The organism is Pseudomonas sp. BCA17, assembly GCF_004519405.1.
Lineage (GTDB): Bacteria > Pseudomonadota > Gammaproteobacteria > Pseudomonadales > Pseudomonadaceae > Aquipseudomonas.
Window position 1 is genome coordinate 1,092,795 of the sequence record NZ_SGWI01000001.1, and the last position, 52,511, is coordinate 1,145,305.

Genomic DNA, 52,511 nt, shown 5'->3' on the forward strand with positions numbered 1-52,511 from the left:
GCAAAGTCTGGTCTAGTGGACTCCGTGAAAACCCTTGTAGGAAAGGCTCTTGCTATTGGAGCAGCCAAAGGATATACGGCAGCCGCAGCATGGATTAGCTCATAAATCAGCCGGGTTAATATAGATCTCCTTTCTCCGTCTCCAGGCTCAAGTCCCGCGGCACATCTCGCTGACTCATCTCCCGTAGCGCGGGTTACGGCTTCCTGCGCTCGACACCACCTGGCGCCCTCTCGCACCGCAGGCAGTGCTCACAGTTCAGCGCCCGACACAGCCAGACCTTCACCCGCTGCCAGTACGTGACCATGAAGATGTGGCGAGCACCAGCCAGGGCTAGGGCGACATGCAGTGTCAGTCCGGCGGTAGTTGGGCCGAAGAAGATGTTCTGGCTGCGCACCATCACAACAAAACCGGTGATGGCGATCGTCGAGTAGATCAGCTTCCCTAGGATGCCGTCCCTCACCTTCCCGCTCAGTACGCACCAAGTCGCCCACAGCGCGATCAGGCCGCAGGCAATGGAGTTGATCAGTTCAAGATTCATGGTGGATTGCCTCCCCCAAACCGCTGGCGAATGAGCGCCCAGAGGTCAGCGGATTTAATGGCTCTGTTGATGGCCGCCAGGAGCGAGCCGCCGAAGGCACCCAGCAGGAAGCCGATCCCTGCGACAATCTTCGGCTCGGTCACGCCCAAGTAGGTGCTGACCATGCTCGTCAGATAGATCGAGCAGGCCATACCGGTGATGAGGAAGATCATCCAGGCGCGCCAGTCGTTCAAGTCGTCCTTATGCCACCAGCTGGCGATCACAGCCCCAACAAGGCCCGCAATCAGTAATTCGAACCTGTCGATCTTGTCGAGCAGGCGCTGTAGATACTCCATGCGCTCGACTCCGTGGGGCATGTTTGAAATAGGTCAGCCCCGGCAGCACACCCTGCTCAGTGCGAAGGGTGTGGCGGGACGAAAACGAAAAGGCCTCAATCAAAGTCGAGGCCATAAGGTTGGTTTGTAGTGATGAAAACAGCTAGACAATTCCAGGCTTAACCTCTGAAAACCAAGAGCAAATGCTAAATCGATGGTCGGATTGATCTAACAGCCTGAATTAATCTCATGCAAAGTAAGATCGCAACCGAAAAAAACAACAAACCACTAAAAATTCCAACTATAGAATCGTACGAAAATGCCGCTACTGAAAAAACACCAAGAGCACACGTTAAAAGCAAAGGAAAGTCAGCGACGGTAGAGATAAAAAGTCTAGTTTTAAATCGCTCACCGCTCACAAACTTACAGACCAACAACCCAATAAATGACAAACACCAAGAAAGCATTCCCAACCCCATGATAAATGCTGAGAAAATATATGCTGCAGGAACTCCCGCTGTGTCGCTTGGGTCATTTGGGTTTTCGAACGCGCCAGCAACGGAATACACATACAAAAGAAACGCTGACAGCGATAGGAAACAAAGAAAAAAATACCACTTCCATGAGCTCATACCAATACAACTCCACATGAATCAATCGTCTGAAATGACGACCAATATTAGAAGTGTTTTTTGAGTATGTAAAACCACTCATTCGAAAAACCACAAATCTCCACACAAAACCCACAAACAGCGGTCATGCCAAAAAGCTGGCATGACCGTGCCTAGAGGAGACCTCCCCCCCCCAATCGGACCTAGTTACCGCTGGATATCGATCGGTAGCGAGCCCCTGATTTCGATTTCAAATTCCTTGGCGCCAGTCCCGTTCTGAATCGCACGCAGCACAGTCGTCGCCGCTTCGGGCAACGCATTCCTGAAAGAGCCTTGGTTCGCGTCATACTTATCGTTGTAAGCGCGAGCTTCTCCATTAAACACCACAGAACCATTTTCGTACTTTGTTGCATTACCTTCGATCTTCAGGGTGATATTCCCCAGAACGGAACCCGTGTTGAAGGAATCGTCGAAAGTATTATAGGGAACTTTATCCAATACGATCCTTGAGGTACCAACGGTTAAAGCACTGAACTGCTGCTCAAGCATTGGAATTTTAGTGACGGATGGATTTAGCCCGAGCTTGGTAATGTCCATTCTGACAGTTGCGCCATTACCATTAATGAAGTGCCCTAGCGCGGATACTGGCCCCAGTTCTGTTGCGGAAATTTGCTTGATCTCATTTGACGGCGCTGGATATGTCACGAGCAGTGGGTTACGGTACGCATAGGCCAAAGCTACTGCAGAACTAACTCCAGTAGCGCACATATAGTTATCTGCATACGGGACAAACTTAAGATCTCGACCAAATGGATCGCCTAGCATCCATGGCTCAAATCGCCCGTAGCTTTTTATATAAAAATCAACCTCCGAGCAGAGCTTAACCAAAACCTCACGCCACATACCTTTTGCGTAATAGTCATTCCGAATTAGCTGCATTCCATTGAATGCCACTACCGGGCTTTGCATAGTTCCACCACCAGTCTGATTAAGACCAGGATAAAATGGATCTGGCGCAGTAACATTAATACTTGGAAGTTCCATTATCTCACCTATTGAGTCGAATGATTTGTCGCGGAAAATTCCGCTTTTATGTCGCTCAAAGGCGATGGGGAGAGGCTCACGACCTTCTGGTTGTTGTGCGCGAGAAACTACTACTTACGGCAGCAGGTCGTAGGTCACATAAGCAGTACCGCCGCCGTTCTGAGTCATTGCTACCCACAGGCCCTGACCGGCAGGGATGGTCACAGAGAACGGGAGAGTGGAAGCACCGCCAACGGCGGACAAGATAACGGGCACGTTGGTCACCCAGCGCCCTTCCGGAATGGTCGTACCGGTACTAATAAATCCGTTCCCGACGGGGCTGATCATGGTAGCTGTTCGAACTACCGCGCCATTAACGTTCTGCGCCGGAGTGAAAACTGCCTCTGCGTAGCTGGTTGCGATCGATTTGAAGCGGCTGCCGATTTGTACTGGTTCCATTTTTTCACCTATTGAGTCGAATGATTGTTTGCGGAGGACTCCGCTTTCATGTCGCTCAAAGGCGATCGCTCGAGGCTCGTGGCCTTCACATGATTCAACGTCCCGCATCGGGAACATTTGATCTGGAGCTCTGTAAACCCACCCGTGCGGGCGAGAAGTCTTTTGCAGTTACCGCATCTGAATTCTTTCAACATCTGCAAATTCCTTTTGCTGAATCGCCCTTTCCATGGGCAATAAAAAACCCGGCGCGATGGCCGGGCTTTCATTTTCAATCCTACACACGCAGGAATGACAGGATGGATACATATTGGCTCAATGGATCATTTAGTGTCAAGCGGCTTTTGTATCGATGAGGTCTTCTGTGTCCAGTAGTGTTTGAGCGCAAACCAGAGCCTCGTCCACTTCTCGATTGAGGACCTTGCGAATATCGCGTCGCCACCGCTCCTGGGTTTTGATCGGATGCGGCCCATCTGCCCAGTTGTCCATCTCATACCAGCCGGCGGGCAGCACGTTAGTGGAGCGCTTACCGTCCACTCCTGGAAGCTTGGGCAGTGCCCAGGTCACAACGGCGCAGTGCACGAATCGCTCTGGTGCCGGTGACCGTACAGATCGAGTCAGCTCAGATATAGCTGCATGCTTGCGCTCAACATGCGTCGAGTACTTCGCCACCAAGGCCCGCCAGTGCGACGGGGTCAAAGCCTTGTGCAGCCGCCCAAACACCCAGCAATCTTGGAGAAACGCCGCCTCCTTGCCGACAATTTCCCCCTTCTGCTTGGCGCATTGCACCTTGGGCTCAAAATCGCAGCCACCGGCAGAGCTGATAGTCTCGGCCGCGAGCGCTCTAACTACAGCTGAAACAACGTTGCGATAGGTCATGCGGCTTCTCCTTTTTTTAGCTCTCTGGTCATTGCCCGGTAAAGGGCAGTCATCGCCTTGAGTTGTTCTACGGTGTACCGTTTGGGCTCATGAGGCCCCTCAAGCCACTCAACAGCTTCAGGGCCGATCCGTTTAACCAGCTCAACGCGGTAGTTAACGATGTCGCCCGATTTGTGGTTGTTGCAGGGGGCACATTGCTTGTGCACATTCAGGGGCTCGAAGCGGATAGCAGGATTGGATGCAACCGTCCGATAGTGCCCGGCGTGATATTGGCCTTCGTGGTGGCGACCACAGCTTACGCAAGGCAGATCCGCGTCACGGGCGCGGACCCAGGCATTGAACGCCTGTTGAGTGTCTTTGAGGTGATCCGCCCTGCTCTTCAGCTTCTCCTTGCGCACCTTTATCTCCCGGCGTTCGATGCTCGCCAGGGACTTGCGCTGCCTGTCCTGCTTGTTCCGCGCGATGACAACGGCACAGTCCGGCGAGCACCAGGACTGAAAACTAACCTTCGGGACGAATGAGGCCCTGCACGCAGGGCTCTTGCAGGTCTTGGGCTTGGGCGCCCTCTTCTCCTTGATGGTTAAACGCATGCTTTGCCCTCCTTGGCTTTTTGTCGGTTGTTGCCGAACAACGGTGCCTGCCCCTCGGCCAGCATCCAGTCGAATCTCTCTTTGCAACCCGTGGCGCACTGGCGCAGGTTCAGGCTCGTCAGGTTTGTCATCGGTTCGCCACAGTCAGGGCAAGGCTTTCCGTATCCGTTGTCGTGGCTCATGCAGCCTCCTTGAATGCTTCAAATTCTGCCATTTCGGTCAGGCGCTCTTCCGTGAGCGTCGGCCAGTCGTGCAGCACCAGGTACGCGCAGCACTGGCGCCAAAAATCTTGGAATGTCTCCTCCCCCATAGAGTCGTAGGAAAGGCTACGGGGCGTCTTGCGGGTGAGTTGGCCCAGGCCGGGGATGTCGAACAGCTCCTCGTCGCAGTAGACGCCTGACTCCAGTTGCAGGGCTTTGATGGCGTCGTGGGATTGCTTGCCAGAGAACCGGTCGATGTTCTGGCTCAGTACTCGGCCCAGGCCATGGACCAAACCATTGAACCGCGGATTGCGCGGCTGCTTGAGATCGGCGCGAATCTTCGTGTTGATCCGAAAATCACGCTCCCGCAGGATCGACCGGTCAGCGTCGGAGGACGGCACGAACGCGGCGACCTCTTTGCCGGTGGCGGGATCTACAAGGCGGCGCAGAACCAGGTAAACAGGCATTGGGCGGGGTTTCGCTGACTTGGTCATTGCGCCGCCCTCTTCGCTTCCAAATCGTGGGCCTGCTGGATTAGCAGCGCCCGGCGGTCCGCCAACTCGTTGGCCGCTTCAATCCGTAATTCAGTTTTCCGCTCGGCGCTGGCCTTGCGCATTTCCAGCATGGAGTTCTTCACCAGCTCGAGCTTCTGGCGTAGTGCCGGTTCTGGCCGAGTAACAGCTCCAGTCAGCAAACCCGCAACGGCACGCCCGTCTTCGGTGATCGGCTCAAGGCTCAGGTCTGCCAGGTACTTCTGGCCGTGCTCGCGGGGAATACGCTTCAGCTCCATGGCCTTGGTCACGGCCTGAACGCGGCGATTGACGTCGAACCCTACAGAGACGTGCCAGCTCAACGGCTTAGCGTCTTCGCGAGCCTGACCGACAAACCGCTCGTAAGCGCTGATGAACGCCATGCGAGCCCCCACCTTGTCACCGGCGTCGAGAACAGGCTTGGCAGCGGCTAGGGCCAGCTGGATCTCGTCGGTCAATACCACGGTCTCGAACTCGTCGTTGGTGGTCATGGCGATGGCCCAGGCTTCGTCCTTGCCGGGACGACCGTCGGAGGACTGGACACGCTGCAGGATGTCGGCCATTGCCAGCTTGCCCTTCACCTCAAAGCGGCAGGCTTTCAGCGCGGCCTTGACGACGGGCACTGGGTAGGCGCAAAGGTCTTCGGCCATCATTGCAGCGGTGCCAGGGTTCATTTCCTGGCCCATGGCTTCGGCAGTCGCGCAGATGGCGGCGGCCAGCCCTGCGACCTGCTGGTCGTTCATTTCAAAGGTATTCATTGCGTTCACCTGCTTGGCGTTTGGCCAGAACCATCTGGGCCGCTTGCTCAGCTGCGGACAGGTTTGCCTCAGTCCGCTCCATCTGGCGGGCGGTTGTGCCGTTGATGCGCTGCCCGGTTACCCATTGGGTGTGGTAGCTCTCGGCGTTCGCCAGCAGCTCATTGAGGCTATGGCACTTGCGCAGCACAGCGGCGTCGCTGGTCTTTAGGAAGTGTGCGGCGACATGGTGGGCGACATCGGCGCCGAGACGGTCGACCAGTTGACCGAGTTGACCGCCGACCTTGGCGTTCCACACCGGCCAGGCGCTGTAGCGCTTGCGGTAGGCCATGGCGTAGTTCGCCCAAACCTTGAAGGTTTTGCAGGTCTGGTCTTTGGGGCCTGGCATGTCGGCGGGGATTTCAACCCGGGGAGTATCGGTACGGTCAACCACCAGCACCAAGCCGCGGGACTGAGCCGGCTTGCCGGTGGCGTCCTGCAAGTCCTGACTGGTGTCCTGATTGGTACCCTGATGATTGGTATCCTGATTTGTCGGAGATTTTTCCGACCCTTGCCCGGATTTTTTTCCGACCTTGCTCGGAGATTTATCCGAGGTAGATCGGATATTTTTCCGATCCTTGTATTTTGGCGGGGTCGGATATTTTTCCGACCCATCCAGCTTCTGGTTCCACTCGACGGCCTTCTCGGTTAGGCGAAAAAGCGTGATGTTCGAAGTGCTGGAAAGCTCAATCAAACCGGCCTCTTCAAGGGCCTTCAGCATGCGATAAGCAGTGTCCGGCTTATCAGTGAGCAGCGGCAACTCCTCGATGATCTTGGCCTTGCTCAGCGCGAAGAAGATCCCGTCATCGGTCTTGATTGGCTTGGTCCAGCTCGGGCAGCCGTAGACGAAAGCGAACAACAGGGCCTGCTGAGAATTCAGCCCCCACTCCAACGCCTTCACCTGGTTAATCGTGACGGTGTATTGCATGTCAGGCCTTCCCGACCTTAGCGGCCAATTCAAGGAAGCGATCCACGTACCAGTGAGGCTGCGTCTCGCGGGGGCATTGAGGGCTTGTGAGGTTCTTGCCGTAGGCCAGGCCCTTCTCGGTCACGGACCAGAAATCGACAGTCTCTTGTTTGGAGTTTTTGCGCTGAAGCAGAGTCAGGAACCCGTGAGCCTTTAGTGCAATGTTGAAAGCGCGGGCGGTGCTGGCTATGGAGTGATCTTTGATAAGGGCGGTGATTGCCTTGGTAGGCATCGAAGAGCCGCCAGCGGCATCTGGCGCGGCGTCGACGGCGTAGCCAGGGAGGAATTTGGCGTCCAAACCGTTGTTGGAAGCGATCTTGGCGAGCATCAACATCTTGCTGGAGTTGGCGGGCTTCAACAGGCGGTCAAAGCACTCAAGAATGGCCAGCTCTCCGACAATCTTGGAGTTGTTCGGGCCCTGGGCAGAAAAGGTGCCGGTCTTGCGGATGCTCGGCAGCACCTGCCCGACCACCCACTCTTCGAAATGCTCAGCAGCCGGCAGCTTGGACTTCATCACCAGACGGTACAGGTCCCGCTCCGGGATGATGGTCATGAAACCACCACCCTGTTTCGGGGTAGTGGTCGCGGCTTTGCAATGACGGGCGACGGCGTTCTCTGGTTTGGAGTAGCCAAGGGCGTCGGCGACATCGCGCGCGACAAACCACGGATCACCGAGCTTGTCAGTGATGACCCGAATCGCAGCGCCGTCGAAGTCGAACGGAATCACCGATGAATTGCGCGCCACGTTTTCGGATTGCGGAAAACGTGGCGCGAGATTGGTAGCGCTATTGATATGTGGCTGGGTTTGCATATAATCGGCCTCACAAAGTGTTATCGAATTAGCCGACCTCGACCGTCGGCTTTTTTGTGCCTGGGTTTCTGGTCCGCTCAATTGATAGTGCGAAGCCAAAGGGCACTGATCCGCGCATGCGCGGGAAAATCAGGAAACAGATTTCAAATTCCGTTGGGCCGAAGCGAGCAACTGCTCCGCGCGGCGCCCCAGCTCCCCCGCCTTCGCCTCAACCTGGCGGCACTGTTTGGCGAACGCTGGCAAGTGCGGCAGGTCCTGCTCGCACATCACTTGGTCGTCAAACACTTCGCTGCCGGTGTCGATCACATCGCCAAGGGCGCGGATCAGCGCGCCGAAGCTTTTGTTCGCGCATTGGTCGCTGACCATCTGCCGGGCGCCGGTCAATCCGTGACGGCTCGCGAGCTCGTTCAGGCAGTGGTCGCGGAATTCAGGCTCAAGGGCGTTGACCCAAGACTCTTCAAGCCAGGACGGCATTTCCTGATCGCCGTTAAGCCAGCGTTGAACACGCTTGAGCCAGCGACCGGTCGCCTTCATGAACTCATTCACGTCGCCGGTCAGCTCCGCAGAATTGAAGTCCGGGACGTCTTTCTTCTTGGCGCGATCAGGAATCGACAGGTGCAGCTCGCGGCTAAGCGCCTGGGCGAAGTCGTCCTGGCTCAAGCTGGTGCGCGCGATCTGGTTTTGGGCATGGGCAACCAGAACCTGATCACGGGTTTGTACGGTGTGTCTGGAACTGGACGTTTGCATGGGGACTGCTCTCTTCTAATCTGGCTTCAATGGAACGGTGGACAGGGATGTCGCTTAGGCGGCCATCTCGGCCCATGGAAACGACGGACAAAGGGATTCTTTTTTGAAAGCACCTCCGGTCAACGCCTCCGCTCGCTTGGCAACCACTGGAGACATGCCGTGCTTCTCGCGAACCCAACCGGAAACGGTGCTTTGATCAACCTTGAGCTTTTCAGCCGTGACCTCCTGAGTGCCGAAGAAGGCAACGAGGTCCTTATAAATAGTGTTCATGCTGCCCCTCCATACGGGAATACCCATATAGTAGGTTATGGGAATACCGATTTGCAAGGATATGGGAGCACCCGTAATACTCGTCGAATGGAATTCAAAGACCGTTTAAAGGCCGCGCGCCGGCACGCCAAGCTCAACCAGGGCGAATTGGCCGCTAAAGCTGGTATCACGCAGACGTCGATTTCTGACCTTGAGCGTGGAAAATCGAAAGCCACCGCACACGTCGTGAAGATCGCCGACGCATGTGGGGTGAGCGCCAAATGGCTCTCAGACGAGATCGGGCCAATGCTGACTCCTGGGTTAGCGTCCGGATCTGGTGAATCGAACGTCTCCCCTGCCGCACAGCCCACCAAATCATTTCGCTACCCGGTAGTTAGCTGGGTTGCCGCAGGCGCTTGGGCGGAAGCAGTTGAGCCCTACCCTGCCGGAATCTCGGACACCTACGAGTTTTCGGAGTACGACGCCAAAGGCCCGGCGTTCTGGCTGACAGTCAAAGGCGACTCGATGACCGCACCCGCCGGCCAGAGCATCACAGAAGGCACACTGATTCTGGTCGACACTGAGGCTGAAGTCGCACCAGGTAAGCTGGTGGTGGCCAAGCTGCCGGACAGTAACGAGGCAACGTTCAAAAAGCTGGTCAGCGATGGCGGTCGGCTGTTCCTGAAGCCCTTGAACCCGAGCTATCCCATCGAGGCCGTCGACGAGAACTGTCGGATCGTAGGCGTGGTTGTGCAGGCGCTGCAGAAGTTTTACTGATGCCCTCCGCCCTTGGAACGCCATCGACCTCATGGCGAGAGCAGTCCTTCTTGAGCAAGGTTGGGGTCATTACCTGTATCGCATTGCTTATGATGCTCCCCGGCTAGTCCGACGCAGCTGGTCTTAGCTGGAGCTCATCCGGTCGCAAGCGAGTGTTCAGTCCTAGCTTCGTTGTACTGTGCGTTTTCGTCGCTGTGGCTGAGCTGATAGCGCTGATTCATTTCTATTGAGTTAGGCAATAAATATCAAAGGCACACCTCGCCTCGGCGAGGTGTTGATCTCAGCAAGCTAGATCCTTAAATTAAACCTCAAATAACCCTGAGGAACAATTTTACATATCAATCAGCTTTGCGCTTTGAGTTAGAAATAAATCTAGTATTAGATAGAGGGGACTCATAGTAATCCTCATCTAGAAAACGCAGCAATTTTCTTAGTTCAGTATTATTATCAGGAACGATAATGCGTCCGTCATCTGACAGAGCTAATGGAAATTGCATACTGGCTGCAACGGCAACAATTTGATCTGTGCTGTAATTCTCAAGAACCGCCGACTGCCGGATGAGTGATATTTTCTTTCTGATTTGCGGACCTGCCGCAGCCAAAAAAACTTGTACATCTTGAACCGCCAACTTTTCATGCCCAGCAAAAGTAGTCACTTCTTCATTAGTCGCCTCTCGAAAGTATTCCGAAAGATCGAATACGCGCTTAGCAAAGTGAAAGCTTTGAAATTTTAAATTAGTACCTTCGAGTACAGCTAAGAGCTTAGTGTCGAGAGACAGTCCCGACTCACTCATTTTTTGAAATTGATTATTTGCAAAAAATAGCATTAACCCTGCACGGGCAATGAGTCTGCGGCGTTCGAAAATCTGTACCAGAACACGAGGTACGCCACCTACCTCTATTCCAGTAAAAATCGCTCGTACTAAGTCAAGGCTGTGAGTGTTGGGATCATACTGATCAACAGACAGTGGGTTTGCAACGGCAGCTAATAGGCCGTCGACGTCTGCGAAGTCAGGAATTTCAAGAAGCTCGCCTTCCTCTGGAGTGTATCTACCATCAAAGGGTATTATAGTATCAACACCCCGGAAAAACTCTGTGTGTTGATCGTTAAAAACAGTAGAAATATCGGCGCTTAAATCCACCGAAAGTGGAAAACGAATCAGTCTAGCTCCAGCCACATCCATTAGTGCAAACAAATTCATTTTGTTTTTTCCTTAGTTTTTGCTTCCAAAATACCGTACTCCGTAAGCTGAACTACGCTTTTAATACTGGAGACGTTATTAATTGTTCTTTTCGTTAGCATCAAATACGTCACACCCTCTTGAGTCTCAACCTCATAAAAGTGAAACCCAAGAAGACCCAGCACGGGATTCACATGCAAAGCATGAGTCGTCCAGAGCACAAATATCAGCATCCCCCCCGCAAGCATCCAAGCGCCAAAGTCTAAACCAGCCTCCCCCTTAAATATCAAAGGAAGTGCATAAGCCACGAAGAAGCCTACAACTTCTTTGTCAGCACTCTTAACCTTCTTTATTACAACAGGAAGTCTCTCAAATTGGGCTGAGGCTTCAGTGATAATCCAACTAGATATAATTCCGAGGATGAGGCAGACGCAGATCGCCAGCACACAAAGCAACCACTCACCCTTTCGTGCGCCAAAAACGTATGCCAGCGATACCGAAACCGGTGCAATCGCTGTGAGCGCTAAAAGCACTCGAGTAGGTTTACCTAGCATGGACTCCCCCTCCCTGGGCTGATGCCATCATATCGCAATCATTCATCCTACAATCCTCACAATTGTATCTTTTAGCAATAGCTGTATATAAAACCAGTATAGCAGCGGAGATTGAGATTTTCCCTAGCCGTGTTTCGCAGATCGCCTAGCCATCAAATCCGGATGCATGCGTGCCTGCTATGCGCTACGAATGCTAAAGTAGCGGTCAGTTAAGGGAGGGATCCAATGAAAGGGCTTGGGATGTTCGCGCTCATCGTCGGTGTGTGCTGGCTGATCTTCGCGCTGAGCATGGACGTGTCCGTGCCGACCGGCGCAGGCGGCCGAGTGAATAACCTGGGGCTCATGGCTAACCGCCAGATCCACACCATCATTGGCGGGGTGATTGCGCTCGCCGGCCTGCTCATGGTTTTGCTGGGTGGTAAAGGCTCCCCTGCTGCTGCCCAGGCAGAGAAGGACACTCGCCCCTGCCCTATGTGTGCCGAGAGCATCAAGACTGCTGCAGTCAAGTGCAAACACTGCGGAGCTGATGTTGAGCCCATCGCTGCTCCACGCCTTGATTATGGGTGGGTTGCCTCAACCACCTGTCGCGATGAAGATGACCGGCAACGTACCATCGAAGCCATTGCCGGCACCGGACTTCCGGTAGTTCCCATGATCGGACTGGCTGTAGGTGCCGGCCCATTTGAAACCAAGGAAGAGGCCAAGCAGGCCCTGATAACGATGCGGGACGGCCCTAGGCTGTTCAGCGAGATCGTCTACAGAGACTCGGTGAGTGGCAAGTACCCACCTATTCCCGACTGATACATGCATGTCAACGAAGCCCGCCATGCGCGGGCTTTTTCATGCGCGCCAAAAACCCCCGCCAGCTCGAATATGCATTTACGCATGAAACTTCTCGCCGCCCTATTGCCAATATATGTCAGCACCAATACTGTACGCACATACAGTATTCGCAAGGAGCGAAGCATGAACCTGGCACCCTACCCCACACCCAAACCCAGAAACTCCTATGAGCTCGTAGGCCACCGGCTGCAGCGCATAATTGCCTCTCCTCGAGTACAGAGAATCCAGCTTGTGGAGGTTTCCAGGCGAGACGATGAAAGCCCTGAAGCCTGGCACCAGGTCATCCAGGATATCGGCGAAACGGTCGGTATTAGGGTAGAGCATTTGGATGGCGGCACCGTCAGGATCGGCTGGCGCGAGTACTGCGACTCATAAAAGAGCCCGCCACTGAGCGGGCTTTTTATTGCCTTCCATAAAAAATATGGGAATACCCATTGACGATAAATATGGGATTGCCTATATTTACTCCATCGCAGCGACTCACGAGGGACTGCGAAGGGCCTCAGGGCCTGACCGCTCTTTAACAGTCAGCGCAATACAGAAATACCAACAGACCGCATTGCCTCTACCGGCGACCGGCGATCAGACGGGTCAGATAGCCCGCCCACGACAGGAGAACCCTTTACGGCTGATCGAGAGCGAAACGCTCGAACCGTGCGAACGACCCGGCAAGCAATGCGCCCCGCGAATCCCAGCGGTAGAAGGGAGAGATATCGAACTGAATTAGCGTGCCCGATTGCTTCGGCCGGGTACGCCGGACCTCATGCACCCTGCCCCAACCAATCAGGGCATCTAGAGCTGTAGCGTGCATGTTGTATGGACCCTTGATCCAAGGCGAACAGATGCTGTTTGACGCCGCGGGGAGGAAGCTCGACGCCCACACCGACGAAGATCGGCCAGCCCTGCAATCAGCCGCGGGTAACTCGCCAACATCGCTGACGCAATACCCCGGCCTGTCGCCAGTAGCGAGGCCGGGCACATTTTATTCAAGCCGGTGACCGACGCCAGTAGCGGGTCACGGCGGAAAGCATCACTGAGCAGCCTTCTCGCGAGGGCTGCTTGGGATGACAACCAGGAGCACACGAAATGCCAACAAAGCGCGGAAGCGAAATCGGAATAGGTGACGTGATCTACCTCGGCCTGGGAGATCGCACTGGGCGGGTCGTTGACTTCAAGGCGCACCCAAGGCTTGCGGAGATGCACCCAGGCTTGACCGCCAGGGTCGCGGTAACTGATCGCGGCTCGATCACGATCATCGACCAGCAGCCGATCAGCGTACCGGAGTGAAGCTTTCACCGGCAGGCCTTCGCAAGAGGGCCTGATGGGAAATCAACCCGGAGCAACACCATGACCAGAAGTGAATACGAAGATATCGAAGGCTACGCAGTAGCAGCAATGGTTGGGCTTCTCGCCGGAAATGATGAGCGACCTGTGGAGACCCTTTCCACGCAGGCCTTCAGCATGGCGACGGCTTTCCAGGCTGAAAAGCTGAAGCAGCTCGGCGAAAAGCCCGGTTACGAAGGCTGACGGACCCTTTCACTGATGCCCATCCAGAGCGGTGGGCATCGGGAAGACAACCGGAGGCAACACGATGAATAAGGTCATCCACATCACCCTGCGCGGTGAGCTGCAGGTCTTCGCCGATGACGACCTGAATGCCTGTATCCGCGAGGCAAACAGGCTCAACGCTGAACGCGGACTCACCAGTGGCGTGCGCGTTGTTGAGTGCGAGGACGGTCATCGAATGACGGCGGCGGATTGCAAGTGCTGCTCAGATATTCCCGTCTAGAGAGTAGATAAGAGGGGCAGTGATCGTAATCGGGCCGTCTTTCATTAAACCGGCAGGTGGTTTTGGCAGTGGCTGGGCGCGACGGAATAATTCTAGAGTGGCCGCGTCCAAATCCGCACTGCCTGAACTTTGTACCAGCTCATAAGAAACGACATTTCCGTCGCCGTCTATCGTAAAACGAAGTTTGTTTGTGCCTTCAATCCCCGCCAATTGTGAGGCTACCGGGTAAATCTTGAACTTAGTCAAATGCTCCGTGAGCCCGACGATCAGTTTTTTTTCTTGATCTGCAGTGGAAGAGCAACCAGCGGTTGCGCCGAGAAAAACAAAGGCAAAAGTAACGGTTAGAAAAAATCTGAACACTTAAATGTCTCGCTAATTGGCAGTGCGCTTCTCGCGCATGACTGTTTTTAGACTATCAGGACACTGCGCTGCCCAGCAATGAAAGGACAACTTCAACGAAGTCTTATGAGTTGTCCGCCCCCCCCCCGCCTCTACCCGTCAGCACTCCTCCCCCGCGCCCATCGGCAACCAGCGGGAGGAATGTGTGTTGACGAATACAGGTGAACCAACCACTGGAGAGAGTCATGCCTGAACAACGAGCGCCATATCCACGGTCGGCGGATAACGCTGACCAGATGAACCTGCCCGAGGGCAAGACCTGCGGCGACTGTGTGCATTGCAAGCGATGTACCGCGATGTTCGGTCATATCCCTGCTGACGAGTCTTGCGACTGGAGCCCTTCGCGCTTTCGTGAATCTATTCCGGTCGCGGCTTCCGCCTAACCCCAAGCACTGGAGTCCGCCAATCGTCAATGCGCTCTGGGTCGAGATCGACGCCCGCAAGCGCCGGTAACGGTGGGACGGCACCCGGCGCCGGTTGCGGTCAGCTTAGGCTGACTGTGCGATGAGATCCTTCCACCGATGTCAAACGCCAACCCGCAGGTGCGGAACACCTAGCATCAGGTATGCGTTCTCACTTCTTGGGGAGGTAGTGCGAGCACATATCTGGAAGCTTAGATACGACGACAGAGTTGCTCATATTGAACGCCAACGATTGGATTTTTGCCTTGGAAGCTGGATCAGCTTTGACTCGGCGAACTTCCGCTCTAAGCGAATCGGTCGTCTCCGGGTCGCTATTTAAAGCGTTCTCAACGCTGCTATTCGAATCTGGATTGGCCTTGACGCAAAGGCTTTCAATGGCCAGCAAATTGACGGCGTTTTCGGTGTCGTCCTCTGCTGCGCTTGCCAAGGTACTTGCGACCGAAGAAACGCTCAATAGCAGAAACGCTGCAGAAATTCGCTTTAAAAACATCATTGATCTCCCTGAAAAACTGAAATTCATCATAGCGCTATTGATTGGCGATTTTCCAGTTTCCCCCCCCATAGCCCCCCCACTACCAACAACCTTACCGGTCAGGTTCCGGACAGGCCTATTTACGCCGGGATTCAAAGACGGCCACTTCAAATACGTTGCATACACCGACTAACGCCACCCTGGAGGCGACCATGAACGCAGCATTGAAGATATGCCAGGAGCGTTACGACGCTCAGTTGCCTCCAGAGGCCAGCGAGGCGAGCGCCGAGCAGGAGTGGCTGGAACACTCGGCGGAACAGCTGGTTTGCGGCATGGACATCAAATGGAAGCGCCGCTACGGCCAGCCGCAGGTGGTGACGTTTGATCGGTACTGCACCTATCTGCAAGGCGTCTTGAACCAGCGCCAAATCGACGGCCTGGATCATCGCGACTCATTTGCCCGGCTGTTCCTCTCGTCGACCCTGGGCAGCCAGGCAGACTCGCGAGGCCACGCCGCTGAGTTGATCGGCCAGCCCCGCCCCATCGAAGCCGCCGAGAAGATCGCAATGGAACTGCTCAGGCCGTACGCCGCCGACGCCGTAGCAGCGGAGCGGGAAGAGGCAGAAGACGACGTGGATGCGGACCTATGAGCCCGCACATCCTGATCGATGAGGCGCTCGAGGCCCTGGAGCATCCAGCCAGCGAGCCCGGCGCCCAGCGAGTCGTCCTGAACATGATCACCAACATGCTCACCGGTAACGCCATCACCAACGAAGAATTCGCCCACTACTGCCAGCGCCTGCTGAAAATCACCAGGCAGCGCAAGGAGGCCGCATGACTACCGCGCCGGTTAAATCGCTGATAGACAGCCAGCTCGACGACATCGAGTCAAAAATTGCAATGCTGGGCTTCGGCCTCCCGTTTAATGAAGTGATAGGCCTGCCGCGCGAACGCGCCGTGGCGAGCCTGCCGAAGCGCCTGGCGCCGACAATGAAGGGCGGTCGTATCGCGGTGAGGGTTCGGCCGTGAGCTTCTTTGAAGACAACATCGAAGACGGCAGCCACTGCATGAGCTGCTGCGAGTTCATCGGTGAGGATGTTGGTTATCCGCGCTGCTGCCGGAATTGCGGCGGCGAAGGCAGCGAGCCCAACCCCGAAGGTCACAAAAAACGCATGAAGGCAGAAGCCATGCAGCGCTTCGACGGCTGGCTGTCTCGGACCGGCATCGCTCACAAGAAGCACAACAACGGCTACCACGTCGTGCTGACGCTTCCTGATGGCCGAATGATCGACTGCTGGCCGAGCACGAAGAAGTGGCAGCTCCGTGGGCAGCGCATGAGCCGCAACGGAAAAGCGTTGCATGAACTGGTGCTGCAGCAGTTGAGGCCCTGGCCATGACCACCCACCAGCGGCACCGGCGCCGCGCCATCCGCGCTCTGTCGGCCATCGTTGGCCTGACCTTCCTCACCATCGTTCTACTGGGCCCCGCTATCGGTGGCCTGATCACTCAATAAACAACACCTCTAATCGCTGCGAGCATCGCGGCAGGGAGTCACCGTGTCCGCACAACAGCAAGTAATCACCATCGACGACATCAGCGCCGACAACGCGCCGGCTATTTACGTAGCTGGCGGCCTGGGCCAGTTCTTCGAGGCGGTGAAGGCCGAAGTCACAGGCGAGGTGCCCGATCTGACTACTGTGAAAGGTCGCGCTCGCATTGCATCCCTGGCCGCAACCGTCAGCAAATCCAAAAAGGCAGTCGAAACACCTGGCCGCGATTACCTGAAGCGCCTGAAGGAAATGCCCAAGGTGGTCGAGGCTGAACTTCGCGAGTTCGTCGACGCTATGGATGCTCTGCGCGACGAGACGCGCAAGCCTCTGACTGACTGGGAAGCGGCTGTGGCTGCCAAGAAGCGCGAGATCGAAGCATGGGTTGGTGAGCTGCGCCTTGACCCGCTGACTATCAGCACTGCCGACTCCGAATACCTGAAAATCAGCATCGGCGCCTTTGAAGGCATCGTGATTGATGGCGAGTGGCTTGGCGATTACGAGGCCGAGGCGCTGCGTTTGAAGGCGGACACCTTAGAAGCGCTGCGTGCCGCCCTAGTGAAGCGCGAACAATACGAGGCTGAGCAGGCCGAACTGGTCCGGTTGCGTGCCGAGGCGGAAGCTCAGGCCCAGCGGGACCGTGATGCAGAGATTGCAAGGGTTGCCGCAGAACAAGCCAGAATCCAAGCCGAGCAGCAGGCCAAGGCCGAGCGAGAAGCTGCCGCGCGACGTGAACAGGAATTACTGGACCAGGCCGCCGCCACTCAGCGCGCCGCCGCACAGGCTGCACTGGATGCCGAGGCCGCCGCCGAACGCCAGCGCCTGCAACTGGAGCTGCAAGCCGAACAGTCCCGCGCAGCAGCGGCACAGGCTGAAGCCAATCGCATCGCCGCCGAGCAGCACGCTGAGCAAGAACGCATTGCTGCGGTGCGACGGGCTGAAGAGGCTGCCGAATTAGCTCGTCAAGATGAGCGCCGTCGAGCTGATGCGGCCGCCGCCGAAATTGTCCGTCAGCAAGAGATGCGCGAACGCGACGAGGCGCATCGCCGCGCCATTAATCGCACTGCCCTGGAAGCCTTCATCGCAGGCGGCATGCCAGAGGAATGCGCCAAGCAGGCAGTCAAATTGATTGCCCAGCGCAAGATCCCAGCTATCACCATTTCCTATTGAGGTCGCCATGACTAACTCAGCCCTGGCCGAGCGCACCGAAACTCGGCAGGTCGCCAGCCCGGCGGCCACCAACGAATCAACCGCGATGCTGACAATGATCCAGCGGGCCGCGACCGACCCGGCGTTCGATGCAGACAAAATGCAGAAGATGATGGAGATGTACGAGCGCCACACGGATCGCACGGCAGCAGCAGCCTTTAACGCCGCGATGGTTCGGGCTCAAGCGGAAATCGGTCCCGTATTTCGTGACAAGTTCAACGCCCAAACGAGTAGCGCCTATGCGGCTCTTGAGTCGATTGATCGCAAGATTTCACCGGTCTACACGCTCCACGGATTTTCGCTGTCGTTTGGCACTGGCGATAGCCCACTGGTCGGTCACATCCGCACTGTCTGCGACTGCATGCATGAGGCTGGGCACACAAAGACCTATCACGTCGATCTTCCTATCGACTCTGCGGGCATCAAAGGTAGCGTGAACAAGACCGGGGTTCATGCAGCAGGATCTACCTTCAGTTACGCCCGTCGCTACCTGACAATGATGATTTTCAATGTTGTGCTGACGAACGAGGATAACGACGGAAACGGCGAAGAGGTCCAGCCCCACAGCCTTGGTGAGCTGATGAATGAGTGGATTCCGAAGGCCTACGCCGCCGACTCCAAAGAATCACTCACGGCAATTTGGCAAGAGGGCGTAAAGGCCTCTAAGGACCTGAAAGCCACCGACAATAAGACCGCGACTGACCTCTACGAAGCATTGAAAGTAGCGGTAACCACTCGCGGCACGCAGCTCAGCGCAGCGCCGCAAGAAGGAGTAAGCCAATGATCATCGTCAACTGCACACAAGGCTCCGCTGAATGGCTACAGGCCCGCGCCGGGGTCATCACCGCAAGCATGTTCAGCACCGCCCGCTCCAAGGTTAACGGACTGACAGCACAACAGAAGATCTACGTCGACGCCATGCTGGCCGGGCACAGCGAAAGCAAATCCCGCGACCTGGCCGGGTACAAGGCTGGGCCAAAAGCAGAGGTCGTTCAGCGCGCTCTAGATGGGGAGAAAGTCGGCGAGCCATCTAACGCCGCGCTTACCTATGCCTTTGAGCTGGCGGTTGAGCGGATCGGCGGTGCGCCGCTGGATGGCGGGTTCGAAACTTGGCAGATGCGCCGAGGGCATGAACTGGAGCCGGAAGCCCGCATGGAACACGAAATTCAGACGGGCTTGATCGTCACACAGGTCGGACTGGTGAAGACTGACGATGGCGTCTTCGGCGCCAGCGCGGACGGATTCATCGGCGAGGACGGCGGTGCTGAGTACAAGTGCTTCCTAGCCCCTGACAAGCTTCGCGCCTTCCACATCGACAACGATGCCAGCGAGGTCATCGACCAGGTGCAGGGTTGTATGTGGATCGCCGACAAAAAGTGGTGGCACATCGGAATGTACTGCCCACTACTGAAGCCGGTAGGCCGCCAGCTCTGGTGGAAAGAGTTCAAGCGCGACGACGACTACATCGAAAGCCTTGAGGAAGACCTGTGGGAATTCAAGCTGCTGGTCGACGGGTACGAGGCGGCACTCAGGAGCAAAGCAGCATGATCAGCCCAGAACTCAGCACCATCCGCCAAAAGGATCTAGACCGCGACTGGATCGCCCGCGCCATGGCCGAATACGAAGGCCGTGACACCCTCGAAACACTTCCAATGCAGGTCCGCGACGCTGACTTCGGCACGATGTTCAACGGAAAGGCTAAGGATGGTTCGCGGGCCGAGCCTAACCCTTCGCTGGAATCCAAGATTGCGGAAGCAGCGCCAACGCTGACTGTCACCGAGGCCATGAAGACGTTCCACCTCAGTGAGCGCGATTTAAAGCTGTTGGCGTCCCGCATGGGCTTCAAGTTCAAGCGCGGCTACACCACCAACCAGGGGCACAAGGCTGCCGACGGCCCAATGGTTGAGCGGATCATTGCCCTGCGCGACGTAGGCCTGAGCCGCTCCAAGGTCATGAAGCAGACCGGCATGTGTTACGAGAAATTCCACCGTCTGCTGAAGGACTACAAGATCGAATTCCCGGCGCTCCCGTTTCACCTAAGGAACGGAAAGATCAAGCCTTGAAACGATCCATAGCCCGACCCCAGCAACGCAAACGACAAACCTGGCTCGCACTGCCGGCCAGCGGAATAGAAGAGGTAGGCAATGGCCATGGATCAACAAGCGCGATCAGCAAAGAGCGCGGCGAAACGCAAGGAGCTTGGCGAGGAAGAGCTCCGGCACAGGGTGCGGGCTGGCGAGAAGCGGATGCTCGCTGACCTCATGGCCTGGACTGAAGACACTGAGCAGGCCTCAGTAATGGCCGGCTCCCTTCGCTATGTCCACTCACTAGGCCGCGATGGTGCGCGTGAAGCGCTACGTTCGCGCCACAAAATCGAAGTAAACGAAAACGTGGCGGCAGAACTCTACGCCATCGGCCAGCGCCAAGCATCACGGCTCGACGCCGAAGAAGCATAACCCACCCTACTCGCTGCATCCGGTATACGCAGGTTTGGTAATTAAGCAATCCTTCGGCAGAACTCCGCAAGTCCTGGAACGGTGAATGGGCCAGGACTCACGAACTGCCCCCGAGGTCCCGGCCAGAAAAACCTAAACTCTTGCTGGTCTTCATATTGATCTGGTGGCTTAACAAATGCTGGCCGACCCGGTGCCTGTTGAGTGCCCGTGAAATGTCTTTGCCTATAAACAATCGGCCCGAACTGGCCCTGCCCCGTTTGCCACCTTCGGAACAGCTCAGCATTCAAGAGCAGAAAGAACGCCTCAGGGTTATTAATCTCCGCACAGTGTTTGCCAAAGTCGTCAGTAAGTTTCTCTTCGGCAAATCCTGATGTCATACAAAGGACGTACCCATCCGTCGAACGCACGACAGTATTATTAGTGATCGTATTGTTTTTGCAGGTCTCATCCATCTCAATGCCGGACATCGCCGCGACATAGGCAAATTCAGGATTGCTTATATCTCCCGTGATCGGAGCTCCAGAATTGTAGGTCTGCATACCTTCGCCTACATCTCGTTGCTGTTTGTTTTCGTGTCTCCGGCACTTGTCGAGGGTGCTTAGATAAATCTTTCCAGAAACGAACTGATCCACATGATCGGGATCGTTCATGTACCTATAAAGCTTATCCGGCCAAGCTATCGAACCACTGTTAAAAGCCATACCCGCTCCTTGATCCGGCTCCATGCCGGTCACCCGTAATACCCCATATCAACGAATCACGCCAGCCGGCGAGGCAGGCGCACGCTTGGAGATAACCCATGAGCATCCCCGCAAGTGCTTTGAGCGATGAAGAGTGCCTGCACTACGCGGCGCTTGAGCCCGCCGCCGCTGCTGAGCTTACCCGGCGTTTTACCGCGCAATGTATTGATCCTGGCGCCGAGGCCGAGAGTCTTCGCGAAGATATCCGCATGCTCGAAAGCCAGGCTGATGATGCTGAAGACGAGCTGGATCGCCTTCGAGACTATGCCGAAGAGGCTCGCAGCTACATCAGGCGCGCAATGAATCACGACGAGCACGAAGAGTTGCCGGTGAGCAAGCTTCTTCAGAAAGCCCTCGATTGCCTGGAGTAAGGCCATGACCACTTTTGCAGTGTTTGGAATGAGCGAGAACTGGGCTCGCGAAGAGGCCAAAGAGCACACGCCCACCTTCAAAAATGAGGGCGGTAAGCGCATCGACCTGACCGTTTCACAATGGGAGGCCGAGGTGGAGGTTCAGGTGGCCAAGATCATGGCGGGCAAAAAATGCGTGCGCCTGTCACCGATGTTCGACGCCCCCCAGTACGCACAGCAGTTCATGGACATGGCCCGAAAGAGCATAGTCTGTCGCGACCTGAAGATCAGGACCAAGGCCGTCCTGGTCGACGCCAAGAAAAAGCCGATCCTGAATGCCAAAACTGGTGCGCCAAAGGTTGGGTTTGCTGACTGGGTGCCGGAGGCGACTTACGCCGCCTGACAGCACTGATTAGCGAGCTACGCGCCCAGCAATAAGCCTGGCTCCGACTTCGCGCCCATCCACCTGCGCCAGGCCACGGTCAACATAGGTTCGGTCACCAGCAACAACCGGCACCACCACCTCACCACCACGCTTTACCTCGACGTTGATACGCCAGGTCTCCCGGCCTTCCTCGTCCTTGTCGCACTCCATGTAGTTCCAAACCTGAAAGCCTTCGATCTCATCGTAAATATCGTGCTTGGTCATGGTCCTGCCCATTTAGAGGAAGGGGCCATCGTAGCTCAAAGCCAGCCGGCACGGATGAGCGCGTCGACAATGCGAGTGAAATCAAAAAATAGGCGCACCAGCGCCGTAGTTAATTGAAGCGCGCGAATTAAGCGGTTCATTGAGTTATGTCTCCAAGTTATGGGAGGGACGTTGTCCTTCTACCACTACATGGGACTTCAAAATTCCCCCCCACTCTGCCGCCCGGGCATGGCCCGGCAAGGACTCCCCATGCCTACAGAAAACCATATCGACTGCCCGGCCTTGCACAGGCGCCGCGAGTTTTACCCTTACGGTGACCGCGTTCCACGCACCGTGCGGATGCTCAAGACGGTTACTGCCGACCTTATGCCGCGTATCGGGCTCGCTTACATCCGAGGCGAACATCCGGTTGCAGAGGCTGGACACAGTTATCCGGCTTGGACAAACAGCCTCGGCGCCGTAGCAGCGGTGATGCCTGATGGATCGCGCCTTGGGCTGCGCAAGGAAGAGTTCGAGGTCGACACCTGGCACGACCTCTCGCCGGTGCCAGCAGCGTCCGGCGTAACCCTCCAGGCCGCCCGCGCCAACCGCGTCTACGTGGCCGGGCCCATGACGGGTATCGCCGACTTCAACTACCCGGCCTTCAACGCCGTGGCCGACCAGCTGAGACCCCTCGGCTACGAAGTCGAGAACCCCGCCGATCACGGCGTCGTCGAGGGTGCGCAGTGGGGTGACTACATGGCCTACGACCTGACCCGCCTGGGCCTATGCGGAATGATTGCCCTGCTGCCCGACTGGGAGAAGTCGCAAGGCGCACGCCTGGAAGTCCTGATCGCCGAGAAGCTCGGCATGAAGGTAGTGGATGCCCATGATCTGGTAACGAGGGAGGCTGTATGAGCAATCAATGGAAACTGGTGCCAGCGGCGTGGCTTGATCCAGATAGCATCCAACGGGGTGAGATCCTTTCGGCGCAGGCAAAGAAGAACAGCGACTTCCTCGGCCAGCAGGATCGGGCTGCACGCTTCAGCGTTCCTCTCTACGAACATCCCGATGCGGCTGAAGTTGCGCGACTGAACGCCGAGCGTGACGCCCTGCAGGTTCTCCTGACAGCAGCGGATGAGCGGGCGGATTTGCTGAGCGATCTTCTCTTAAGAACACTCGCCTACTACACGGAGTCTTGCTTCCCTGAGGATTTGCTCTTGGAGGTCAAATCCGCGCTCAAGGTGATCCCATGAAATACCAACTCCCCGCCTACTGCTGGTGCCTGCTGGCACTGGCACAACTGATTTGATGAGGTGATTTATGAGTGGAATGAATGTAAGCGGAAACATCATGGTACAGGAGGCGCAGCACGCCGGTTTTGAGGCGCATGTTTACCCCTCTCGTGTTGCCGCTGCGATTCAGCTTCTGCGCGTTGAGATCCGGCGCTCTCAAAATGAGATAGCGAAAATCGGTGAGATTGAGTCGCTTGTGGCTCAGCTTATCGCAGACGAACGCACAGAATTGGAGTGCGGCAATGACCACCAACCAAACGATTGACGGCGTGCTGGTATCGCGTGAGCTGTTGCGCAGGGTTTCCAACCCTTACGCACCCAAAGGCCAGGAGCTGGCCCGTGCAGAGCTGCGCGCCCTGCTGGATGCGCCTGCCTCGGCGAGTGATGGGGTCAACTGGAAGGCCGTAGCGAACGAGCAAATGGGGATTATACAAGCGCTCAAGTCCGACAACGCTAAGCTCGCTGACGACCGTACAAGGCTTTCGGCTGAGCTTGAAACTCTGCGCCCAGCGTACAAGAGCGTTCTTGCGCAACTGGATGCCGCCCAGCCCCAGGGCGAGCATACCGCAGTGGGGTTCCTGGAAAGGATGCTGAAAGGCTCGGGGGATGATCGTCTGGAGGCATGGCAGGGAGAAATGGCCATGCTGCTGGAACACATCGCCGAGCAGCCCGCGCCGGTAGCGGTTCAATCGCTGGAAATTGTTGGGCGCCAGTGCTTTCCATCGGAGGCCATGAAAGCCGTTCAGGGTTATCGCAAAGAGCCATGGGTAGATGGCGATGCTGGTCAGGTGCCATCGATACCAGGGTTCTACCGCGTCGAGCCGCTTGTACGCCTTTCCGATGTGTTACGCCTGGTCGCGATATCCCGATAGGAGCGCTTTTTCTAAGTATTTGAGTTCGGCGGTGAGCCGGACCTAGGTAGTCGCTCAAGTTTACGAGCGGTAGCAGGCGGGGCCTTTATACGTGCTCTATCCAAACCCCTGGCCAGAGCGCTTGTCATCGTCTCACCAGGCAAAGTTTCAGGCGTTTCCTCAAAGAGCATTTTCCCACGCGCCCCGTAAACCCCGATGAACATTTCCGTTCTGCCGAGAAGCGACATGCGGACTTGTACATTTAAAAGCGTGCCATTCGGCTGACGCTCGTCTACTGATCGAGTGTGAAGCGAAGGATCAGCCCAATCCCAGAACACCTTGCCCCTGTTTCTCATCTGCGTCGCCCTGAAATTTAGGCGGCGATTATGCGACTTGTTATAAGCGGGGCAAAAGCCTGCGCAACAAAAATTTCTCTCATCTCCCCTTCAAAGTCAGCCGCTATAGCGGCAAGGACGAAGTCATGCCAAAACATCAGCCAGAACTGGCCCGCATCTACAACGTGTTCGGCCTCAGCTCAAACCATGAGCTGTCGACCCTGCTGGTCAATATCGAAAACACGAAGCGCTTCTCCGATCTGTTGCACGCAGTTGAGCGCGAGTTTTTCATGGTGCCCGGCGAGCCATCTGATGAGCCCGAAGACACAGGGCATCCGGTAGATGACGACTGCCTGGTAAATAGCTGGGGGTCGACACAGGCTGAGTACCTCAAGCAATTCAAGGCAGCATTACCGATAGCTGCCGCGAACTCGATACCCGCCTATGAGGCGCTCGTGACCGGTGAAAAGTGGTCGCTGGACGGCGAAAACGGCTCCTGGGATTACGACAGCCTCGACGAACTGCTTGAGGACAACTACGGCCACGACAGCGATGGCGATGGGCATCCGGCCAGCTACCGGCCTGGCCTATATGAAGGCGGTACGGTCTATCGCGGGGTTGTCTGCAAGGACGACCCCGCGTGCTTCCTGCCAGATGCCGACGATGTGACCGAGCGAATGTTCGAAAACGCTTGCGATAGCGACGCTGGCGAATGGGTTGATGCCTATCCAGACCTAAGCAAGGTTGCAAAGGCAGAACTGCAGATCGCCCTCGCGCCGCTAAAGGCCTGGGCTCGTAAGCATTGCCAGCCAGAGTTCTTCACGATCAAGGACATAACGCCACACATCGTCACCACTGAAGACGTGAGCCGGAGCAGGAAGTCATGATCGCCACCCTCTGGTTCGCCTACGTCTTCATTTACAAGGGGCCGAGGCCATGAATACGACCGCAGTGAAAACGCAAGATCTTACCGGCACGGCTCTGGATTGGGCTATGGCGATGGCTGTGCATGACAAGGTGTATTGCTACCCAGACGGCGGCCTGTGCCCACCCGAAGGCACCGTCTCTCTGAATGAGGACGACAACAGCCTGTGGACGAACATCGGGGGATTTCACCATGGCGACCGGTGGTCACCGTCAACCGACTGGAATCAGACGGGACCTTTGATCGAGAAATACCAAATCGCCCTGATCCCTGAAGCACATGACGGCCTGGAAGGGACGGTGATGTCCGAGCGCTGGTATGCGGACATTTACTATAACGGTGGCCAGCAGTACACGACCGAGCATTGCGAAACCCCGTTGACCGCCGCATGCCGCGCCATCGTCGGCGCCAACCTGGGCGACACCGTCAGCATCCCCACCGAGCTCATCTAACCCCAATCCCCCTACATGCCTGCCGGTGAGCGGCGGGCGAGGTATTCCTGCATGACTGAAAACCAATTTCCCTATGAGGCCTGGGTGCTGACCGCCGGCTTTGCGCCAAAGAAAGTCGAGATCGTTGGAATCTTCAGCTCGGACGGCTGGATGCGAGCCCAGAGTCGGAAGACCTACCACCAGGTGGATCTGTTCACCTCCAAGGAAAGAGCCATCGAGGCCGGTTGTCGCCGGCTGGATGAACAGTGGAGTGCGCTTCAGAAGAGAGCGGACGCCATCGTCAAGAAGAAGGCGATGCTCGCGAAGCACTCAGCCAAACCCTAACCCACCTTCTGCCGCCCAGCGCGGCAAGGACACCCCATGTTCGCTATGAAACTCACCCTGATACTGCTGGGCGCTTTGCTGTACCTGTTCGGTACCGGCTGCTGGTTCTTCTGGACCGGCCCCTACCTGCTCGGGACCGGCACCACTGAAGCATTGCTTTACGCCTTTGGCGGGACCTGCACCTGGCTACTGACCACCTTTGGTGTTGCCGTACAAATTATCAAAGCAGCGCGGCCCACGGCTGGCGGGAGGTAGCTATGGCAGAAGCCAATGAAAAATCAGAAGCATTTCAGCTCGATAAAGTGCCGGAAGTTCGCATGGCCGAAATCATCGGCACCACCAAGCGGGCGCTGGAAGGCAAGCGCGACCGAGGCGTAATACCTGAGGGCGTCTGGAACAAGATAGATGGGCGAATTTTTTATAGCTTGAGGAGATATGAAGCATGGCTAGAAAGCCAATGGGCCTGCCCACAGGAGTTGAATTCGTTGGTCAGTCCGTTCGCATTCGGTTCACTTGGAGAGGCGAGCGGCGCTGCGAAACTCTCGCATACCCACAAACCCCAAAAGGGATTAAAGCGGCAGCCGATCTACGCGATCAAGTAATAAGCCTGGCCAAGCATGGGGTTCTGAATGATCAGCGTTACGCCGAGATGTTCCCGAACTCCAGTTACACGCCTGTTTCACTGGTGATGACGTTCGGTGAGTATGCACAGGCTTGGATCAACAGCTTGGAGATCGTGCCAGGCACCCGCAGAAACTATCGCTCAACGATCAACACTTACTGGATGCCTTGGCTTGGCCAGCTCCCAATCACTTCAATCACTACGATGGTGCTGCGCAGAGTAATCAGCGAAACGGCCTGGGAAACGCAGTCGGTTAAGCGCGAGTCGATAGCACGGGTCACATCGCTGTTGAAAGCAGCCATGCAAGATGAGCTGATTGAACGTAATCCTGCTGCACCGATCAAGCTACCCAAGAAGACAAAAAAACAGGTTGATCCTTTTTCCGGAGATGAAGCGGCCGCAATCATTGAATGGATGTACGCAAATTTTAAAAAGCCTGGTGTACGGATATTTGCTGCTTACTTTGAATTTGCTTTCTTCAGTGGGATGAGGACAGGAGAGATAGCGGCATTGCGCTGGGATGAGATCGACATGGATGCGCGAACAGCACACGTTTGCCGGATCGTTGTAGATGGGGAAGTAGAGGAGCGCACCAAAACTAAGTACGCGCGGACAGTGATGCTCAATAGCCGAGCGCTGAATGCCTTGCGGCAGGCCAGGCAGATCGCGGATGATCGCTTGCTACAGAGACGTAGGATTAAAACGGCATCGCCGTTTGTGTTTCCACCATCGGGTGGCTCTGAATTCATCTGCCGACCGTCTCAGACCGGCGACCAATTCAGCAAGGCATTGACGGCGCTTGATCTGCGGCATCGGCCGCAGTACAACTGCAGACACACGTATGCCACCATGTGCATTATGGCGGGCGTAAATCCTGCATTTATCGCCGACCAGCTTGGACACAGCATCCAAGTGTTGCTGACGACTTATGCAAAATGGATGTCGTCTACCACTGACTGGTCAGAAGTTGGAAAGCTCGAAAAATCAATGATTGGTACAAAATCGGTACAAGCGTAACCAATCATCGGCTTACAGCCTTTATTTAAAGGCTCTCTATCACTTTCTGATCCATACTCCTAAAATGTAACGGCATTTGTCATAAAACCCGTTTCCAAACGGTATTTCCTTACTTTTTAGCGAGTTCACCCGCGTGAAAATTCGTCTCTCTATTGTCAGCCTATTTTTTGCATTTACAGGCACCTTCGCACACGCAGCCGAAACCACCCTGGCTCCGCGTGATACGTCCAAGCTTCAGATCGCTTCTGGCAGCGCCATGCTTGTCGACCTGCAGACCAATAAAGTCATTTATTCCAGCAATCCCGACGTGGTGGTACCTATCGCCTCGGTGAGCAAATTGATGACCGGCCTGGTGGTGCTGGAAGCCAAGCAGAACATGGATGAATACATCGATATCAACATCAAGGACACGCCGGAGATGAAAGGCGTGTTTTCCCGGGTGAAAATCGGCAGCGAAATGCCACGCAAAGAGATGCTGCTGATCGCCCTGATGTCCTCGGAAAACCGCGCCGCCGCCAGCCTGGCTCACCACTACCCGGGCGGCTATCCGGCCTTTATCGCGGCGATGAACGCCAAGGCCAAGGCGCTGGGCATGACCAGCACCCACTACGTCGAACCCACCGGCCTGTCGATTCACAACGTATCCACGGCCCGTGACCTGAGCAAGCTGCTGGCCTATGCGCGCAAATTTCCGATGCTCAGCCAGCTCAGTACCACCAAAGAAAAGACAGTGTCATTCCGCAAACCCAACTACACCCTGGGCTTCTCCAACACCGACCACCTGATCAACCGCGCCAACTGGGATATCAAGCTGACCAAGACCGGTTTCACCAACCAGGCCGGCCATTGCCTGGTACTGGTGACTAGCATGGGTAACCGCCCGGTCTCATTGGTGATCCTGGACGCCTTCGGCAAATTCACGCACTTCGCCGACGCCGGTCGTATTCGCAATTGGGTCGAGACCGGCAAGAGTGGTTCGGTGCCGGACGTCGCGTTGCGCTACAAGGCCGACAAGAATCTGAAAAACCGTCCGAATGCCGCAGAAGTGCGTCGCTAAGCGGCAGATCGGCAAAAACGGCGCCTTGGGCTAAGGCCAGTCAGTTAAGGCTTTTTGTAGGAGCGAGCTTGCTCGCGAAAAACTCACAGGCGCCGTGTTAATTCAGGCAACACGCGTTATCGTTGACGGTTTTCGCGAGCAAGCTCGCTCCTACAGACCACACTTTCGCTTAACTGACTGGCATTACGCCTGGGGCGCCGTTTTTCATTTGCGTTGCGCCAACACCTTGAGCGCCTGCGCCGCCGCCTGTTCCTGCCCGGCCTGGGCCGTGGCATTGGCCGACTCACGCCAGCGTTGTGCATCCACATTGGCGGGCAGTTGGCTTGGACGCTGGGTCAACATGGCCCAGTGACCGGCGCTTTTCCACGCGGATTCAAAGTCACTGAAGCTCATCTGCATCCGCCGCTCCATGCCGGAGCGCAGCAGCACGGTGCTCTTTTGTTGATTGAACCCCACCACCACGACATACCGGGTCCCGGACCAGAAACTCGGGTTGAGCCGCGCCATCACCGGGTAACCCGCCGCCACTTGCGCCAGCACCGCCGTCAGTTGGCTCTCCAGCGGGTACACCATCAGCCCGTACTCCCGCGCCAGCACCTGCATGTTGCGCTCGAGGTCGGCCTCACCGCCCGGCAGGTGCAGCGGCTTATCCAAAAGACCCGGTGTCATGACAATGCCTTGTTGCGACAGCATGCTGGCCAAGGCGCTGGGGCCACTCTGATAGGCCTCGCTGCGAAAGGTCGGTACGCCATTGAGTTCGACGCGTTCCGGCAGGCCCGGCAGTTTCGAGGGGTGCCCGGAACACGCCGCGAGCCCCAGGGCACAGGCCAGCAACAAGGTGGTTTTAACGTTCGAGCGTAACCGCAATTTTTTACTCTCTTGATCAACTGCCGGTGAGGCCCCAGATCATAGCCCAATCGCGTTCAGGTAGGAGAGCGGCGGCATTGATATAGCAAACAAGTTGGACGGACTCGACCATTGGTCAATAGCAGGCAACCGCCGGCTAGCTAGACTGTCCATTGAGAAGACTGTGTGTGTGCCCCGAGCGGGGCGAAAGGAGGCCAAAATGAGCCTTGCAACTACGATTTTCCTGTTGATCTGCGGTTGGCTGGCCGTAGCCGGCGCCATGCTGTGGGGCGTGATGCGCGTGACACGTCGCCATCATCACCCCCACGTCAAGCCCGCCAAGCCACCTGAAGCGGCGGCACGGCACGCTTAGCCAGGCATGCAATTGAAGTCCTGGGTCGCGGCAACTTCCTTGCCATGACCATCCTTGAGCACCGCGCGCACGGTAGTGCCCAGGCTCGACTCGACCAGGGTGTAATGCTCACCCGCCTTGAAGTGTTTGTACTCGACACGTCCCTGACAGTCCTGCTGGTTGTCGTCGCCCGCCTCCTCTTCAAATAAGGTCACATCCAGGCGATGGTCGCCCGGGGTCACTTCAAAAAAACGCCCGTCATCCACGCGCTTGCCGTCGACGCGTTCGGCCATCAGGTCATTCGGGGCTTCTTCCTTCAAACCAATCCACGCTTCGCTCGGGTCCGCCTTGGGGATCGGGCCGGCACACGCCGACAGCAGCAATACAGCACCGAGGGCAGGAATCAACAACAGAGGTTTAAGTGACATGGCAGGGCTCCAAAGAACGTGAGTAAAAAGACGAGGCGAAATGTGTCGCGTCCGATGGATGACAAGCTTGGAGAGCGGCCCTTTGTAGAACAAATGAATACACATGAAACGTTCTTCAGCGCTTAACTAAATGTTCCTTCATTTGGCTGAAAGGTGCGTGTTAGGTGGGTCGGGCAAGACTGCCGGGGTTTGCAATCCTGCTCCCTCGGAGGTTCACGCATGCTCGGGCTGGTAAAGACCGCACTGCAAAAGCCGTACACGTTTATCGTGTTGGCCATATTCATTTGCATCATCGGGCCGATGGCGGCCCTGCGAACCCCTACGGATGTGTTTCCCGATATCGGTATCCCTGTGGTCGCCGTGGTCTGGCAGTACAACGGCCTGTCACCGGACGCCATGGCCGGGCGGGTGATCTATACCTACGAACGCTCGCTGAGCACCACCGTCAACGACATCGAACATATCGAATCGCAATCGCTGCCCGGCATGGGCATCGTGAAGATCTTCTTCCAGCCCGGCGTGGATATCCGTACCGCCAACGCCCAAGTGACCGCGGTTTCACAAACCGTGCTCAAGCAGATGCCACCGGGTATCACGCCGCCACTGATCCTCAACTACAGCGCCTCCACGGTGCCGATCCTGCAAATGGCGTTCTCCAGCCCGAGCCTGTCGGAAGCCAAGATCCGCGACCTGGTGCAGAACAACATTCGCCTGCCTTTAAGCGCCCTGCCCGGCCTGGCCATGCCCACGCCAATGGGCGGAAAGCAGCGGCAGATCACCCTCGACCTCGACCCTCAGGCACTGGCCGCCAAAGGCCTGTCGGCACAAGACGTGGGCAATGCCCTGGCGCTGCAAAACCAGATCATCCCGGTGGGCACCGCCAAGCTCGGTCCCAATGAATACACGATCCTGCTCAACAACAGCCCCAAGGCCATCGATGAACTCAACGACCTGCCGATCAAGACCGTCGACGGCGCACTGATCACCATCGGCCAGGTAGCCCACGTGCGCGACGGCTCGCCGCCGCAGACCAACATCGTGCGGGTCGACGGCCACCGCGCCGTACTGATGCCGGCGCTGAAAAACGGCAGCATCTCCACCCTGTCGATCATCGATGGTATTCGCCAGATGCTGCCGCGCATCAACGAAACCCTGCCACCTTCACTGAAGACCTCGCTGCTCGGTGACGCCTCAGTGTTCGTCAAGCAATCGGTCGGCAGCGTGGCCCGGGAAGGCATCATCGCCGCACTGCTGACCAGCGCGATGATCTTGCTGTTCCTCGGCAGTTGGCGCTCCACACTGATCATCGCCGCCTCGATCCCATTGGCGGTGCTGTCGGCTATCGCGCTGCTGGCGGTCAGCGGGCAAACCCTCAACGTGATGACCCTCGGCGGGCTGGCGTTGGCGGTAGGGATCCTGGTGGACGACGCTACGGTGACGATCGAAAACATCAACTGGCACCTGGAACAAGGCAAGGCGGTGAAAACCGCGATCCTCGACGGCGCCGCGCAGATCGTCGGCCCGGCATTCGTCTCGCTGCTGTGTATCTGCATCGTGTTCGTGCCGATGTTCCTGCTGCACGGCATCGCCGGGTACCTGTTCCGGCCGATGGCCCTGGCGGTGATCTTCGCCATGGCCAGCTCGTTCATCCTCTCGCGGACGCTGGTGCCAACCCTGGCGATGTTCCTGCTCAAGCCGCATACACCGGAGCAAGGTGCGGGGCATCACCCGGAAGATGACTTCATCAATCACCACGAGGGCGAGCAACACAGCAAACCGCGCAATCGCGTGCTGCAATCGGTGCTGAATTTTCAGCAAGGTTTCGAGCGTCACTTCTCGAACATCCGCGACACTTACCACGGCCTGCTGACCCTGGCGCTGGGCAATCGCAAGCGCTTTATCGTCGGCTTCCTGACCTGCGTGATCGCCTCGTTCCTGCTGCTGCCAAGCCTGGGCCAGGACTTCTTCCCGGCCACCGACGCCGGTGCCCTGGCCCTGCACGTACGCTTGCCGCTGGGCACGCGTATTGAAGAAAGCGCGGCGGCGTTCGACCGGATTGAAGCGCGGATTCGCGAAGTGATCCCGGCGCAAGAACTGGACACCATCGTCGACAACATCGGTATTCCGTTGAGCGGTATCGACATGGCCTACAGCAGCAGCGGCACCATCGGCCCGCAGGATGGCGACATCCAGGTCACCTTGAAAGAAGACCATGCGCCCACCGCCGACTACGTGAAAAAACTGCGTGAAGCCTTGCCGGAAAGTTTCCCCGGCAGTCACTTCGCGTTTCTACCGGCCGACATCAGCAGCCAGATCCTCAACTTCGGCGCCCCGGCGCCGCTGGATGTGAAAATCTCCGGGCGCAGCGATGAGGAAAACCGCGCCTACGCCGTGGAACTGGAACGTCGCCTTTCGCATATTCCGGGCATCGCCGACCTGCGTATCCAGCAGTCCACCGGCTACCCGTCGCTGCAAGTCAACGTCGACCGTATGCGGGCCAATGGCCTGGGCATTACCGAGAGGGACGTGACCAACAGCATGGTCGCCTCCCTCGCCGGCAGCTCGCAGACCGCGCCGACCTTCTGGCTGAACCCGGCCAACGGCGTGTCGTACTCCATCGTCGCGGCGACGCCGCAATACCGCCTGGACAGCCTACCGTCACTGGAAGCGTTGCCGGTCACAGGTGCCGGCGGCCAGTCGCAGATCCTCGGCGGCGTGGCGACCATCTCCCGCGTGCAAAGCCCGGCGGTGGTGACCCACTACAACATCCAGCCGACCCTGGACCTGTACGCCAACGTGCAAGGTCGTGACCTGGGTGGCGTGGCCCGCGATGTGCAAAAAGTGCTGGACGATACCGCCTCCATGCGCCCCAAAGGCGCGGTGATCAGCTTGCATGGGCAAATCGACGCGTTGCACGAGGCGTTCAGCGGTTTGAGCTTCGGCCTGCTCGGCGCGGTGGTGCTGATCTACTTGCTGATCGTGGTCAACTTCCAGTCATGGGTCGATCCGTTCGTAATCATCACCGCCTTGCCGGCAGCCTTGGCGGGCATCGTATGGATGCTGTTCCTCAGCGGCACCTCGCTGTCGGTACCGGCGCTCACCGGCGCCATCCTGTGCATGGGCGTGGCCACCGCCAACTCGATCCTGGTGGTGAGCTTCTGCCGTGAGCGCCTGGCCGAACATGGCGATGCATTAAAGGCTGCGCTGGAAGCCGGCTACACGCGCTTCCGCCCGGTGTGCATGACGGCCCTGGCGATGATCATCGGCATGTTGCCCCTGGCCATTTCCGAAGAGCAGAACGCCCCGCTCGGCCGAGCCGTGATCGGCGGCTTGATCCTCGCCACCACTGCCACTTTGTTGTTTGTTCCCGTGGTCTTCAGCCTGGTCCACGGTCGTCACCCTACTCGCGCTGCTGCTGGAGAAACGTCTCATGTCGTCTGATCACAAACCCTCGCGCAAGCGTCTGATGCTCATGGGTGTCGGCGGCCTGACGTTGGCCGCCCTGCTGGTCGCCAACGGCCTCCACGCCCGCACGATGCACGAACAATCGGTTACCGCCTGGACGGAAGCCGCGGCCATCCCGCAGGTGATGGTGTTCCAACCCGAACAGAACGCCACCGGCGACACCCTGCGCTTGCCCGCGCATCTGGAAGCCTGGAGCAAAGCGCCGATCCACGCCCGGGTCAGCGGTTACTTGAAGGACTGGAAAGTCGATATCGGCAGCCAGGTCAACGCCGGGCAAGTGCTCGCCGAAATCGACAGCCCGGACCTCGATCAGCAACTGGCGCAAGCCCACGCCCGACTGGTCCAGGAACAGGCCGATGCGCGCCTGGCTGAAACCACCGCCACGCGTTGGCAAAACCTGCTGGCAAGCCACTCGGTGTCACGCCAGGAGGCCGATGAAAAAACCTCCAACGCCGCCGCCGCCAAAGCCAACGCCGCAGCCGCCGCTGCCGATTACGCACGCCTGTCGGCGCTGGAAAGCTACAAGACCCTCCGCGCGCCCTTCACCGGCACTATCACGGCGCGTAACACCGATATCGGCCAATTGATCAAGGCCGATACCGACAGCGACCCGGAGCTGTTCGACATCGCCGACACTCATCAGCTGCGCCTCTATGTACCGGTGCCACAGAACTACGCAGCGGTGATCCACCCGGGCCTTGAAGCCGAACTGACCGTACCTGAACACCCTGGCGAACACTTCAAGGCGCGCCTGATCGGCGATTCCACCGCCATTGACCGCCGCTCCGGCACCCTGCTCGCCCAGTTCGTCGCCGACAACCCCAAGGGCGAGTTGCTGCCAGGTGACTACGCCGAAGCGACCCTGCCGATTCCGGCGGATACCCACGGCGTGAGCATCCCGGCCAGCGCGTTGATCTTCCGCGCCCAAGGCACCCAGGTCGCGGTGCTGGACGCGCAAAACCACGTGCACCTGCGAGACATCCACATCGGTCTCGACCTCGGCGAGCGCCTGATCATCGACCAGGGTTTGAAACCTGCCGACCGCGTAGTCGACAACCCGCCCGACGCATTGCGCGAGGGTGACCCGGTACAACTGGCCGACGCCTCCGGAGGTGCGCATGCGCCCAAGGCTTAAGCCCCTCGTGGCGTTGGTGCTGCTGGTACTGCAAGGCTGCTCGATGGCGCCCACCTACAAGGTGCCCCCGGTGGACCTGCCGGCCGGCTACCGCGAACAGACCAGCGACGGCCCGTGGCACAGCGCGCAACCGTCCGATCATCTAGCACCCGAATGGTGGAAGCTTTACCACGACTCGCGCCTGAACGACCTGCAACAACAACTGCTCAAGGCCAACCCGGACCTGGCGGCGGCACTGGCGCACTTCGACGCGTCCCAGGCCTACGCCAGCCAACTGCACGCGGGACTGTTCCCGCAGATCAGCGCCAGCGCACAACCATTGCGTCAGCGCCAGTCGGATTCGCGGCCGCTGCGCGGTACTACCCAGCCATCGGTGTACAACAGCAACACCGCAGGGTTTTCCCTGAGCTACGACCTCGACCTGTGGGGCAAAATCCGTAATCAGGTCGCGGCCGGGGATGCCCAGGCGCAGGCGTCCGGGGATGACCTGGCAGCGGCACGCCTGAGCCTGCAACACCAATTGGCAACCTTGTATGTGCAGCTCAACGGGCTGGATGCGCAAAGCCGGATTCTCAGCAGCTCGCTGGATGATTTCGGCCAGGCGTTGCAACTGACACGTAGCCGTTATGAAGGCCAGATTGCTTCGGAACTGGACCTGACGCGCGCACAAAACCAGTTGGCCGAAGCCAAGGCACAGCTGGATGAAGTGCGTGGGCAACGCAACCTGACCGAGCATGCCATTGGCGAGCTGGTCGGCGTGGCGGCCAGCGATTTTTCGTTGCCACCGAGCCGGCAACTGATGGCCTTACCGGGCATTCCGTCGCAACTGCCCAGCCAACTGCTGCAACGTCGACCGGACATTGCAGCGGCGGAACGCCGGGTGTTTGCGGCCAATGCAACTATTGGCGTGGCGAAGGCGGCGTGGTATCCGGACTTCAGCCTGACCGGATTGATCGGCGGGCAGACGCAAGGCGTCGGCAATCTGCTGTCGGCCGGCAACCGTTACTGGGCGCTTGGGCCGTTGGTGAATCTGCCGATCTTTGACGGCGGGCGTTTGAGCGCCAATGAGCGCCAGGCCAAAGCTGAGTTTGAAGAGGCCTCGGCGCAGTACCGCAGCCATGTACTGAAAGCCGTGCGCGAGGTGGAGGATAACCTGGCGCAACTGAGGGATTTGCAGCAGGAAGCCCAGGATGAACAAGCGGCGGCGGATGCGGCGCAGCACACGCAGTCTCTGGCGATGAACAGCTATCAGGCCGGGGCCGTGAGTTATCTGGATGTGGTCACCGCGCAGACCGCTGCATTGCAGGCGCAACGGGCGTTGCAGGCCGTGCAGACACGGCAGTTGCAGGCGAGCGTGGGGTTGGTCACCGCCTTGGGCGGTGGGTGGCAACCGGGCGCCTGACAGGACGACCGATAGCGATGTTTCAGCTGAACCATCGCTATCGGGAGCAAGCCCCCACACGTTCTTTCACCCCATTTCAGGCAGCGAGTTTGCCGCTGGCGATGGCGGCTGAAGCAGCCACCATTGCACGTAACAACACCGCACACCCCGCTGCCAGATCATCCGGTGCGGCGTTCTCGATTTCGTTGTGGCTGATGCCGCCTTCACAGGGCACAAAGATCATCCCCGCCGGGCCGAGTTCGGCGACGAAAATCGCGTCGTGCCCTGCCCCGCTGACGATGTCCATGTTCGACAGGCCCAGCCCGTTCGCCGCGTCGCGCACAGCATTGACACAACCTTCGTCGAAATACAGTGGCGGGAAATCCGCCGTGGGCTCCATGTCGAAACTCAACCCATGCCTGGCACAGGTCTCATCAATCACGGTGCGCACTTGGGCTATCATCGAATCCAGCCGTGCCGGTTCCAGATGCCGGAAGTCCAGGGTCATACGCACTTCACCCGGGATGACGTTGCGTGAGCCAGGATAGGCTTGCAGGCAACCCACCGTTCCACACGCATGGGGCTGGTGCCCCAACGCTGCCGCATTCACGGCTGCGACCACCGCCGCCGCGCCCACCAAGGCGTCCTTGCGCAGGTGCATCGGCGTCGGTCCCGCGTGGGCTTCAACGCCGCGCAGCTTCAGGTCGAACCACTTCTGCCCCAATGCCCCCAGCACCACGCCGATGGTTTTTTTCTGGTCCTCGAGAATCGGCCCCTGCTCGATATGCGCTTCGAAATAGGCGCCGACCTTATGGCCTGTCGCAGGACGTGAGCCCGCGTAGCCAATCGCATTCAACGCATCGCCCACGCTTACGCCATCGGCATCTATCTTGGCCAGGGTATCCGCCAGGCTGAATTTCTCGGCAAACACCCCCGAGCCCATCATGCACGGAGGAAAACGCGACCCCTCTTCGTTGGTCCACACCACCACTTCCAGTGGGGCCTCGGTTTCCACCTTCAGGTCATTGAGCGTGCGTAACACTTCCACCCCCGCCAGCACGCCGAAACAACCGTCGAACTTGCCGCCGGTGGGCTGGGTGTCGATATGGCTGCCGGTCATCACCGGTGGCAGGTTGGGATTGCGCCCGGGGCGGCGCGCGAAGATATTGCCGATACCGTCGACGGTGACCGTGCAACCGGCCTCCTCGCACCACTGCACGAACAGGTCGCGGGCCTGGCGATCGAGGTCGGTGAGGGCCAGGCGGCACACGCCACCCTTGGGAGTGGCGCCGAGCCTGGCCAAGTCCATCAAGGACTGCCACAAGCGTTCACGGTTGATGTGCTGATGGGTGGATTGCAGAACGTCCAGGGCAGCGTTCATGGGGATCTCCTCAGGCTACATTTCTCAGGAATTGACGGCGACCGGACTGGCCCCGCGCTTGGCATTCAAGCCGTAGTACAACAAGCCGCCCAACGCCGAACCGGTAAACCAGCCATAGCTGTAGAACCAGTTGAAGGCGTCACTGCCCAGCGACAGCAAGGTCAGCACCACCGGCACGCCGAAGGCGATAAAACCGCTCCAGTTCCACGCCGGATAGACGTCGTCGCGGTACAGACCGGCGAGGTCCAGTTGCTGCTTGCGGGTGATGAAATAGTCCACCACCATGATCCCGGCAATCGGTCCCAACAGGCTTGAATAGCCCAGCAACCAGTTGGAATACACGGTTTCGAGGCTCACATCCGAGACGATCAGCCCGAGTTTTTTCAGCAACTCGTGCCCCATCAATGCCAGCCCCACCAAACCAGTCAGAATCACGGCGGTCGTGCGATTGATCAGCTTGGGCGCGATGTTCTGGAAGTCATTGGTGGGCGATACGATGTTCGCCGCCGTGTTGGTGGACAACGTTGCGATGATGATCAACGCCATGGCGACCGCCACCCACACCGGGCTCTGAATATGCCCGATCAAGCTCACCGGGTCGGAGACGCTGACGCCCACCAGTTTTACCGAGGCGGCGGTCATGATCACGCCGAGGGCAGCGAACAGGAACATGGTCAGCGGCAAGCCGAAAATCTGGCCGAGAATCTGGTCTTTCTGGCTTTTGGCATAGCGGCTGAAATCGGGAATGTTCAGCGACAACGTGGCCCAGAAACCCACCATCGCGGTAAGGCCGGCCATGAAGTAGCCAATGAGGCTCGCCCCTTCCGGGCGCTTGGGTGGGATGGCCATGAGTTCGCTGAGCGACACATTCGGCATCGCCCACACCAGCAGGCCGATCCCCACCGCCACCAGCAACGGCGCCGACAGGGTTTCCAGGCGCTTGATCGACTCGGCGCCACGCAGTACCACCCACAGGTTCAGGGTCCAGAAGATCATGAAGCCGATCACTTCGCCGGTGCCGCCCAGGGACTTCCAGCCTTCGAAAATCGAGCCCAGGAACAGATGGATCGCCAACCCGCCGAACATCGTCTGGATCCCGAACCAGCCGCACGCCACCAGCGCCCGGATCAGGCACGGTATGTTGGAGCCGAGAATGCCAAAGGACGAACGCAATAACACCGGAAACGGAATGCCGTACTTGGTGCCCGGAAACGCGTTGAGGGTCAGCGGAATCAGCACCACGATATTGGCCAACAGGATCGCAATCAGCGCTTCGCCCACCGACAATCCGAAATACGCGGTAAGCACCCCGCCCAGGGTGTAGGTCGGCACGCAGATCGACATGCCGACCCACAGCGCGGTGATGTGCCACTTGTTCCAGGTACGCTCATGCACCTTGCTCGGTGCCATGTCGTGGTTGTAGCGAGGGCTGTCGAGGACGTCGGGGCCGGCGTCGAGTTCGTACAGGCCGTTGCGCTCAATGACTTGCGATCTGTTCTGTTGCATGGCCGCTCCACGGTTTTTTCGAATTATTGTTGCTCACCCCGCGCTGACGCAGGATGGCCGGAGTACCGCGTTAACAACATGACATCACGGGCCCGGCCAGCCGTCATTGCACTCAATAACCGTGCCGACAACCCACCTCGAACCCGCACCGCTTATATAACCTGCTGATGTTTATCAGCTTTCCGATTGAGCCTCGGGTACTTGCGACGTTACTCAGGCTAAATAACGTGGAAGTTGCCCGACCGTCAGGACCAATCTGGTGCAACACAATTATTTTTATTTCCCGTCGCCGTCAAGTGGCATATCTCAAGCGTCTGATTTGCAATAAGAAATGTTGCTGAATTTAAGAACCTGTCAAGTGCGTCAAAATGGTGAGAGCTCGCTACATTTTGGTGATTCTTAATTTTTATCCTTATAAATCAACCAATTAAACAAAGAATAAGCTTATAAAAAATCTTCTTGCCCATTCTAAAATCTCGGGCTAGTTTCTATTCCTGTCACCGATGACAGGAATTAATCGACCATCGGCAAGCCGCATTACAACACTTAGAACTGGCACAAGCCGGTCAAGCCTGTGAGGAACTCGACATGTCGCTGTTGATCCGTGGCGCCACCGTTATTACCCATGATGAAAGTTACCGCGCCGATGTTTTATGCGCAGGCGGTCTAATTCGGGCTATTGGCACGAATCTGGAACTTCCCGCCGGCACTGAAATACTCGATGGCAGCGGTCAATACTTGATGCCCGGCGGCATCGACCCTCATACCCATATGCAACTGCCCTTCATGGGCACCGTGGCCAGCGAAGACTTTTTCAGTGGCACGGCGGCGGGCCTGGCGGGCGGCACCACCTCGATCATCGACTTCGTGATTCCCAATCCCCAGCAGTCGCTGCTGGAAGCTTTTCACCAATGGCGCGGCTGGGCGCAGAAGTCTGCAGCCGACTATGGCTTTCACGTCGCGATCACCTGGTGGAGCGAGCAGGTGCGCGAGGAAATGGCCGAGTTGGTCAGCCATCACGGCATCAACAGCTTCAAGCACTTCATGGCCTACAAGAACGCGATCATGGCGGCCGACGACACCCTGGTCGCCAGCTTCGAACGCTGCCTGGAACTGGGTGCGGTGCCCACCGTGCACGCGGAAAACGGCGAGCTGGTGTACCACCTGCAACGCAAGCTCATGGCCCAGGGCATTACCGGGCCGGAAGCGCACCCGCTGTCGCGTCCTTCCCAGGTAGAGGGCGAAGCGGCCAGCCGCGCGATCCGTATCGCCGAGACCCTGGGTACACCGTTGTACCTGGTGCATGTGTCGACCAAAGAAGCCCTCGACGAAATCACCTACGCCCGTGGCAAGGGCCAGCCGGTCTACGGCGAGGTCCTCGCCGGGCACCTGCTGCTCGATGACAGTGTCTACCGGCACCCCGACTGGCAAACCGCCGCCGGCTACGTGATGAGCCCGCCGTTCCGGCCACGCGGGCACCAGGAAGCGCTGTGGCATGGGCTGCAATCAGGCAACCTGCACACCACCGCCACCGACCATTGCTGCTTCTGCGCCGAGCAAAAAGCCGCCGGTCGCGACGACTTCAGCAAGATCCCCAACGGCACCGCCGGTATCGAAGACCGCATGGCGCTGCTGTGGGATGAAGGCGTCAACACCGGGCGCCTGTCGATGCAGGAGTTCGTCGCGCTGACGTCCACCAACACCGCAAAGATCTTCAACCTCTACCCCCGCAAAGGTGCGATCCGGGTGGGTGCGGATGCCGATCTGGTGCTGTGGGATCCGCAAGGAACGCGGACCATCTCCGCCAAGACCCACCACCAAAACGTCGACTTCAACATCTTCGAAGGCAAGACCGTACGCGGCGTGCCCAGCCACACCATCAGCCAGGGCAAGCTGGTCTGGGCCGATGGCGACCTGCGCGCCGAGCGCGGTGCCGGGCGGTATGTAGAGCGGCCGGCGTATCCGCCGGTGTTCGAGCAGTTGAGCAAGCGGGCTGAGCATTCCAGGCCCACCGCTGTGGAACGCTGAAAGCGGCCTTCAGTCTCTCGCCGGCAAGCCCGGCTCCCACCTGTCGATGTGTGAACACATCCAACATGTGGGCACTGGCTTGCCGGCGAAGGGGCCCGCACAGGCAACACAAAAACCAATGCCCATCAGAGGCAGCACCTCAATAACCGTGAGGCCAACACCGTGATCCAGACCCTGACCCACCTCCCCCACCCTCATGCGGACGGGGCAACGTTAGCCAGCCAGTTCACCGACCTGGCGCCGCCCCTCAACCGCCGTCAAGCCCAACTGGAAGCCTCGCGCTGCCTGTATTGCTACGACGCGCCGTGCGTGAATGCGTGCCCCAGCGAGATCGATATCCCGTCGTTCATCCGCAATATCCATACTGAAAACGTGCAAGGTGCGGCGCAGAAAATCCTCTCGGCCAACATCCTCGGCGGCAGCTGTGCCCGGGTCTGCCCGACTGAGATCCTGTGTCAGCAGGCCTGCGTGCGTAACCACGCCGAGGAATGCGCCCCGGTGTTGATTGGCCTGTTGCAACGTTACGCCATCGATAACGCGCACTTCAGCGAACACCCGTTCCAGCGCGCCGCAGCCACCGGCAAACGCATCGCTGTGGTCGGCGCCGGGCCTGCGGGGTTGGCCTGCGCGCATCGCGTGGCCTTGCACGGTCATGACGTGGTGATTTTCGAAGCGCGGGAAAAAGCCGGCGGGCTGAATGAATACGGCATCGCCAAATACAAACTGGTGGATGACTTTGCGCAGAAGGAATTGGATTTCCTGTTGCAGATCGGCGGTATCGAGATTCGCCACGGCCAGCGCCTGGGGGACAACCTGGCCTTGAGCGAGCTGCACCAGCAATTTGATGCGGTGTTCCTCGGCCTCGGCCTGGCCGCCAGCAAACAACTCGGTGTGCCCCACGAAGATGCGCCCGGCCTGCTTGCCGCCACCGACTACATCCGCGAACTGCGCCAGACCGATGACCTGAGTCAATTGCCCCTGGCCGACCGTTGCATTGTGCTCGGCGCCGGCAACACCGCCATCGACATGGCCGTGCAAATGGCCCGCCTGGGGGCTCGCGACGTGAACCTCGTTTACCGTCGTGGCCTGGCGGAGATGGGCGCCACCCAGCATGAGCAGGACATCGCCAAGGCCAATCAGGTGCGGCTGCTGACCTGGGCCCAGCCCGAAGCGGTGCTGCTGGATGATCAAAGTCGTGTACGCGGCATGCGCTTCCTGCGCACGCACCAGGAAAACGGTCGCCTGCACCCGACCGGCGAAACCTTTGAGTTGGCCGCTGACGCGATCTTCAAGGCCATTGGCCAAGGGTTCGACGACGCGGCCCTGCGCGACCCCTTGGCCCAGCAACTGCACCGCGTCGGCGAGCGCATCTTCGTCGACGAGCATCTGCGCACCAGCATTCCAGGCGTCTATGCCGGGGGCGACTGCGTCAGCCTCGGCCAGGACCTCACCGTGCAGGCGGTGCAACATGGCAAGCTGGCCGCCGAGTCCATGCACGCTCAACTCATGCTGAATGTGGAGGCTGCGTAATGGCCGATCTCTCGATTGTGTTCGCCGGTATCAAGGCCCCCAACCCATTCTGGCTGGCCTCCGCGCCGCCTACCGATAAAGCCTACAACGTGGTACGCGCCTTCGAGGCCGGCTGGGGCGGCGTGGTGTGGAAAACCCTGGGTGAAGACCCGGCGGCGGTGAATGTGTCGTCACGCTACTCGGCCCACTACGGCGCCAATCGTGAAGTGCTGGGCATCAACAATATCGAGCTGATCACCGACCGCTCCCTGGAGATCAACCTGCGGGAAATCACCCAGGTGAAAAAGGACTGGCCGGACCGCGCGCTGATCGTCTCGCTGATGGTGCCCTGTGTTGAAGAGTCGTGGAAAAACATCCTGCCCCTGGTGGAGGCCACCGGCTGCGACGGGATCGAGCTGAATTTCGGCTGCCCCCACGGCATGCCCGAACGCGGCATGGGCGCGGCGGTAGGCCAGGTGCCGGAGTATGTGGAGCAAGTGACACGCTGGTGCAAGACGTACTGCTCGCTGCCGGTGATCGTCAAGCTCACGCCGAATATCACCGACATCCGAGTGGCGGCGCGTGCCGCCTATCGCGGCGGCGCGGACGCGGTATCGCTGATCAACACCATCAACTCCATCACCAGTGTGGACCTGGAACGTATGGTCGCCCTGCCGGTGGTCGGCACCCAGAGCACCCACGGCGGTTATTGCGGCTCGGCGGTCAAACCGATTGCCCTGAACATGGTCGCGGAAATCGCCCGCGATCCACAAACCCGAGGCCTGCCCATCTGCGGAATCGGCGGCATCGGCAACTGGCGCGATGCAGCGGAGTTCGTCGCCCTGGGTTGCGGCGCGGTGCAGGTGTGCACGGCGGCGATGTTGCATGGGTTTCGCATTGTGGAAGAGATGAAGGACGGGCTGTCGCGCTGGATGGACAGTCAGGGTTACACGAGCCTGCAGGACTTCTCCGGGCGGGCGGTGGGCAATACCACGGATTGGAAGTACCTGGACATCAACTACCAGGTGATCGCCAAGATTGACCAGCAAGCCTGCATTGGCTGCGGGCGTTGTCATATCGCCTGTGAAGACACCTCGCACCAGGCGATTGCGAGTTTGAAGCAGGCGGATGGCACGCAGCGATACGAGGTGATCGACGATGAGTGCGTCGGTTGCAACCTGTGCCAGATCACCTGTCCGGTGGCGGACTGTATCGAAATGGTGCCGATGGACACGGGCAAGCCGTTTTTGAATTGGACGCAGGATCCGCGTAACCCTTATCGGGAAGCGGTGTAGGTCTTCAGAGCGCTATCGGGAGCAAGTCCCCCCATCAGGCCGGGTTCGCAATTTTGTGCTTGTGAATAGGGTCAAATGGGGCTTGCTCCCGCTGAGGCCAGCCCCCCAACACAGACCTCAAGGCTCCAGGCCAATCCCCCGCAAAATCACACTGGTCACGGTCTGAATCGCCTTCTCGAACTGCATGTCCGACAACGGCTGGTGATCATTCAGAATCGTCACCTGATGATCAAAGTCCGCATAGTGCTGGGTTGACGCCCAGATCATATACAGCAGGCTCGACGGTTCCACCGGCAGGATGCGTTTGTCTTCCACCCATTGGCGAATTTTCGCTTCCTTCATCTTGGCCCAGTCGTAAAGGCTTTCATCCAGCGCCTGGCCCAAGGTCGGCGCGCCGTGAATGATTTCGTTGGCCCAGACTTTCGACCCATAGGGCCGCGTGCGCGAGCGCTGCATCTTGGCGCGGATGTAACTGCTCAACACCACACGCGGGTCGTCGAAGGTTTCGAAGCTCAGGGCATCCTGTTTCCACACGTCCAGCAGGTCGAACAGCACAGCGCTGTACAGTTCGCTCTTGGTGGTGAAGTAGTAATGCAGGTTGGAACGCGGCAGTTGCACTTCCTCGGCGATGTCGGCCATGGCGGTGCTGCCATACCCTTTCACCGCGAAGACCTTTTCCGCCGCCAGCAGGATTTTTTCGACGTTGACTCGACGAATTCCGATTTTGTGATTGCCCATAAGGGCTCCCTGACAACAACATGGCTTCAAGACTACCATCGGCTCTAGGCCGCGGCGACACGCCACAACGAAACTTCTGACGCGAACCTTTCCCCCGGAAAACGGATTGGTTAGCATCGCGGTCCCGACGAAGGACCCTGATCATGACTATTCGACCGCGTGTCGCCACTGACGACGCCGTGCTGGGTGCACTGTGGGAACGCTCGGTGCGTGCCACTCATGACTTCCTGCCAGAGGACGACATCCAACGTTTGCTGCCCGTGGTGCGTGATGCTTACCTGCCCATGCCCGCCCTGGATGTGTGGGTGTATGAAGACCAAAACGGTATCGGCGGGTTCATCGCCACCGGCGGGCACAATGTGGAAATGCTGTTTATCGACCCCGATCGACGCGGCCAGGGCATCGGCCGGCAATTGCTCGACCACGTCCGTGCGCGCCATGACACCCTGACGGTAGACGTCAACGAACAAAACCCACAGGCCGTGGGCTTCTATCTGCACTATGGTTTTATCCAGGTCGCGCGCTCGCCGCTGGATGGCGAAGGCAAACCCTTTCCCTTGCTGCATATGGCTTTACCCACTTCCTGAACTGAAGGTATCGAACAATGCTGATCAAGAACGCCCTGACCACCGTCGCCCTGCTCGCATCCCTGCTGGGCACCTCGGCCGCATTTGCCCATGCCCACCTCAAGAGCTCGACGCCCGCGGCCGACAGCACCGTCGCCGCGCCCGCCGACCTGCGCCTGACCTTCAGCGAAGGCGTCGAAGCCACCTTCACCAAGGTGTCCCTGAGCAAGGATGGCACCGAAGTCGCGATCAAAGGCCTGGAAACCCCCGACACCGACAAGAAAACCCTGGTCGTCACGCCAGCCGCCCCCCTCGCTGCCGGCAACTACAAAGTGGTGTGGAATGCCGTGTCGGTCGACACCCACAAGAGCAACGGTGAATACAGCTTCAAGGTCGGCCAATAACCCATGGCGACACTGCTGGTGCTGTGCCGCTTTGTGCATTTCATCGTTGTGCTGTTGATGTTCGGGGCCTGTGCATTCAGGCCCAGGTTGTTGGGCACAGAACGGCAACCGGCACTTGACCGGCAATTGCTGCGTATCACTCGCGTGCTCGCCGCGTTGGGGTTGTGCTCCGGCGTGGCCTGGTTGCTGTTGATCACCGCCAGCGTGGCCGGCAGTTGGGACGCGGCGCTGCAACCGGCTACCGTGCAGTTGGTGCTGGGCAAAACCTTCTTTGGCCAGGTGTGGGTCTGGCATCTGTTGTTGAACCTGCTGCTGGTGATCGCACTGATCAAGCCCTGGCCCGCTTTGCGCCTGCCGTTGATCATTCTGCTGTTGGCCACGCTGGCACCTGTGGGTCATGGCGCCATGCTCGATGGGTTGAGCGGGCAGTTGCTGATCCTCAACCAGGTGGTGCACCTGATGTGCGTGGGTGCCTGGCTCGGCGGGTTGCTGTTGCTGGTGTTGGTGCTCATACAGCCCCGACAGCATGCGCTGGCAGCGATCCTGAAGCGCTTCAGCGGCGTGGGGTATGGTCTGGTCGCCGGGCTGCTGGTGACGGGGTTGATCAATGTGCGCGTGCTCACCGGGCAGCTATGGCCCACGCCCTTGTTCAACGGTTTTGCCCTGATTCTGTTGATCAAAGTGCTGCTGGTGCTGGGCATGTTGGCGCTGGCGCTGCTGAACCGGTTGCGTATCGAACGCTGTGAAGAGCACTTGGGCAGCCTGAAAGCCAGTGTGCTGTTGGAAGGGTTACTGGGCATAGCGGCGGTGGCTGCGGTCTCCCTGCTTGGCACTCTCCCACCGATGGTCATGACCGGCTAAAAAACCAACGCTGAAATGCAGGCGACGCGATCCGGCACGAACGCCGCGGTGATACCCTTGCAGAAGCCTGGCTCCCACATTGACATAGCGGTTCTTGGTCGAATCACCCTGGTTATCGTACAACCTCTGCTTGACAGCCCTCGAAAACCCCGTAAATATCCCGCCAGATGTTGTACGACGACGTACGACAAATAATAAAAATTACAAAAATGGGAGCTTCACTGTGCGTTCATTCGCCCGCAATTCCTCGTCGTGTATCGGTCTCCTCAGCCTTGGCAGCCTGGCGTTTACCCTCCCCCTCAGCGCTCAGGCGGAAGGTTTTATCGACGACGCCAAGGCCACGCTCAATTTGCGCAACGCCTACTTCAACCGCAATTTCACCAACCCGACCAATCCCCAGGGCATGGCGCAAGAGTGGACACAGAACTTCATCCTCGATGCCAAGTCCGGCTTCACACAGGGCACCGTGGGTTTCGGGATTGATGTGCTGGGCCTGTACTCGCAAAAGCTGGATGGCGGCAAAGGCACGGGCGGCACGCAGTTGCTGCCGATCCACAGCGATGGCCGTCCGGCCGACAACTTCGGTCGCCTGGGCGTGGCGCTGAAAACCAAACTGTCGAAGACCGAATTGAAGGTGGGCGAATGGATGCCGGTGCTGCCGATCCTGCGCTCCGACGACGGCCGCTCGCTGCCGCAGACTTTTCGTGGCGGCCAGGTCACCTCCAACGAAATCGCCGGCCTGACCCTCTATGGCGGCCAGTTCCGCGGTAACAGCCCGCGCAACGACGCGAGCATGGAAGACATGTTCATGAACGGTAAAGCCGCGTTCACCTCCGACCGCTTCAACTTTGGCGGCGCCGAATACACCTTCAACGACAAGCGCACCCAGGTCGGTGTGTGGTACGCCGAACTGACCGATATCTACCAGCAACAGTATTTCAACCTGACTCACAGCCAGCCCGTGGGCGACTGGACCCTGGGTGCCAACCTCGGCTTTTTCAACGGCAAGGAAGACGGCAGCGCCCTGGCCGGCAACCTCGACAACAAGACCGCCTTCGCCCTGCTGTCGGCCAAGTACAACGGCAACACCTTCTATGTGGGCCTGCAGAAACTCACCGGTGACAGCGTATGGATGCGGGTCAACGGCACCAGTGGCGGCACCTTGGCGAACGATAGCTACAACGCCAGCTACGATAACGCCAAGGAAAAATCCTGGCAGGTGCGCCATGACTTCAACTTCGTAGTGCTCGGCATTCCGGGGCTGACCATGATGAACCGCTATATCAGCGGCAGTAACGTGCACACAGGGGCGATCACCGACGGTAAGGAATGGGGCCGTGAATCGGAACTGGCCTACACGGTGCAAAGCGGTGCCTTGAAGGATCTGAATGTGCGCTGGCGCAATTCAACCATGCGTCGGGATTTCAGCAACAATGAGTTTGACGAGAATCGGATCTTTATCAGCTACCCGATTTCGCTGTTGTAAGGTTGCGGACCGAGCACACACGTTGAGTCATTGCACATCCCTCATTTGAAAACCCATCACCGGTAATGGCGTTGACAACCTGGGGGATCCCTAACAATACTTCCACCCAGTCATACGACAACCTACAACAACAATGGAACCCTCATGACCACCACCACAACCACGCCTGTTCCATTCAACCGCTTACTGCTCACCGGTGCCGCCGGTGGGCTGGGCAAGGTGCTGCGCGAACGCCTGCGCCCCTACGCCCAGGTACTGCGCCTGTCGGATATCGCTGACATGGCCCCGGCTGCCGACGCTGGCGAAGAAGTGCAAACCTGTGACCTCTCCGATAAACAAGCCGTGCATCATCTGGTCGAAGGTGTGGATGCGATCCTGCACTTCGGCGGCGTGTCGGTTGAGCGCCCGTTCGAAGAAGTCCTCGGCGCCAACATCTGCGGGATTTTCCATATCTACGAAGCCGCCCGTCGCCATGGCGTGAAGCGCGTGATTTTCGCCAGTTCCAATCATGTGATCGGCTTCTACAAGCAAGGTGAAAAACTCGACGCCCACTCCCCTCGCCGTCCGGACAGCTATTACGGCCTGTCCAAATCCTACGGCGAAGACATGGCCAGTTTCTACTTCGACCGTTACGGCATCGAGACCGTGAGCATCCGTATCGGCTCCTCGTTCCCGGAGCCGCAGAACCGCCGGATGATGCACACCTGGCTGAGCTTCGACGACCTCACACACCTGCTGGAGCGCGCGCTCTACACACCCGACGTCGGGCATACCGTGGTGTACGGCATGTCGGATAACCTCGACACCTGGTGGGACAACCGCTACGCCGCGCACCTGGGCTTTACCCCAAAGGACAGCTCCGAGGTGTTCCGCGCCCAGGTCGAAACCCAACCGCCCGTGGCCGACAATGACCCGGCCAAGGTTTACCAGGGCGGTGCGTTCTGCGCGGCCGGACCGTTCGGTGATTGACCAATGACCGCTGAATTGATTGTCGACGCGCGCAATGCCGTGGGCGAATGCCCGGTGTGGGTGCCTGAGGAAAACGCGCTGTACTGGGTGGATATTCCCAATGGCGGCCTGCAGCGCTGGAGCGCCGGCACCGGTCACATCGCCGCCTGGAAAGCCCCGCAGATGCTCGCCTGTATCGCCCGCACCGCGACCGGCAACTGGATCGCCGGGATGGAAACCGGCTTTTTCCAGCTCACCCCCCACAACGACGGCAGCCTCGACAGCACAGGCTTGGCGACCGTCGAACACCCGCGTGCGGACATGCGCCTGAACGACGGCCGCTGTGACCGTCAAGGGCGTTTCTGGGCCGGCAGCATGGTACTGAATATGGGCTTGAACGCGGCCGAGGGCACCCTCTACCGCTACGAGTCCGGCCGGCCGCCACACGCTCAACTGGGCGGTTTTATCACCCTCAACGGCCTGGCCTTCAGCCCCGATGGACGCACGATGTATGCCTCGGACTCACACCCGCTGGTGCAGCAGATCTGGGCCTTCGACTACGACATCGACACCGGCACGCCGTCCAATCGCCGCGTGTTCGTGGACATGCACAACCACCCCGGCCGCCCCGACGGTGCTGCCGTCGATGCCGACGGTTGCTACTGGATCTGCGCCAACGACGCCGGGCTCGTCCACCGCTTCACCCCTGAGGGTCGCCTCGACCGCTCCCTCAGCGTGCCGGTAAAAAAACCCACCATGTGCGCCTTCGGCGGCAGTCGCCTGGACACCCTGTTCGTCACCTCGATCCGTGACGACCAGAGCCAGCAGTCCCCGGCCGGCGGCGTATTCGCCCTCAACCCGGGAGTCCAGGGGCTACCCGAACCCACCTTTGCGCGCTAGGTAGCGCTTCAAGGCGGGCTGTTTTTCAGGCGGCCCGCCGTGTCGATACTGACGACTACCGACAACCCCGGCCGCAGCCGCTCGCTCTCGGCCTGATCAGGGTCAACCGTTATCCGCACCGGCACGCGCTGAGCGATCTTCACGAAATTGCCGGTGGCATTGTCCGCCTGCAACAGGCTGAACTCCGAACCCGTCGCCGGGGAAATATGCTGCACCGTACCGTGAAACTTGCGGTGGTTCAGTGCGTCCACGGTGAAGGTCACCGGCTGGCCGACCTGCACGTGGTCCATCTGGGTTTCTTTCATATTGGCGATCACCCACAACTGCGGGGGCACCAGGGCCATCAGCTGTGCGCCGGAATTGACATAGGCGCCAAGGCGCACGCCAATCTGCCCCAATTGGCCGTCACGCGGCGCGGTGATGCGAGTGTTGGACAGGTCGATACGTGCCAGCTCCACCGCCGCCTCGGCACTGGCCACGGCAGCTTCCAGGGAGCCGCGATTGACGATCACCGTTTGCAGATCCTGCCGGGCAATTTCCAGGCTGGCCTTGGCCTGGGCCACCGCGGCGATCGTCTGCGCATTCGCCGCACGGGTCACGTCCAACTCGCGCTTGGAAACTGAGCCGTCGCTGATCAGCTCTTCATTGCGGCGCAGGTCAGCGATGCTCTTGCGTGACTGCGCCTCGCTGTCCGCCAACGCGGCCTGGCGCAGCTTGATGGTGGCTTCGGCGCTGTTGCGCTGCTGCACCACATTGACCAACGAGGCTTTCTGCACCGCCAATTGCGCCAGCGCCTGGTCGAGGCGCTGCTTGTAGATGCGGTCATCCAGGCGCACCAGCAGGTCGCCAGCCTTGACGTACTGGAAATCCTGCACCGGTACTTCAAACACATAACCGCTCAGTTGCGGCCCGATGATCGTCACCTGGCCGCGAACCAATGCGTTCTCCGTGGTTTCCACGGCGCTGCTGAACGGTGGCAACTGCCAGGCATACAGCACGATCAGCACGCCGACGATGGCAATCGCGGCAAAGCCCAGGGATGAGATGATGCGCACCCGCAGCGAGCGCGGCTCGGTGATGGTTGAGCCCGGCGGGGTACTGCCTTCCGGGGTTGAGGCGATGGCGTTGGTGGTGGTTGTGGTTGATTCGGTCATGAAGAAACGCCGCTGGGTTGAACGGGAGGGGCTGCTGCTCGGGTAGTGCTCATCAGCCACAGGCTGCGGATAAAGATCCAGAGCATAGTCAGTATTGCGATGATCGCGATCAGCATGAAGACATCGTTGTAAGCCATTACGTTTGCCTCCCGGGTCGCTGCCGTGGCAAGGCTGCGGATACCCATGAGGTTACGCAGTTCCGGGTCGGCGACGATACCGCCATAGGCCGAACCGCCGCTCTGCACGCGCGCGGCCACACGCGGGTCGAGCAAGGTCAGGTGCTCGACGAGCATGCTCGAATGATACTTCTCGCGCACGATCTGGAAGGTGCCGAGCAAGGCCGCGCCGATCAGGCCGCCGAGGTTCTGGCAAATGCCGAACATCACCGAAAAACTCACCAGGTTGCGCGGGTTGGTCAGCACGTTCTTCGTGCCCAGCACCATGGTCGGTCCCAGGAAGAAAGTGCCGCCAAAGCCCAGCAGGAACTGGCTGATATACAGATTCTGCGGTCGGGTCAGGTTGCTGGAGAAACTGTCCATCACCGAGCCCACGGCCATCAGCGCCAGAGAAATCACCAATGGCATCAGCAGGTGCGCAGGGTTGATGGTCAATGCGCTGACCACCAGCCCGGCAATCGCCCCGGCCAGCATGACCACATACAGCGTGTGCATCTGCTGGTAGCTCATGTTCAGCATCTGCATGAACCCCACCGCACCGGTGGACTGTTCCGACAGCACCATGCGAATCAGGATCACCGCCAGCGCCAGGCGAATCATGGTGCCACTGCCGAGCCAGCGGGTCATCAGCATTGGGTTGGCGCGGTTATGCTCGATGGCCAGCCCGGCCATGATCAGCACCAGGGAACAGGCCGAGGCGATGCCGATCCAGGGTGCTTCCAGCCACCAGTCGATACGGCCCAGGGACAGCACCGCGCACAGCAACGCCACGCCGGTTGCGAGGATGGCGAAGGTGAGGAAATCGAGCTTTTCGAAGGTTTTGAAGCGGTCGCCGGGTGGCAGCTTGAGCAGGAACACGCAACCCAGGCAGATCAGCGCCATGCCCAGCTCAAACAGGTAGAGGCCACGCCACTCGGCAATCTGCAGCAAGTCTTCGGAGAACAATCGCGCCAGGGGCAAGGCCAACTGCGCGGTGCCCAACCCCAGCACCAGGGCTT

General features: G+C 58.5%; 71 protein-coding genes and 1 pseudogene (2 of these 72 cut by a window edge). 46 read left to right on the plus strand and 26 right to left on the minus strand.

Going from position 1 to position 52,511, the window contains the following annotated elements; all coding sequences use genetic code 11:
• Positions 1 to 105, plus strand: partial view of a hypothetical protein gene (locus EXW71_RS04890; protein ID WP_134657783.1) — the 3' portion only. Its footprint begins 318 nt before the window's first position; only the last 105 of its 423 coding nucleotides appear in the window; its start codon lies beyond the left edge, outside the window; the stop codon is at positions 103 to 105.
• 88 nt (positions 106 to 193) lie between these two features.
• On the opposite strand, the gene EXW71_RS04895 is transcribed toward EXW71_RS04890, so the two are convergent.
• Entirely contained in the window at positions 194 to 538 is a 345-nt protein-coding gene (locus EXW71_RS04895) for a hypothetical protein (protein WP_134657784.1), read from the minus strand.
• Positions 535 to 873: a hypothetical protein gene (locus EXW71_RS04900; RefSeq protein ID WP_003218335.1), complete on the minus strand. Its 339-nt coding sequence runs from the start codon at positions 871 to 873 to the stop codon at positions 535 to 537. Before EXW71_RS04900 ends, EXW71_RS04895 begins: the two co-directional genes overlap by 4 nt.
• Before the next feature lie 228 nt (positions 874 to 1,101).
• On the opposite strand from EXW71_RS04900, the gene EXW71_RS04905 reads away from it, so the two are divergent.
• A complete protein-coding gene (locus EXW71_RS04905; RefSeq protein ID WP_134657785.1) occupies positions 1,102 to 1,548 on the plus strand; it encodes a hypothetical protein in 447 nt (148 codons plus the stop codon).
• Between the two features lie 122 nt (positions 1,549 to 1,670).
• On the opposite strand, the gene EXW71_RS04910 is transcribed toward EXW71_RS04905, so the two are convergent.
• The 12 genes from EXW71_RS04910 to EXW71_RS04965 all read right to left on the minus strand — a co-directional run bounded on the left by EXW71_RS04910 (position 1,671) and on the right by EXW71_RS04965 (position 8,730).
• Positions 1,671 to 2,507: a lipid II-degrading bacteriocin gene (locus EXW71_RS04910; RefSeq protein ID WP_134657786.1), complete on the minus strand. Its 837-nt coding sequence runs from the start codon at positions 2,505 to 2,507 to the stop codon at positions 1,671 to 1,673.
• Between the two features lie 114 nt (positions 2,508 to 2,621).
• The gene (locus EXW71_RS04915) at positions 2,622 to 2,945 is read right to left on the minus strand and encodes a hypothetical protein (RefSeq protein WP_134657787.1); all 324 of its coding nucleotides are present in this window, start codon (positions 2,943 to 2,945) and stop codon (positions 2,622 to 2,624) included.
• 8 nt (positions 2,946 to 2,953) lie between these two features.
• Positions 2,954 to 3,139 (minus strand): Com family DNA-binding transcriptional regulator, encoded by a 186-nt coding sequence (locus tag EXW71_RS04920; RefSeq protein ID WP_134657788.1) that lies wholly within the window; start codon positions 3,137 to 3,139, stop codon positions 2,954 to 2,956.
• 136 nt (positions 3,140 to 3,275) lie between these two features.
• Positions 3,276 to 3,821, minus strand: a complete 546-nt coding sequence (locus EXW71_RS04925; protein ID WP_134657789.1) for a hypothetical protein — start codon at positions 3,819 to 3,821, stop codon at positions 3,276 to 3,278.
• Positions 3,818 to 4,411 (minus strand): recombination protein NinG, encoded by a 594-nt coding sequence (locus EXW71_RS04930; protein ID WP_134657790.1) that lies wholly within the window; start codon positions 4,409 to 4,411, stop codon positions 3,818 to 3,820. The genes EXW71_RS04925 and EXW71_RS04930 overlap by 4 nt, the downstream gene beginning before the upstream one ends.
• Positions 4,402 to 4,593 carry a hypothetical protein gene (locus tag EXW71_RS04935; protein ID WP_134657791.1) on the minus strand — a complete coding sequence of 64 codons (192 nt, stop codon included), beginning with the start codon at positions 4,591 to 4,593 and terminating at the stop codon, positions 4,402 to 4,404. Before EXW71_RS04935 ends, EXW71_RS04930 begins: the two co-directional genes overlap by 10 nt.
• On the minus strand, positions 4,590 to 5,105 hold the full coding sequence (locus tag EXW71_RS04940; RefSeq protein WP_134657792.1) for a hypothetical protein: 516 nt from the start codon (positions 5,103 to 5,105) through the stop codon (positions 4,590 to 4,592). Before EXW71_RS04940 ends, EXW71_RS04935 begins: the two co-directional genes overlap by 4 nt.
• Positions 5,102 to 5,899: a hypothetical protein gene (locus EXW71_RS04945; protein ID WP_134657793.1), complete on the minus strand. Its 798-nt coding sequence runs from the start codon at positions 5,897 to 5,899 to the stop codon at positions 5,102 to 5,104. The genes EXW71_RS04940 and EXW71_RS04945 overlap by 4 nt, the downstream gene beginning before the upstream one ends.
• Positions 5,886 to 6,863 carry a phage replication protein gene (locus EXW71_RS04950; protein WP_134657794.1) on the minus strand — a complete coding sequence of 326 codons (978 nt, stop codon included), beginning with the start codon at positions 6,861 to 6,863 and terminating at the stop codon, positions 5,886 to 5,888. The genes EXW71_RS04945 and EXW71_RS04950 overlap by 14 nt, the downstream gene beginning before the upstream one ends.
• 1 nt (position 6,864) lies before the next feature.
• On the minus strand, positions 6,865 to 7,713 hold the full coding sequence (locus tag EXW71_RS04955; RefSeq protein ID WP_134657795.1) for a BRO family protein: 849 nt from the start codon (positions 7,711 to 7,713) through the stop codon (positions 6,865 to 6,867).
• A gap of 129 nt (positions 7,714 to 7,842) precedes the next feature.
• On the minus strand, positions 7,843 to 8,460 hold the full coding sequence (locus tag EXW71_RS04960) for a hypothetical protein (RefSeq protein ID WP_134657796.1): 618 nt from the start codon (positions 8,458 to 8,460) through the stop codon (positions 7,843 to 7,845).
• A gap of 54 nt (positions 8,461 to 8,514) precedes the next feature.
• A complete protein-coding gene (locus tag EXW71_RS04965) occupies positions 8,515 to 8,730 on the minus strand; it encodes a YdaS family helix-turn-helix protein (RefSeq protein ID WP_003218319.1) in 216 nt (71 codons plus the stop codon).
• Between the two features lie 87 nt (positions 8,731 to 8,817).
• Between EXW71_RS04965 and EXW71_RS04970 the strand changes: the two genes are divergently transcribed.
• Together EXW71_RS04970 and EXW71_RS28985 are read left to right on the plus strand one after the other, a co-directional pair.
• Entirely contained in the window at positions 8,818 to 9,486 is a 669-nt protein-coding gene (locus EXW71_RS04970; RefSeq protein ID WP_134657797.1) for a LexA family transcriptional regulator, read from the plus strand.
• Positions 9,486 to 9,716 (plus strand): annotated as a pseudogene (locus EXW71_RS28985) (hypothetical protein). The gene EXW71_RS04970 and the pseudogene EXW71_RS28985 overlap by 1 nt, the downstream one beginning before the upstream one ends.
• A 108-nt stretch (positions 9,717 to 9,824) precedes the next feature.
• On the opposite strand, the gene EXW71_RS04980 reads toward EXW71_RS28985, so the two are convergent.
• Together EXW71_RS04980 and EXW71_RS04985 are read right to left on the minus strand one after the other, a co-directional pair.
• Positions 9,825 to 10,688, minus strand: coding sequence for a Kiwa anti-phage protein KwaB-like domain-containing protein (locus tag EXW71_RS04980; protein ID WP_134657798.1), 864 nt, complete (start codon positions 10,686 to 10,688; stop codon positions 9,825 to 9,827).
• The gene (locus EXW71_RS04985; protein WP_060764996.1) at positions 10,685 to 11,221 is read right to left on the minus strand and encodes a hypothetical protein; all 537 of its coding nucleotides are present in this window, start codon (positions 11,219 to 11,221) and stop codon (positions 10,685 to 10,687) included. The genes EXW71_RS04980 and EXW71_RS04985 overlap by 4 nt, the downstream gene beginning before the upstream one ends.
• 240 nt (positions 11,222 to 11,461) lie before the next feature.
• Between EXW71_RS04985 and EXW71_RS28990 the strand changes: the two genes are divergently transcribed.
• The 5 genes from EXW71_RS28990 to EXW71_RS05010 all read left to right on the plus strand — a co-directional run bounded on the left by EXW71_RS28990 (position 11,462) and on the right by EXW71_RS05010 (position 13,853).
• On the plus strand, positions 11,462 to 12,022 hold the full coding sequence (locus tag EXW71_RS28990; protein WP_256657077.1) for a hypothetical protein: 561 nt from the start codon (positions 11,462 to 11,464) through the stop codon (positions 12,020 to 12,022).
• A gap of 165 nt (positions 12,023 to 12,187) precedes the next feature.
• Positions 12,188 to 12,439 (plus strand): DUF1654 domain-containing protein, encoded by a 252-nt coding sequence (locus EXW71_RS04995; RefSeq protein WP_134657799.1) that lies wholly within the window; start codon positions 12,188 to 12,190, stop codon positions 12,437 to 12,439.
• Between the two features lie 711 nt (positions 12,440 to 13,150).
• Positions 13,151 to 13,351: a hypothetical protein gene (locus EXW71_RS05000; protein WP_134657800.1), complete on the plus strand. Its 201-nt coding sequence runs from the start codon at positions 13,151 to 13,153 to the stop codon at positions 13,349 to 13,351.
• A 60-nt stretch (positions 13,352 to 13,411) separates the two neighbouring features.
• Positions 13,412 to 13,591, plus strand: coding sequence for a hypothetical protein (locus EXW71_RS05005; RefSeq protein ID WP_134657801.1), 180 nt, complete (start codon positions 13,412 to 13,414; stop codon positions 13,589 to 13,591).
• 64 nt (positions 13,592 to 13,655) lie between these two features.
• Positions 13,656 to 13,853: a hypothetical protein gene (locus EXW71_RS05010; protein WP_134657802.1), complete on the plus strand. Its 198-nt coding sequence runs from the start codon at positions 13,656 to 13,658 to the stop codon at positions 13,851 to 13,853.
• Here the strand turns inward: EXW71_RS05010 and EXW71_RS05015 are convergent.
• Positions 13,836 to 14,213, minus strand: a complete 378-nt coding sequence (locus EXW71_RS05015; protein ID WP_134657803.1) for an energy transducer TonB — start codon at positions 14,211 to 14,213, stop codon at positions 13,836 to 13,838. The two genes, EXW71_RS05010 and EXW71_RS05015, sit on opposite strands and share 18 nt — an antisense overlap.
• Positions 14,214 to 14,437: 224 nt before the next feature.
• Between EXW71_RS05015 and EXW71_RS05020 the strand changes: the two genes are divergently transcribed.
• From EXW71_RS05020 to EXW71_RS05070, 11 genes are all read left to right on the plus strand, one after another.
• Positions 14,438 to 14,635 carry a hypothetical protein gene (locus EXW71_RS05020; RefSeq protein ID WP_134657804.1) on the plus strand — a complete coding sequence of 66 codons (198 nt, stop codon included), beginning with the start codon at positions 14,438 to 14,440 and terminating at the stop codon, positions 14,633 to 14,635.
• 257 nt (positions 14,636 to 14,892) lie between these two features.
• Positions 14,893 to 15,339, plus strand: a complete 447-nt coding sequence (locus EXW71_RS28730; RefSeq protein ID WP_167659633.1) for a hypothetical protein — start codon at positions 14,893 to 14,895, stop codon at positions 15,337 to 15,339.
• A gap of 19 nt (positions 15,340 to 15,358) precedes the next feature.
• Positions 15,359 to 15,796 carry a hypothetical protein gene (locus EXW71_RS05030; RefSeq protein WP_134657806.1) on the plus strand — a complete coding sequence of 146 codons (438 nt, stop codon included), beginning with the start codon at positions 15,359 to 15,361 and terminating at the stop codon, positions 15,794 to 15,796.
• A complete protein-coding gene (locus tag EXW71_RS05035) occupies positions 15,793 to 15,984 on the plus strand; it encodes a hypothetical protein (RefSeq protein WP_032877436.1) in 192 nt (63 codons plus the stop codon). The genes EXW71_RS05030 and EXW71_RS05035 overlap by 4 nt, the downstream gene beginning before the upstream one ends.
• A complete protein-coding gene (locus EXW71_RS05040; protein ID WP_134657807.1) occupies positions 15,981 to 16,175 on the plus strand; it encodes a hypothetical protein in 195 nt (64 codons plus the stop codon). Before EXW71_RS05035 ends, EXW71_RS05040 begins: the two co-directional genes overlap by 4 nt.
• Complete coding sequence (locus tag EXW71_RS28995) at positions 16,172 to 16,543, plus strand: hypothetical protein (RefSeq protein WP_256657078.1); 372 nt, start codon at positions 16,172 to 16,174, stop codon at positions 16,541 to 16,543. Before EXW71_RS05040 ends, EXW71_RS28995 begins: the two co-directional genes overlap by 4 nt.
• Before the next feature lie 159 nt (positions 16,544 to 16,702).
• Complete coding sequence (locus tag EXW71_RS05050; protein WP_134657808.1) at positions 16,703 to 17,863, plus strand: hypothetical protein; 1,161 nt, start codon at positions 16,703 to 16,705, stop codon at positions 17,861 to 17,863.
• Positions 17,864 to 17,870: 7 nt separating this feature from the next.
• On the plus strand, positions 17,871 to 18,686 hold the full coding sequence (locus EXW71_RS05055) for an ERF family protein (protein ID WP_177421568.1): 816 nt from the start codon (positions 17,871 to 17,873) through the stop codon (positions 18,684 to 18,686).
• Positions 18,683 to 19,450: a lambda exonuclease family protein gene (locus EXW71_RS05060; protein WP_134657809.1), complete on the plus strand. Its 768-nt coding sequence runs from the start codon at positions 18,683 to 18,685 to the stop codon at positions 19,448 to 19,450. Before EXW71_RS05055 ends, EXW71_RS05060 begins: the two co-directional genes overlap by 4 nt.
• The gene (locus tag EXW71_RS05065; RefSeq protein ID WP_134657810.1) at positions 19,447 to 19,965 is read left to right on the plus strand and encodes a hypothetical protein; all 519 of its coding nucleotides are present in this window, start codon (positions 19,447 to 19,449) and stop codon (positions 19,963 to 19,965) included. The genes EXW71_RS05060 and EXW71_RS05065 overlap by 4 nt, the downstream gene beginning before the upstream one ends.
• An 81-nt stretch (positions 19,966 to 20,046) precedes the next feature.
• The gene (locus EXW71_RS05070; RefSeq protein ID WP_134657811.1) at positions 20,047 to 20,358 is read left to right on the plus strand and encodes a hypothetical protein; all 312 of its coding nucleotides are present in this window, start codon (positions 20,047 to 20,049) and stop codon (positions 20,356 to 20,358) included.
• Between the two features lie 41 nt (positions 20,359 to 20,399).
• On the opposite strand, the gene EXW71_RS05075 is transcribed toward EXW71_RS05070, so the two are convergent.
• Positions 20,400 to 21,059: a hypothetical protein gene (locus EXW71_RS05075; protein ID WP_134657812.1), complete on the minus strand. Its 660-nt coding sequence runs from the start codon at positions 21,057 to 21,059 to the stop codon at positions 20,400 to 20,402.
• Positions 21,060 to 21,157: 98 nt separating this feature from the next.
• Here EXW71_RS05075 and EXW71_RS05080 point away from each other — a divergent pair, with 98 nt between their 5' ends.
• Positions 21,158 to 21,469, plus strand: coding sequence for a hypothetical protein (locus EXW71_RS05080; RefSeq protein WP_177421567.1), 312 nt, complete (start codon positions 21,158 to 21,160; stop codon positions 21,467 to 21,469).
• Between the two features lie 4 nt (positions 21,470 to 21,473).
• Positions 21,474 to 21,851 (plus strand): hypothetical protein, encoded by a 378-nt coding sequence (locus EXW71_RS05085; RefSeq protein ID WP_134657813.1) that lies wholly within the window; start codon positions 21,474 to 21,476, stop codon positions 21,849 to 21,851.
• Between the two features lie 9 nt (positions 21,852 to 21,860).
• Here EXW71_RS05085 and EXW71_RS05090 read toward each other — a convergent pair whose 3' ends face one another.
• Entirely contained in the window at positions 21,861 to 22,097 is a 237-nt protein-coding gene (locus EXW71_RS05090; protein WP_134657814.1) for a hypothetical protein, read from the minus strand.
• 249 nt (positions 22,098 to 22,346) lie between these two features.
• Here EXW71_RS05090 and EXW71_RS05095 point away from each other — a divergent pair, with 249 nt between their 5' ends.
• The 11 genes from EXW71_RS05095 (at position 22,347) to pbpG (ending at position 28,954) form a co-directional block, all read left to right on the plus strand.
• Positions 22,347 to 22,994 (plus strand): DUF4406 domain-containing protein, encoded by a 648-nt coding sequence (locus tag EXW71_RS05095; RefSeq protein ID WP_134657815.1) that lies wholly within the window; start codon positions 22,347 to 22,349, stop codon positions 22,992 to 22,994.
• Positions 22,991 to 23,332, plus strand: coding sequence for a hypothetical protein (locus tag EXW71_RS05100; RefSeq protein ID WP_134657816.1), 342 nt, complete (start codon positions 22,991 to 22,993; stop codon positions 23,330 to 23,332). Before EXW71_RS05095 ends, EXW71_RS05100 begins: the two co-directional genes overlap by 4 nt.
• 67 nt (positions 23,333 to 23,399) lie before the next feature.
• Positions 23,400 to 23,636, plus strand: coding sequence for a hypothetical protein (locus tag EXW71_RS05105; RefSeq protein ID WP_256657079.1), 237 nt, complete (start codon positions 23,400 to 23,402; stop codon positions 23,634 to 23,636).
• Positions 23,614 to 24,243 carry a hypothetical protein gene (locus EXW71_RS05110; RefSeq protein WP_134657817.1) on the plus strand — a complete coding sequence of 210 codons (630 nt, stop codon included), beginning with the start codon at positions 23,614 to 23,616 and terminating at the stop codon, positions 24,241 to 24,243. Before EXW71_RS05105 ends, EXW71_RS05110 begins: the two co-directional genes overlap by 23 nt.
• A gap of 460 nt (positions 24,244 to 24,703) precedes the next feature.
• Entirely contained in the window at positions 24,704 to 25,444 is a 741-nt protein-coding gene (locus tag EXW71_RS05120) for a hypothetical protein (RefSeq protein ID WP_134657818.1), read from the plus strand.
• A gap of 49 nt (positions 25,445 to 25,493) precedes the next feature.
• Entirely contained in the window at positions 25,494 to 25,934 is a 441-nt protein-coding gene (locus EXW71_RS05125; RefSeq protein ID WP_134657819.1) for a phage protein NinX family protein, read from the plus strand.
• A gap of 51 nt (positions 25,935 to 25,985) precedes the next feature.
• Positions 25,986 to 26,258: a hypothetical protein gene (locus EXW71_RS05130; protein ID WP_134657820.1), complete on the plus strand. Its 273-nt coding sequence runs from the start codon at positions 25,986 to 25,988 to the stop codon at positions 26,256 to 26,258.
• Positions 26,259 to 26,294: 36 nt separating this feature from the next.
• Complete coding sequence (locus EXW71_RS05135; protein ID WP_134657821.1) at positions 26,295 to 26,513, plus strand: hypothetical protein; 219 nt, start codon at positions 26,295 to 26,297, stop codon at positions 26,511 to 26,513.
• Between the two features lie 2 nt (positions 26,514 to 26,515).
• Positions 26,516 to 26,860 carry a hypothetical protein gene (locus EXW71_RS29005; protein WP_256657081.1) on the plus strand — a complete coding sequence of 115 codons (345 nt, stop codon included), beginning with the start codon at positions 26,516 to 26,518 and terminating at the stop codon, positions 26,858 to 26,860.
• Positions 26,761 to 27,897 (plus strand): site-specific integrase, encoded by a 1,137-nt coding sequence (locus tag EXW71_RS05140; protein WP_256657088.1) that lies wholly within the window; start codon positions 26,761 to 26,763, stop codon positions 27,895 to 27,897. Before EXW71_RS29005 ends, EXW71_RS05140 begins: the two co-directional genes overlap by 100 nt.
• A gap of 133 nt (positions 27,898 to 28,030) precedes the next feature.
• Positions 28,031 to 28,954, plus strand: coding sequence for a D-alanyl-D-alanine endopeptidase (gene pbpG / locus EXW71_RS05145; RefSeq protein ID WP_134657823.1), 924 nt, complete (start codon positions 28,031 to 28,033; stop codon positions 28,952 to 28,954).
• Positions 28,955 to 29,158: 204 nt separating this feature from the next.
• Here the strand turns inward: pbpG and EXW71_RS05150 are convergent, their stop codons facing one another.
• Positions 29,159 to 29,821, minus strand: a complete 663-nt coding sequence (locus tag EXW71_RS05150; protein WP_123717886.1) for a peptidase C39 family protein — start codon at positions 29,819 to 29,821, stop codon at positions 29,159 to 29,161.
• Between the two features lie 199 nt (positions 29,822 to 30,020).
• On the opposite strand from EXW71_RS05150, the gene EXW71_RS28735 reads away from it, so the two are divergent.
• Positions 30,021 to 30,173, plus strand: a complete 153-nt coding sequence (locus EXW71_RS28735) for a hypothetical protein (protein ID WP_167659634.1) — start codon at positions 30,021 to 30,023, stop codon at positions 30,171 to 30,173.
• On the opposite strand, the gene EXW71_RS05155 is transcribed toward EXW71_RS28735, so the two are convergent.
• Entirely contained in the window at positions 30,170 to 30,580 is a 411-nt protein-coding gene (locus EXW71_RS05155) for a hypothetical protein (protein WP_123717887.1), read from the minus strand. The genes EXW71_RS28735 and EXW71_RS05155 overlap by 4 nt on opposite strands.
• 219 nt (positions 30,581 to 30,799) lie before the next feature.
• Here EXW71_RS05155 and EXW71_RS05160 point away from each other — a divergent pair, with 219 nt between their 5' ends.
• The 3 genes from EXW71_RS05160 to EXW71_RS05170 are packed head-to-tail and all read left to right on the plus strand — an operon-like array spanning position 30,800 to position 36,582.
• Positions 30,800 to 34,021, plus strand: a complete 3,222-nt coding sequence (locus tag EXW71_RS05160; RefSeq protein ID WP_134657824.1) for an efflux RND transporter permease subunit — start codon at positions 30,800 to 30,802, stop codon at positions 34,019 to 34,021.
• A complete protein-coding gene (locus tag EXW71_RS05165) occupies positions 34,011 to 35,180 on the plus strand; it encodes an efflux RND transporter periplasmic adaptor subunit (RefSeq protein ID WP_134657825.1) in 1,170 nt (389 codons plus the stop codon). Before EXW71_RS05160 ends, EXW71_RS05165 begins: the two co-directional genes overlap by 11 nt.
• Positions 35,164 to 36,582: an efflux transporter outer membrane subunit gene (locus tag EXW71_RS05170; protein WP_134657826.1), complete on the plus strand. Its 1,419-nt coding sequence runs from the start codon at positions 35,164 to 35,166 to the stop codon at positions 36,580 to 36,582. Before EXW71_RS05165 ends, EXW71_RS05170 begins: the two co-directional genes overlap by 17 nt.
• A 76-nt stretch (positions 36,583 to 36,658) precedes the next feature.
• Here EXW71_RS05170 and EXW71_RS05175 read toward each other — a convergent pair whose 3' ends face one another.
• Positions 36,659 to 37,942, minus strand: a complete 1,284-nt coding sequence (locus EXW71_RS05175; RefSeq protein WP_134657827.1) for a Zn-dependent hydrolase — start codon at positions 37,940 to 37,942, stop codon at positions 36,659 to 36,661.
• 24 nt (positions 37,943 to 37,966) lie between these two features.
• Positions 37,967 to 39,448: an NCS1 family nucleobase:cation symporter-1 gene (locus EXW71_RS05180; protein WP_123717891.1), complete on the minus strand. Its 1,482-nt coding sequence runs from the start codon at positions 39,446 to 39,448 to the stop codon at positions 37,967 to 37,969.
• A gap of 588 nt (positions 39,449 to 40,036) precedes the next feature.
• On the opposite strand from EXW71_RS05180, the gene hydA reads away from it, so the two are divergent.
• From hydA to preA, 3 genes are all read left to right on the plus strand, one after another.
• A complete protein-coding gene (hydA, locus tag EXW71_RS05185; RefSeq protein WP_134657828.1) occupies positions 40,037 to 41,476 on the plus strand; it encodes a dihydropyrimidinase in 1,440 nt (479 codons plus the stop codon).
• A gap of 162 nt (positions 41,477 to 41,638) precedes the next feature.
• A complete protein-coding gene (locus EXW71_RS05190; protein ID WP_134657829.1) occupies positions 41,639 to 43,006 on the plus strand; it encodes an NAD(P)-dependent oxidoreductase in 1,368 nt (455 codons plus the stop codon).
• Positions 43,006 to 44,280: an NAD-dependent dihydropyrimidine dehydrogenase subunit PreA gene (preA, locus tag EXW71_RS05195; protein ID WP_134657830.1), complete on the plus strand. Its 1,275-nt coding sequence runs from the start codon at positions 43,006 to 43,008 to the stop codon at positions 44,278 to 44,280. Before EXW71_RS05190 ends, preA begins: the two co-directional genes overlap by 1 nt.
• A gap of 117 nt (positions 44,281 to 44,397) precedes the next feature.
• Here preA and EXW71_RS05200 read toward each other — a convergent pair whose 3' ends face one another.
• On the minus strand, positions 44,398 to 45,018 hold the full coding sequence (locus EXW71_RS05200) for a TetR/AcrR family transcriptional regulator (RefSeq protein ID WP_060756775.1): 621 nt from the start codon (positions 45,016 to 45,018) through the stop codon (positions 44,398 to 44,400).
• A gap of 143 nt (positions 45,019 to 45,161) precedes the next feature.
• Here EXW71_RS05200 and EXW71_RS05205 point away from each other — a divergent pair, with 143 nt between their 5' ends.
• The 6 genes from EXW71_RS05205 to EXW71_RS05230 all read left to right on the plus strand — a co-directional run bounded on the left by EXW71_RS05205 (position 45,162) and on the right by EXW71_RS05230 (position 50,183).
• Positions 45,162 to 45,605, plus strand: coding sequence for a GNAT family N-acetyltransferase (locus EXW71_RS05205; protein ID WP_134657831.1), 444 nt, complete (start codon positions 45,162 to 45,164; stop codon positions 45,603 to 45,605).
• Positions 45,606 to 45,622: 17 nt separating this feature from the next.
• Complete coding sequence (gene copC, locus EXW71_RS05210; protein WP_134657832.1) at positions 45,623 to 45,988, plus strand: copper homeostasis periplasmic binding protein CopC; 366 nt, start codon at positions 45,623 to 45,625, stop codon at positions 45,986 to 45,988.
• Positions 45,989 to 45,991: 3 nt separating this feature from the next.
• The gene (gene copD, locus EXW71_RS05215) at positions 45,992 to 46,849 is read left to right on the plus strand and encodes a copper homeostasis membrane protein CopD (RefSeq protein WP_134657833.1); all 858 of its coding nucleotides are present in this window, start codon (positions 45,992 to 45,994) and stop codon (positions 46,847 to 46,849) included.
• Between the two features lie 223 nt (positions 46,850 to 47,072).
• The gene (locus EXW71_RS05220; protein WP_134657834.1) at positions 47,073 to 48,335 is read left to right on the plus strand and encodes an OprD family porin; all 1,263 of its coding nucleotides are present in this window, start codon (positions 47,073 to 47,075) and stop codon (positions 48,333 to 48,335) included.
• A gap of 144 nt (positions 48,336 to 48,479) precedes the next feature.
• Positions 48,480 to 49,304 (plus strand): NAD(P)-dependent oxidoreductase, encoded by an 825-nt coding sequence (locus EXW71_RS05225; protein ID WP_134657835.1) that lies wholly within the window; start codon positions 48,480 to 48,482, stop codon positions 49,302 to 49,304.
• 3 nt (positions 49,305 to 49,307) lie between these two features.
• A complete protein-coding gene (locus EXW71_RS05230) occupies positions 49,308 to 50,183 on the plus strand; it encodes an SMP-30/gluconolactonase/LRE family protein (RefSeq protein WP_134657836.1) in 876 nt (291 codons plus the stop codon).
• Between the two features lie 8 nt (positions 50,184 to 50,191).
• Here the strand turns inward: EXW71_RS05230 and EXW71_RS05235 are convergent, their stop codons facing one another.
• Positions 50,192 to 51,337 carry an HlyD family secretion protein gene (locus EXW71_RS05235; RefSeq protein ID WP_134657837.1) on the minus strand — a complete coding sequence of 382 codons (1,146 nt, stop codon included), beginning with the start codon at positions 51,335 to 51,337 and terminating at the stop codon, positions 50,192 to 50,194.
• On the minus strand, positions 51,334 to 52,511 hold the 3' portion of the coding sequence (locus EXW71_RS05240) for an MFS transporter (protein ID WP_134657838.1). Its footprint extends 469 nt past the window's final position; only the last 1,178 of its 1,647 coding nucleotides appear in the window; the start codon falls outside the window, past its right edge; the stop codon is at positions 51,334 to 51,336. The genes EXW71_RS05235 and EXW71_RS05240 overlap by 4 nt, the downstream gene beginning before the upstream one ends.

Excerpts from the sequence above, each read along its gene's own strand:
- EXW71_RS05175 (WP_134657827.1), bottom strand. The coding sequence starts at position 37,942 with ATGAACGCTGCCCTGGACGTTCTGCAATCCACCCATCAGCACATCAAC.
- EXW71_RS05040 (WP_134657807.1), top strand. The coding sequence starts at position 15,981 with ATGACTACCGCGCCGGTTAAATCGCTGATAGACAGCCAGCTCGACGAC.
- EXW71_RS05180 (WP_123717891.1), bottom strand. The coding sequence starts at position 39,448 with ATGCAACAGAACAGATCGCAAGTCATTGAGCGCAACGGCCTGTACGAA.
- EXW71_RS05035 (WP_032877436.1), top strand. The coding sequence starts at position 15,793 with ATGAGCCCGCACATCCTGATCGATGAGGCGCTCGAGGCCCTGGAGCAT.
- EXW71_RS05030 (WP_134657806.1), top strand. The coding sequence starts at position 15,359 with ATGAACGCAGCATTGAAGATATGCCAGGAGCGTTACGACGCTCAGTTG.
- EXW71_RS05135 (WP_134657821.1), top strand. The coding sequence starts at position 26,295 with ATGTTCGCTATGAAACTCACCCTGATACTGCTGGGCGCTTTGCTGTAC.
- EXW71_RS05235 (WP_134657837.1), bottom strand. The coding sequence starts at position 51,337 with ATGACCGAATCAACCACAACCACCACCAACGCCATCGCCTCAACCCCG.
- EXW71_RS05165 (WP_134657825.1), top strand. The coding sequence starts at position 34,011 with ATGTCGTCTGATCACAAACCCTCGCGCAAGCGTCTGATGCTCATGGGT.
- EXW71_RS04950 (WP_134657794.1), bottom strand. The coding sequence starts at position 6,863 with ATGCAATACACCGTCACGATTAACCAGGTGAAGGCGTTGGAGTGGGGG.
- EXW71_RS04985 (WP_060764996.1), bottom strand. The coding sequence starts at position 11,221 with ATGCTAGGTAAACCTACTCGAGTGCTTTTAGCGCTCACAGCGATTGCA.
- copD (WP_134657833.1), top strand. The coding sequence starts at position 45,992 with ATGGCGACACTGCTGGTGCTGTGCCGCTTTGTGCATTTCATCGTTGTG.
- preA (WP_134657830.1), top strand. The coding sequence starts at position 43,006 with ATGGCCGATCTCTCGATTGTGTTCGCCGGTATCAAGGCCCCCAACCCA.
- EXW71_RS05205 (WP_134657831.1), top strand. The coding sequence starts at position 45,162 with ATGACTATTCGACCGCGTGTCGCCACTGACGACGCCGTGCTGGGTGCA.
- EXW71_RS28735 (WP_167659634.1), top strand. The coding sequence starts at position 30,021 with ATGAGCCTTGCAACTACGATTTTCCTGTTGATCTGCGGTTGGCTGGCC.
- EXW71_RS04925 (WP_134657789.1), bottom strand. The coding sequence starts at position 3,821 with ATGACCTATCGCAACGTTGTTTCAGCTGTAGTTAGAGCGCTCGCGGCC.
- EXW71_RS04900 (WP_003218335.1), bottom strand. The coding sequence starts at position 873 with ATGGAGTATCTACAGCGCCTGCTCGACAAGATCGACAGGTTCGAATTA.
- EXW71_RS05200 (WP_060756775.1), bottom strand. The coding sequence starts at position 45,018 with ATGGGCAATCACAAAATCGGAATTCGTCGAGTCAACGTCGAAAAAATC.
- EXW71_RS04980 (WP_134657798.1), bottom strand. The coding sequence starts at position 10,688 with ATGAATTTGTTTGCACTAATGGATGTGGCTGGAGCTAGACTGATTCGT.
- EXW71_RS05005 (WP_134657801.1), top strand. The coding sequence starts at position 13,412 with ATGACCAGAAGTGAATACGAAGATATCGAAGGCTACGCAGTAGCAGCA.
- EXW71_RS05120 (WP_134657818.1), top strand. The coding sequence starts at position 24,704 with ATGCCAAAACATCAGCCAGAACTGGCCCGCATCTACAACGTGTTCGGC.
- EXW71_RS04945 (WP_134657793.1), bottom strand. The coding sequence starts at position 5,899 with ATGAATACCTTTGAAATGAACGACCAGCAGGTCGCAGGGCTGGCCGCC.
- EXW71_RS05230 (WP_134657836.1), top strand. The coding sequence starts at position 49,308 with ATGACCGCTGAATTGATTGTCGACGCGCGCAATGCCGTGGGCGAATGC.
- EXW71_RS05060 (WP_134657809.1), top strand. The coding sequence starts at position 18,683 with ATGATCATCGTCAACTGCACACAAGGCTCCGCTGAATGGCTACAGGCC.
- EXW71_RS05085 (WP_134657813.1), top strand. The coding sequence starts at position 21,474 with ATGACCACTTTTGCAGTGTTTGGAATGAGCGAGAACTGGGCTCGCGAA.
- EXW71_RS04915 (WP_134657787.1), bottom strand. The coding sequence starts at position 2,945 with ATGGAACCAGTACAAATCGGCAGCCGCTTCAAATCGATCGCAACCAGC.
- EXW71_RS05105 (WP_256657079.1), top strand. The coding sequence starts at position 23,400 with ATGAGTGGAATGAATGTAAGCGGAAACATCATGGTACAGGAGGCGCAG.
- EXW71_RS05020 (WP_134657804.1), top strand. The coding sequence starts at position 14,438 with ATGCCTGAACAACGAGCGCCATATCCACGGTCGGCGGATAACGCTGAC.
- copC (WP_134657832.1), top strand. The coding sequence starts at position 45,623 with ATGCTGATCAAGAACGCCCTGACCACCGTCGCCCTGCTCGCATCCCTG.
- EXW71_RS05130 (WP_134657820.1), top strand. The coding sequence starts at position 25,986 with ATGACTGAAAACCAATTTCCCTATGAGGCCTGGGTGCTGACCGCCGGC.
- EXW71_RS04905 (WP_134657785.1), top strand. The coding sequence starts at position 1,102 with ATGCAAAGTAAGATCGCAACCGAAAAAAACAACAAACCACTAAAAATT.
- EXW71_RS04965 (WP_003218319.1), bottom strand. The coding sequence starts at position 8,730 with ATGAACACTATTTATAAGGACCTCGTTGCCTTCTTCGGCACTCAGGAG.
- EXW71_RS05225 (WP_134657835.1), top strand. The coding sequence starts at position 48,480 with ATGACCACCACCACAACCACGCCTGTTCCATTCAACCGCTTACTGCTC.
- EXW71_RS05010 (WP_134657802.1), top strand. The coding sequence starts at position 13,656 with ATGAATAAGGTCATCCACATCACCCTGCGCGGTGAGCTGCAGGTCTTC.
- EXW71_RS05090 (WP_134657814.1), bottom strand. The coding sequence starts at position 22,097 with ATGACCAAGCACGATATTTACGATGAGATCGAAGGCTTTCAGGTTTGG.
- EXW71_RS05155 (WP_123717887.1), bottom strand. The coding sequence starts at position 30,580 with ATGTCACTTAAACCTCTGTTGTTGATTCCTGCCCTCGGTGCTGTATTG.
- EXW71_RS29005 (WP_256657081.1), top strand. The coding sequence starts at position 26,516 with ATGGCAGAAGCCAATGAAAAATCAGAAGCATTTCAGCTCGATAAAGTG.
- EXW71_RS05125 (WP_134657819.1), top strand. The coding sequence starts at position 25,494 with ATGAATACGACCGCAGTGAAAACGCAAGATCTTACCGGCACGGCTCTG.
- EXW71_RS04920 (WP_134657788.1), bottom strand. The coding sequence starts at position 3,139 with ATGTTGAAAGAATTCAGATGCGGTAACTGCAAAAGACTTCTCGCCCGC.
- EXW71_RS04955 (WP_134657795.1), bottom strand. The coding sequence starts at position 7,713 with ATGCAAACCCAGCCACATATCAATAGCGCTACCAATCTCGCGCCACGT.
- EXW71_RS05110 (WP_134657817.1), top strand. The coding sequence starts at position 23,614 with ATGACCACCAACCAAACGATTGACGGCGTGCTGGTATCGCGTGAGCTG.
- EXW71_RS04930 (WP_134657790.1), bottom strand. The coding sequence starts at position 4,411 with ATGCGTTTAACCATCAAGGAGAAGAGGGCGCCCAAGCCCAAGACCTGC.
- EXW71_RS05100 (WP_134657816.1), top strand. The coding sequence starts at position 22,991 with ATGAGCAATCAATGGAAACTGGTGCCAGCGGCGTGGCTTGATCCAGAT.
- EXW71_RS04995 (WP_134657799.1), top strand. The coding sequence starts at position 12,188 with ATGAACCTGGCACCCTACCCCACACCCAAACCCAGAAACTCCTATGAG.
- EXW71_RS05095 (WP_134657815.1), top strand. The coding sequence starts at position 22,347 with ATGCCTACAGAAAACCATATCGACTGCCCGGCCTTGCACAGGCGCCGC.
- EXW71_RS04935 (WP_134657791.1), bottom strand. The coding sequence starts at position 4,593 with ATGAGCCACGACAACGGATACGGAAAGCCTTGCCCTGACTGTGGCGAA.
- EXW71_RS05065 (WP_134657810.1), top strand. The coding sequence starts at position 19,447 with ATGATCAGCCCAGAACTCAGCACCATCCGCCAAAAGGATCTAGACCGC.
- EXW71_RS04910 (WP_134657786.1), bottom strand. The coding sequence starts at position 2,507 with ATGGAACTTCCAAGTATTAATGTTACTGCGCCAGATCCATTTTATCCT.
- EXW71_RS04970 (WP_134657797.1), top strand. The coding sequence starts at position 8,818 with ATGGAATTCAAAGACCGTTTAAAGGCCGCGCGCCGGCACGCCAAGCTC.
- EXW71_RS28990 (WP_256657077.1), top strand. The coding sequence starts at position 11,462 with ATGTTCGCGCTCATCGTCGGTGTGTGCTGGCTGATCTTCGCGCTGAGC.
- EXW71_RS05055 (WP_177421568.1), top strand. The coding sequence starts at position 17,871 with ATGACTAACTCAGCCCTGGCCGAGCGCACCGAAACTCGGCAGGTCGCC.
- EXW71_RS04895 (WP_134657784.1), bottom strand. The coding sequence starts at position 538 with ATGAATCTTGAACTGATCAACTCCATTGCCTGCGGCCTGATCGCGCTG.
- EXW71_RS05170 (WP_134657826.1), top strand. The coding sequence starts at position 35,164 with ATGCGCCCAAGGCTTAAGCCCCTCGTGGCGTTGGTGCTGCTGGTACTG.
- EXW71_RS05075 (WP_134657812.1), bottom strand. The coding sequence starts at position 21,059 with ATGGCTTTTAACAGTGGTTCGATAGCTTGGCCGGATAAGCTTTATAGG.
- EXW71_RS05000 (WP_134657800.1), top strand. The coding sequence starts at position 13,151 with ATGCCAACAAAGCGCGGAAGCGAAATCGGAATAGGTGACGTGATCTAC.
- EXW71_RS05070 (WP_134657811.1), top strand. The coding sequence starts at position 20,047 with ATGGCCATGGATCAACAAGCGCGATCAGCAAAGAGCGCGGCGAAACGC.
- EXW71_RS05160 (WP_134657824.1), top strand. The coding sequence starts at position 30,800 with ATGCTCGGGCTGGTAAAGACCGCACTGCAAAAGCCGTACACGTTTATC.
- EXW71_RS04940 (WP_134657792.1), bottom strand. The coding sequence starts at position 5,105 with ATGACCAAGTCAGCGAAACCCCGCCCAATGCCTGTTTACCTGGTTCTG.
- EXW71_RS04960 (WP_134657796.1), bottom strand. The coding sequence starts at position 8,460 with ATGCAAACGTCCAGTTCCAGACACACCGTACAAACCCGTGATCAGGTT.
- hydA (WP_134657828.1), top strand. The coding sequence starts at position 40,037 with ATGTCGCTGTTGATCCGTGGCGCCACCGTTATTACCCATGATGAAAGT.
- EXW71_RS05080 (WP_177421567.1), top strand. The coding sequence starts at position 21,158 with ATGAGCATCCCCGCAAGTGCTTTGAGCGATGAAGAGTGCCTGCACTAC.